General features: G+C 72.0%; 51 protein-coding genes and 1 tRNA gene (1 of these 52 running past the window's edge). 21 read left to right on the top strand and 31 right to left on the bottom strand.

What is annotated here, in order from left to right; translation table 11 throughout:
• Positions 1-262: 262 nt before the first annotated feature.
• Positions 263-1,033, top strand: coding sequence for a tyrosine-protein phosphatase (locus FRCN3DRAFT_RS0234220; RefSeq protein ID WP_027141195.1), 771 nt, complete (start codon positions 263-265; stop codon positions 1,031-1,033).
• A gap of 48 nt (positions 1,034-1,081) precedes the next feature.
• Here the strand turns inward: FRCN3DRAFT_RS0234220 and FRCN3DRAFT_RS0234225 are convergent, their stop codons facing one another.
• The 6 genes from FRCN3DRAFT_RS0234225 to FRCN3DRAFT_RS0234250 form a co-directional block, all read right to left on the bottom strand.
• Positions 1,082-1,507, bottom strand: a complete 426-nt coding sequence (locus FRCN3DRAFT_RS0234225) for an RpiB/LacA/LacB family sugar-phosphate isomerase (RefSeq protein ID WP_007515246.1) — start codon at positions 1,505-1,507, stop codon at positions 1,082-1,084.
• A 197-nt stretch (positions 1,508-1,704) separates the two neighbouring features.
• Positions 1,705-2,340, bottom strand: coding sequence for an RdgB/HAM1 family non-canonical purine NTP pyrophosphatase (gene rdgB / locus FRCN3DRAFT_RS0234230; protein WP_425343358.1), 636 nt, complete (start codon positions 2,338-2,340; stop codon positions 1,705-1,707).
• 167 nt (positions 2,341-2,507) lie between these two features.
• Complete coding sequence (rph, locus tag FRCN3DRAFT_RS0234235) at positions 2,508-3,263, bottom strand: ribonuclease PH (RefSeq protein ID WP_007515244.1); 756 nt, start codon at positions 3,261-3,263, stop codon at positions 2,508-2,510.
• Positions 3,264-3,461: 198 nt separating this feature from the next.
• Complete coding sequence (locus FRCN3DRAFT_RS0234240) at positions 3,462-4,208, bottom strand: MBL fold metallo-hydrolase (protein ID WP_007515243.1); 747 nt, start codon at positions 4,206-4,208, stop codon at positions 3,462-3,464.
• Positions 4,205-5,179 (bottom strand): glutamate racemase, encoded by a 975-nt coding sequence (gene murI, locus FRCN3DRAFT_RS0234245; RefSeq protein ID WP_007515242.1) that lies wholly within the window; start codon positions 5,177-5,179, stop codon positions 4,205-4,207. The genes FRCN3DRAFT_RS0234240 and murI overlap by 4 nt, the downstream gene beginning before the upstream one ends.
• 1,392 nt (positions 5,180-6,571) lie before the next feature.
• Complete coding sequence (locus tag FRCN3DRAFT_RS0234250; protein WP_007515240.1) at positions 6,572-7,276, bottom strand: hypothetical protein; 705 nt, start codon at positions 7,274-7,276, stop codon at positions 6,572-6,574.
• Positions 7,277-7,727: 451 nt separating this feature from the next.
• On the opposite strand from FRCN3DRAFT_RS0234250, the gene FRCN3DRAFT_RS0234255 reads away from it, so the two are divergent.
• The 3 genes from FRCN3DRAFT_RS0234255 (at position 7,728) to FRCN3DRAFT_RS47610 (ending at position 9,615) form a co-directional block, all read left to right on the top strand.
• A tRNA-Leu gene (locus FRCN3DRAFT_RS0234255) sits at positions 7,728-7,808 on the top strand.
• Positions 7,809-8,259: 451 nt separating this feature from the next.
• Positions 8,260-8,424: a hypothetical protein gene (locus tag FRCN3DRAFT_RS54505; protein ID WP_157845294.1), complete on the top strand. Its 165-nt coding sequence runs from the start codon at positions 8,260-8,262 to the stop codon at positions 8,422-8,424.
• 270 nt (positions 8,425-8,694) lie between these two features.
• Complete coding sequence (locus FRCN3DRAFT_RS47610) at positions 8,695-9,615, top strand: 1-aminocyclopropane-1-carboxylate deaminase/D-cysteine desulfhydrase (RefSeq protein WP_232794240.1); 921 nt, start codon at positions 8,695-8,697, stop codon at positions 9,613-9,615.
• A 54-nt stretch (positions 9,616-9,669) separates the two neighbouring features.
• Here the strand turns inward: FRCN3DRAFT_RS47610 and FRCN3DRAFT_RS0234270 are convergent, their stop codons facing one another.
• The 10 genes from FRCN3DRAFT_RS0234270 to FRCN3DRAFT_RS0234315 form a co-directional block, all read right to left on the bottom strand.
• Positions 9,670-11,061 carry a cryptochrome/photolyase family protein gene (locus FRCN3DRAFT_RS0234270; protein WP_007515237.1) on the bottom strand — a complete coding sequence of 464 codons (1,392 nt, stop codon included), beginning with the start codon at positions 11,059-11,061 and terminating at the stop codon, positions 9,670-9,672.
• Positions 11,055-12,650, bottom strand: coding sequence for a DUF2867 domain-containing protein (locus tag FRCN3DRAFT_RS0234275; protein ID WP_232794241.1), 1,596 nt, complete (start codon positions 12,648-12,650; stop codon positions 11,055-11,057). The genes FRCN3DRAFT_RS0234270 and FRCN3DRAFT_RS0234275 overlap by 7 nt, the downstream gene beginning before the upstream one ends.
• Positions 12,651-12,779: 129 nt before the next feature.
• Positions 12,780-13,727 (bottom strand): PLP-dependent cysteine synthase family protein, encoded by a 948-nt coding sequence (locus FRCN3DRAFT_RS0234280; protein ID WP_007515235.1) that lies wholly within the window; start codon positions 13,725-13,727, stop codon positions 12,780-12,782.
• A 38-nt stretch (positions 13,728-13,765) separates the two neighbouring features.
• A complete protein-coding gene (locus FRCN3DRAFT_RS0234285; protein WP_007515234.1) occupies positions 13,766-14,107 on the bottom strand; it encodes a MoaD/ThiS family protein in 342 nt (113 codons plus the stop codon).
• Positions 14,108-14,402: 295 nt separating this feature from the next.
• Positions 14,403-14,540 carry a putative leader peptide gene (locus FRCN3DRAFT_RS54510; RefSeq protein WP_157845295.1) on the bottom strand — a complete coding sequence of 46 codons (138 nt, stop codon included), beginning with the start codon at positions 14,538-14,540 and terminating at the stop codon, positions 14,403-14,405.
• A 47-nt stretch (positions 14,541-14,587) separates the two neighbouring features.
• Complete coding sequence (locus tag FRCN3DRAFT_RS0234295) at positions 14,588-14,992, bottom strand: M67 family metallopeptidase (RefSeq protein ID WP_027141197.1); 405 nt, start codon at positions 14,990-14,992, stop codon at positions 14,588-14,590.
• A gap of 75 nt (positions 14,993-15,067) precedes the next feature.
• Positions 15,068-15,622: a DUF2017 domain-containing protein gene (locus FRCN3DRAFT_RS0234300; RefSeq protein WP_007515232.1), complete on the bottom strand. Its 555-nt coding sequence runs from the start codon at positions 15,620-15,622 to the stop codon at positions 15,068-15,070.
• Between the two features lie 61 nt (positions 15,623-15,683).
• Positions 15,684-15,974, bottom strand: coding sequence for an ATP-dependent Clp protease adapter ClpS (gene clpS / locus FRCN3DRAFT_RS0234305; RefSeq protein WP_007515231.1), 291 nt, complete (start codon positions 15,972-15,974; stop codon positions 15,684-15,686).
• Between the two features lie 76 nt (positions 15,975-16,050).
• The gene (locus FRCN3DRAFT_RS0234310; RefSeq protein ID WP_007515230.1) at positions 16,051-16,710 is read right to left on the bottom strand and encodes an NUDIX hydrolase; all 660 of its coding nucleotides are present in this window, start codon (positions 16,708-16,710) and stop codon (positions 16,051-16,053) included.
• 163 nt (positions 16,711-16,873) lie between these two features.
• Positions 16,874-18,289 carry a nicotinate phosphoribosyltransferase gene (locus FRCN3DRAFT_RS0234315; protein ID WP_051466478.1) on the bottom strand — a complete coding sequence of 472 codons (1,416 nt, stop codon included), beginning with the start codon at positions 18,287-18,289 and terminating at the stop codon, positions 16,874-16,876.
• 485 nt (positions 18,290-18,774) lie between these two features.
• Here FRCN3DRAFT_RS0234315 and FRCN3DRAFT_RS0234320 point away from each other — a divergent pair, with 485 nt between their 5' ends.
• The 8 genes from FRCN3DRAFT_RS0234320 (at position 18,775) to FRCN3DRAFT_RS0234355 (ending at position 26,994) form a co-directional block, all read left to right on the top strand.
• On the top strand, positions 18,775-18,969 hold the full coding sequence (locus tag FRCN3DRAFT_RS0234320; protein WP_035930750.1) for a hypothetical protein: 195 nt from the start codon (positions 18,775-18,777) through the stop codon (positions 18,967-18,969).
• 273 nt (positions 18,970-19,242) lie between these two features.
• Positions 19,243-20,784 (top strand): helix-turn-helix domain-containing protein, encoded by a 1,542-nt coding sequence (locus FRCN3DRAFT_RS0234325; protein WP_007515226.1) that lies wholly within the window; start codon positions 19,243-19,245, stop codon positions 20,782-20,784.
• Entirely contained in the window at positions 20,785-21,861 is a 1,077-nt protein-coding gene (locus tag FRCN3DRAFT_RS0234330; RefSeq protein WP_007515225.1) for an NAD-dependent epimerase/dehydratase family protein, read from the top strand.
• Between the two features lie 119 nt (positions 21,862-21,980).
• Entirely contained in the window at positions 21,981-22,289 is a 309-nt protein-coding gene (locus FRCN3DRAFT_RS50155) for a hypothetical protein (protein ID WP_157845296.1), read from the top strand.
• Positions 22,290-22,610: 321 nt separating this feature from the next.
• Positions 22,611-23,177 (top strand): hypothetical protein, encoded by a 567-nt coding sequence (locus FRCN3DRAFT_RS0234340; RefSeq protein WP_007515223.1) that lies wholly within the window; start codon positions 22,611-22,613, stop codon positions 23,175-23,177.
• Between the two features lie 3 nt (positions 23,178-23,180).
• Entirely contained in the window at positions 23,181-25,463 is a 2,283-nt protein-coding gene (locus tag FRCN3DRAFT_RS0234345; protein ID WP_007515222.1) for an ABC transporter permease, read from the top strand.
• Positions 25,460-26,224, top strand: coding sequence for an ABC transporter ATP-binding protein (locus FRCN3DRAFT_RS0234350; RefSeq protein ID WP_007515221.1), 765 nt, complete (start codon positions 25,460-25,462; stop codon positions 26,222-26,224). Before FRCN3DRAFT_RS0234345 ends, FRCN3DRAFT_RS0234350 begins: the two co-directional genes overlap by 4 nt.
• Positions 26,221-26,994, top strand: a complete 774-nt coding sequence (locus FRCN3DRAFT_RS0234355) for an ABC transporter ATP-binding protein (protein WP_007515220.1) — start codon at positions 26,221-26,223, stop codon at positions 26,992-26,994. Before FRCN3DRAFT_RS0234350 ends, FRCN3DRAFT_RS0234355 begins: the two co-directional genes overlap by 4 nt.
• Positions 26,995-27,138: 144 nt before the next feature.
• Here FRCN3DRAFT_RS0234355 and FRCN3DRAFT_RS0234360 read toward each other — a convergent pair whose 3' ends face one another.
• The 5 genes from FRCN3DRAFT_RS0234360 to FRCN3DRAFT_RS47630 form a co-directional block, all read right to left on the bottom strand.
• Positions 27,139-28,506 (bottom strand): ABC transporter substrate-binding protein, encoded by a 1,368-nt coding sequence (locus FRCN3DRAFT_RS0234360; RefSeq protein ID WP_007515218.1) that lies wholly within the window; start codon positions 28,504-28,506, stop codon positions 27,139-27,141.
• A gap of 144 nt (positions 28,507-28,650) precedes the next feature.
• The gene (locus FRCN3DRAFT_RS50160) at positions 28,651-29,475 is read right to left on the bottom strand and encodes a MarR family transcriptional regulator (protein ID WP_131803634.1); all 825 of its coding nucleotides are present in this window, start codon (positions 29,473-29,475) and stop codon (positions 28,651-28,653) included.
• 230 nt (positions 29,476-29,705) lie between these two features.
• Positions 29,706-30,188 carry a hypothetical protein gene (locus FRCN3DRAFT_RS0234370; RefSeq protein WP_007515216.1) on the bottom strand — a complete coding sequence of 161 codons (483 nt, stop codon included), beginning with the start codon at positions 30,186-30,188 and terminating at the stop codon, positions 29,706-29,708.
• A 308-nt stretch (positions 30,189-30,496) separates the two neighbouring features.
• Complete coding sequence (locus tag FRCN3DRAFT_RS47625; protein ID WP_007515215.1) at positions 30,497-31,339, bottom strand: ABC transporter ATP-binding protein; 843 nt, start codon at positions 31,337-31,339, stop codon at positions 30,497-30,499.
• A 175-nt stretch (positions 31,340-31,514) separates the two neighbouring features.
• Positions 31,515-32,036: a DUF2752 domain-containing protein gene (locus FRCN3DRAFT_RS47630; RefSeq protein ID WP_007515214.1), complete on the bottom strand. Its 522-nt coding sequence runs from the start codon at positions 32,034-32,036 to the stop codon at positions 31,515-31,517.
• A gap of 40 nt (positions 32,037-32,076) precedes the next feature.
• On the opposite strand from FRCN3DRAFT_RS47630, the gene speB reads away from it, so the two are divergent.
• Positions 32,077-33,144 (top strand): agmatinase, encoded by a 1,068-nt coding sequence (speB, locus tag FRCN3DRAFT_RS0234390; RefSeq protein ID WP_007515213.1) that lies wholly within the window; start codon positions 32,077-32,079, stop codon positions 33,142-33,144.
• A 51-nt stretch (positions 33,145-33,195) separates the two neighbouring features.
• Here speB and FRCN3DRAFT_RS0234395 read toward each other — a convergent pair whose 3' ends face one another.
• Positions 33,196-34,005, bottom strand: a complete 810-nt coding sequence (locus FRCN3DRAFT_RS0234395; RefSeq protein WP_051466480.1) for a TrmH family RNA methyltransferase — start codon at positions 34,003-34,005, stop codon at positions 33,196-33,198.
• Positions 34,006-34,181: 176 nt separating this feature from the next.
• Between FRCN3DRAFT_RS0234395 and FRCN3DRAFT_RS0234400 the strand changes: the two genes are divergently transcribed.
• Together FRCN3DRAFT_RS0234400 and add are read left to right on the top strand one after the other, a co-directional pair.
• A complete protein-coding gene (locus tag FRCN3DRAFT_RS0234400; protein ID WP_007515211.1) occupies positions 34,182-35,633 on the top strand; it encodes an 8-oxoguanine deaminase in 1,452 nt (483 codons plus the stop codon).
• 291 nt (positions 35,634-35,924) lie between these two features.
• The gene (gene add, locus FRCN3DRAFT_RS47635) at positions 35,925-37,010 is read left to right on the top strand and encodes an adenosine deaminase (RefSeq protein WP_007515210.1); all 1,086 of its coding nucleotides are present in this window, start codon (positions 35,925-35,927) and stop codon (positions 37,008-37,010) included.
• Between the two features lie 51 nt (positions 37,011-37,061).
• Here add and FRCN3DRAFT_RS47640 read toward each other — a convergent pair whose 3' ends face one another.
• Positions 37,062-37,457 (bottom strand): hypothetical protein, encoded by a 396-nt coding sequence (locus tag FRCN3DRAFT_RS47640; protein WP_007515208.1) that lies wholly within the window; start codon positions 37,455-37,457, stop codon positions 37,062-37,064.
• A 444-nt stretch (positions 37,458-37,901) separates the two neighbouring features.
• On the opposite strand from FRCN3DRAFT_RS47640, the gene FRCN3DRAFT_RS0234415 reads away from it, so the two are divergent.
• The 3 genes from FRCN3DRAFT_RS0234415 (at position 37,902) to FRCN3DRAFT_RS0234425 (ending at position 41,057) form a co-directional block, all read left to right on the top strand.
• Positions 37,902-38,918, top strand: coding sequence for a helix-turn-helix domain-containing protein (locus tag FRCN3DRAFT_RS0234415; protein WP_232794242.1), 1,017 nt, complete (start codon positions 37,902-37,904; stop codon positions 38,916-38,918).
• Positions 38,915-40,225, top strand: coding sequence for a glycosyltransferase (locus FRCN3DRAFT_RS50165; RefSeq protein WP_007515206.1), 1,311 nt, complete (start codon positions 38,915-38,917; stop codon positions 40,223-40,225). The genes FRCN3DRAFT_RS0234415 and FRCN3DRAFT_RS50165 overlap by 4 nt, the downstream gene beginning before the upstream one ends.
• Before the next feature lie 130 nt (positions 40,226-40,355).
• On the top strand, positions 40,356-41,057 hold the full coding sequence (locus FRCN3DRAFT_RS0234425) for a GNAT family N-acetyltransferase (RefSeq protein WP_007515205.1): 702 nt from the start codon (positions 40,356-40,358) through the stop codon (positions 41,055-41,057).
• Positions 41,058-41,240: 183 nt separating this feature from the next.
• Here the strand turns inward: FRCN3DRAFT_RS0234425 and FRCN3DRAFT_RS47650 are convergent, their stop codons facing one another.
• From FRCN3DRAFT_RS47650 to uraH, 3 genes are all read right to left on the bottom strand, one after another.
• On the bottom strand, positions 41,241-42,179 hold the full coding sequence (locus FRCN3DRAFT_RS47650) for a hypothetical protein (RefSeq protein WP_007515204.1): 939 nt from the start codon (positions 42,177-42,179) through the stop codon (positions 41,241-41,243).
• Positions 42,180-43,278: 1,099 nt separating this feature from the next.
• Positions 43,279-44,577 carry a DUF6986 family protein gene (locus FRCN3DRAFT_RS0234435; protein ID WP_027141202.1) on the bottom strand — a complete coding sequence of 433 codons (1,299 nt, stop codon included), beginning with the start codon at positions 44,575-44,577 and terminating at the stop codon, positions 43,279-43,281.
• Between the two features lie 138 nt (positions 44,578-44,715).
• Positions 44,716-45,042 carry a hydroxyisourate hydrolase gene (gene uraH, locus FRCN3DRAFT_RS0234440; protein ID WP_007515202.1) on the bottom strand — a complete coding sequence of 109 codons (327 nt, stop codon included), beginning with the start codon at positions 45,040-45,042 and terminating at the stop codon, positions 44,716-44,718.
• A 498-nt stretch (positions 45,043-45,540) separates the two neighbouring features.
• Between uraH and FRCN3DRAFT_RS0234445 the strand changes: the two genes are divergently transcribed.
• The gene (locus FRCN3DRAFT_RS0234445) at positions 45,541-48,768 is read left to right on the top strand and encodes an AAA family ATPase (protein ID WP_007515201.1); all 3,228 of its coding nucleotides are present in this window, start codon (positions 45,541-45,543) and stop codon (positions 48,766-48,768) included.
• Positions 48,769-49,131: 363 nt separating this feature from the next.
• Here the strand turns inward: FRCN3DRAFT_RS0234445 and FRCN3DRAFT_RS0234450 are convergent, their stop codons facing one another.
• From FRCN3DRAFT_RS0234450 to FRCN3DRAFT_RS0234470, 5 genes are all read right to left on the bottom strand, one after another.
• The gene (locus FRCN3DRAFT_RS0234450) at positions 49,132-50,682 is read right to left on the bottom strand and encodes an allantoicase (protein WP_007515200.1); all 1,551 of its coding nucleotides are present in this window, start codon (positions 50,680-50,682) and stop codon (positions 49,132-49,134) included.
• 90 nt (positions 50,683-50,772) lie between these two features.
• Positions 50,773-52,149 (bottom strand): allantoinase AllB, encoded by a 1,377-nt coding sequence (gene allB, locus FRCN3DRAFT_RS0234455; protein ID WP_007515198.1) that lies wholly within the window; start codon positions 52,147-52,149, stop codon positions 50,773-50,775.
• Entirely contained in the window at positions 52,139-54,577 is a 2,439-nt protein-coding gene (gene pucD, locus FRCN3DRAFT_RS0234460) for a xanthine dehydrogenase subunit D (protein WP_007515197.1), read from the bottom strand. Before pucD ends, allB begins: the two co-directional genes overlap by 11 nt.
• Positions 54,574-55,284 (bottom strand): (2Fe-2S)-binding protein, encoded by a 711-nt coding sequence (locus tag FRCN3DRAFT_RS47655; protein ID WP_425343329.1) that lies wholly within the window; start codon positions 55,282-55,284, stop codon positions 54,574-54,576. Before FRCN3DRAFT_RS47655 ends, pucD begins: the two co-directional genes overlap by 4 nt.
• A gap of 5 nt (positions 55,285-55,289) precedes the next feature.
• Positions 55,290-56,303, bottom strand: a complete 1,014-nt coding sequence (locus tag FRCN3DRAFT_RS0234470) for an FAD binding domain-containing protein (protein WP_007515195.1) — start codon at positions 56,301-56,303, stop codon at positions 55,290-55,292.
• A gap of 35 nt (positions 56,304-56,338) precedes the next feature.
• Between FRCN3DRAFT_RS0234470 and FRCN3DRAFT_RS57270 the strand changes: the two genes are divergently transcribed.
• Positions 56,339-56,467 carry a hypothetical protein gene (locus tag FRCN3DRAFT_RS57270; RefSeq protein ID WP_269799845.1) on the top strand — a complete coding sequence of 43 codons (129 nt, stop codon included), beginning with the start codon at positions 56,339-56,341 and terminating at the stop codon, positions 56,465-56,467.
• 217 nt (positions 56,468-56,684) lie between these two features.
• On the top strand, positions 56,685-57,671 hold the 5' portion of the coding sequence (locus tag FRCN3DRAFT_RS0234480) for an aromatic ring-hydroxylating oxygenase subunit alpha (RefSeq protein ID WP_007515194.1). The gene runs 129 nt beyond the window's last position; the window shows 987 of its 1,116 coding nt (coding positions 1-987); it begins with the start codon at positions 56,685-56,687; the stop codon falls past the right edge of the window.

Consider the following 57,671-nt stretch of genomic DNA (forward strand, 5'->3'; position numbering starts at 1 on the left):
CGGACGCCGCCGCCCTCGCGGGCCTGCCACCGGATGACCGGCGCACGCCCGCCTGGCCGCCCCCGCCCCGTCACCTGCCGGCCGAGACGCACCGCGCCGACCTCGCCGAGCAGGCCGAGATCGCCTGACACGACGGGAACGACCCGCCGGGAAAAGACCAGCCGGCTGCCGGGGAAAGGCCAGTGGGCATCCCGGCGAACGGGGTCACGAGGGTGGCGCAATCCGGGCGCCGGGCGCCGGGCGGACGGCTAGCATCGAACGAGTGGATCGCTGGTACGAGCTCGATGGCTGCGACAATGTCCGCGATCTGGGTGGGCTGCCCACCGTGGATGGCGGCCAGACCCGCTACGGCGTCCTGCTACGCAGCGACACCCTTCAACACCTGACCGCCGTCGGCGTCGCCCGGCTGCGTGACGAGTTCGGCCTGGGCACGGTCCTCGACCTGCGCGCGGTCGAGGAGGCGGCGCGTGAGGGCCGCGGCCTGCTCGAGTTCGAGCCGGTCAGGTACCACAACCTGTCGTTCCTCACCACGCGCTGGGTGATGCCGGACGACCCCGCCTACGACGCGCTCGTGCGCACCCGCACCAGCGACGACCGTGTCGCGCACTACCTCGACTACGTGCGCCTGGCCGGCGAGTCGGTCGCCACCGCGGTTCGCCTCATCTGCGACGCGACCAGCGGCCCGACGTTGTTCCACTGCGCCGCGGGCAAGGACCGCACCGGCGTGCTTGCCGCCCTCGTCCTCACCATCGCCGGCGTGGAACGTGACGCGATCATCGCCGACTACGTCGCCACCAACGAGCGCATTCACCTGATCGAGACCCGGCTGTCCCAGCTGCCGTCCTACCAGCGCGGTATCCAGACGAGGTCGGAGGCCGACCAGCTCCGCGTCCGCGCCGAGGTGATGGCCGGCTTCCTCGACGGCGTCGACTCCCTCTGGGGCAGCGCCGACGCCTGGGCACTGCACGCCGGTGTCCCCGAGGAGTCGCTCACCGCCCTGCGCACCCGCCTGGCGACCACGGACCTGCCCTAACCCCGGCCGCGCGTGGGCATCGCCGAACGCGCGGGGGCGCGGGGACGGTTACCGGTCGCGGATCTTGTCTATCTGAGGGACCTCTTCGGGGTCTGGGCCCTCGACGGCGAAGAAGGCCTTCAGACAGTCGACGGCGACATCCGGCGCGGTTCTCCGGAGGCTCATCGTGAGGACGTTGGCGTCGTTCCAGAGGCGGGCGTTCTTCGCGATCCAGGGCTCCCAGGCCTGCGCCGCACGCACCCCCGGGACCTTGTTCGCCGCGATGGCGGTGCCCGTGCCCGTCCAGCACATCAGGACGCCGAAGCGGTACTCGCCGGCAGCGACACCCCTGGCCACGGCCTCGGAAAGCTCCGGCCAGCTCGTCGAGTCGACGAGCCTCGTCTCGAAGTTCGCCCGGAGATAGTCCGTCACCATCGTCACGCACTCGTTGGTGTCGTCCGCGCCAAAAATGACCTTGATCTTCTCGGCGGTCACCAGTTCTACCGCACCTTTCCACTACCCGACCAGTCAGCCCGGCGACAGGTGGTCGCACGATGGCAACAACGCCGACCCGTGACGTCGAGGTCCATTTCGTCGCACAATGTTACCACCCGCCTACCATTCGACATGTCGCCGCCTTTTGCCCGATGGCACCTGAGCGCCACCGAATGGCTTCCCCGGCCGGCGGGCGCCTAGAAACCGAGAAGCGACGGCAAAGCCGCGGCGAGGGCGCGGAAGGCCTGGCCACGATGGCTGATCGCGTCCTTCTCGGTCGCGGTGAGCTCGGCGCTGGCTCGGGTCTCGCCGTCGGGAACGAACAGCGGGTCGTAGCCGAAGCCGTTCTCGCCACGTCCGGCGGTGAGCAGCTGGCCGCGCAACTCGCCGTGGACGACGTGCTCGCGGCCGTCGGGACTCACGAACGCGGCGGCGCAGACGAACGCGGCACCGCGCCGTTGCGCCGGGACGTCGTCGAGCTGGGCGAGCAGCAGCGCGTTGTTCGCCGCGTCACGCGCGACCCGGCCCGTGCCCGGCGGGCTGCCCGCCCAGCGGGCGGAGCGGACGCCGGGCATGCCGTTCAGCTCGTCGACGGTGAGTCCCGAGTCGTCGGCGATGGCCGGCAGGCCCGTCGTCGCCACGGCGTCCCTGGCCTTGATCAACGCGTTCTCGGCGAACGTCCGACCGGTCTCGGGGACCTCCGGACCCGGCGGCAGCGGCACCAGCTCGACGGGCACCTCGCTCGCCGCGAGGATCCGGCTCAGCTCGGCGAGCTTGGCGTCGTTGCGGCTGGCAAGGACGATCCGCGCCGACACCCCCGACACCCCCGACACGCCTGACGCGTCCCGGGCGGCGGGCGCGCCCTCGGCCGGAGTTCCCGCCGGATCCGGGGTTCCTGCCGGATCGACGGAGCTTGCGGACGGGGTCCCTGCCGGATCGGCGGAGCCGATCTGGGAGGTCGTGATCTGGGAGGTCCGGGAGCCGGTCCCGGAGTTCTCGCTCACCGGCTGTCCCCGCGGCCCCCGGTGCGCGGCGGCGGTCCAGCGGGGAGGGGGCCCGCCAGCGCGTCGTTCTGCAGCTGCGCGAGCTCGGCGCAGCCGGCGACGGCGAGGTCGAGCAGGGCGTCGAGGGCGGCCCGGTCGAACGGTGCGCCCTCAGCGGTGCCCTGGACCTCGACGAACGCGCCGCCGTGGGTGCGGACGACGTTCATGTCCGTGTCGGCGGCCGAGTCCTCGACATAGGCGAGATCGAGCATGGGCACGCCGGCGACGACGCCCACGCTGACCGCGCTCACCCCGTCGATGATCGCCTTCGACCGGCCGAGCCAGCGGCAGGCGTCGACGAGGGCGACATAGGAGCCGGTGATCGCGGCGGTGCGGGTACCACCGTCGGCGAGCAGCACGTCGCAGTCGATCGCGATCGTGTTCTCGCCCAGCTGCTTGAGGTCGATGCAGGCGCGCAGGCTGCGGCCGATGAGGCGCGAGATCTCGTGGGTGCGCCCGCCGATCTTGCCGCGGACCGACTCCCGGTCGTTGCGGGTGTTCGTCGCCCGCGGCAGCATCGCGTACTCGGCCGTCACCCAGCCCAGGCCGCTGCCCTTGCGCCAGCGCGGCACCCCCTCGGTCACCGAGGCGGCGCACAGCACCCGCGTCCTGCCCGCCGAGATCAGGGCGGACCCCTCCGCGTGCTCCTGCCAGCCGCGGGTGATCGTCACGTGCCGGAGCTGGTCGGCGGCCCTGCCGTCATGTCTGGTCACGACCCGGACCTTATCCAGGCCTTCCCCACGGACTGGCTAGCCGGGACCTAGCCGGGGACTCGGCGCGCATCGGCACGTCCCCGCCACGGCGGACCAGGACGGCGATTCGCCCCTTCCACCGGACGGCCACCGTCGCCGGACGGCCCCTTCCACCGGACGGCCACCGCCGCCGAGCGGCCGCCGTCGGGGGTCGCGTCGTCAGATCTCGTAGGTGGCGCCGGGAGCGGCCACGCTGGTCCTGCCGCTGTAGGCGGCGGTGGCCTCCGCCTCGCTGCGGGCGGCGTCGCCCCAGGGGACCAGGTGGGTGACGACCAGCTGACCCACGCCGGCGGCCTCGGCGTGCAGGCCGGCCTCGCGGCCGGTCAGGTGCAGGTCGGGTGGGTTGTCCTCATGGTCGAGGAACGCGGCCTCGCACAGGAACAGGTCGCTGTCCTTGGCGAGCCGGACGAGCTTCTCGCACGGGCCGGTGTCGCCCGAGTAGGTCAGCACCTTGTCGTCCGCGCTGATCCGCACGCCGTAGGCCTCCACGGGGTGGGCGACGCGGGCCAGGTCGACGAGGAAGGGGCCGATGTGCACCCGGCCCGGGCCGATCGTCTGGAAGTCGTAGATGTCGGCCAGCGAGTCGTCGGGCCAGCGCTCGAAGGCGCCGCACAGCCGCTCCCGGGTGTTGATCGGCCCATAGACCGGCAGCTTGGGCGGCATGCCCTGCGGGTGGTAGCGACGCGCATAGCTCTGTACGACCAGGTCGAGACAGTGGTCGCCGTGCAGGTGACTGAGCAGGACAGCATCGACGTCACGCAGGTCGCAGTGCCGCTGGAGCTCACCGAGCGACCCGTTGCCCGCGTCGACAACGAGGCGGAAACCGTCGGACTCGACCAGGTAGGAGGAACACGCGGAGGTTGGGCCCGGATAGGTCCCGGAGCAGCCGAGAATCGTCAGTTTCACCGGCGCACCGCCTCCGCCGTCGCCAGGACCGTCGTCGTCATGTCGCCGCTCCCGTCCCGTTCCGCCGCGCTCCCCGCCATGCTCGGGGGCAAGGGGGCTCGCGCGCCAGCGGTGCTGACCTCGCTGGCCTGCGGAACGGGGACCCCCCCAACCGTCACGACCGGAGAGTTACCAGCCGGATACGCAGGTAGGACGGTGGCGAGCTCGGGGCCGAGGAACCTGCGGCCGACCCGGTTGAAGGATCGCGGGTCGCCGGTGGCGAGGAACCGGTGGACGGGTGGGGGCAGATCAGGATCACGGAACAGCCCACCCTGGGCCAGCACCCGGTAGGTGTCCTTCGCGGTCTCCTCAGCACTGCTCACCAGCGTCACCCCTTCCCCCATCACCAGGCTGATAACCCCGGTCAGCAACGGATAATGGGTACATCCGAGGATTAGGGTGTCGACGTCAGCTTCCTGCAACGGGGCCAGGTACGCCTCGGTAAGGCCAAGTAGCTGCCGGCCGGTCGTCGTGCCGCGTTCGACGAAGTCGACGAACGCCGGGCAGGCCACGCTCGTGAGCGTCACGCCCGCCGCCGCGGCGACGGCGTCGTCATAGGCACGACTGGTGATGGTCGCGACGGTGCCGATCACCCCGACCCGGCCGGTGCGGGTGGCCGCCACCGCACGCTTGGCGGCCGGCAGCACGACCTCCACCACCGGCACGTCGTAGCGCTCTCGCGCGTCGCGCAGGCAGGCCGCGCTGGCCGTATTGCACGCGATCACCAGGAGTTTCACGCCCTCGGCGACGAGCGTGTCCATCGCGCCGAGCGCGAGCCGCCGGATGTCGGCAATCGGCCGCGGCCCGTACGGGGCGTGCGCAGTGTCGCCGAAGTACAGGAGCGGCTCATGCGGCAGCTGGTCGAGGATGGCCCTGGCCACCGTCAGACCGCCTACGCCGCTGTCGAACACCCCAATCGGCGCGTCGCTCATGAGGGCAAAGACTAAGCCGGAAAGCTGGGGATCACTCTGTGGGTGTCATCACCACAGCGTTGACGAACCATGGACCTCCGGGTGGGACGTCCAGAAGTGTCCAGATCTTGCCGCTATGCACCGCCCGTGATAAAGAGCACGTCGCCCGCAAGGCTCCCCGTCGACCGCCCTGACCCCTGCCACCACAGGACTCCCGCTGACCAAATGGGTCACGGTTTCGCGGTGACGCCGGTGACGCCGGCCACGCAGGTTCACGGTTATGCCAGCCAAGTAGGTCGACATATGCGGCACGTCACGCGAACCCCAGGCCCGCCCAGGCGACGGCCGAGGGTGACCAGCCGGGACGAGATTGGTGCGGATGGGCGCTTCGGTGGCGATATGGCGACCAAACAGTGTGTCGTCCGGCAACCTCCGACCTCAGGGTGTAGTCTGGAAACTGCCTGTAATCGATCAGTGACTATCAGCTATCGAGCAGGTAGGTTGAGGACGCGACTGAGGTGTCCGGGCCGATCCATCCGTCCCCGGACCGTGGCACCCCAGTCGCATCCATCTATCCCGGTTCATCCGAGCCGACCCCTTGGTGCCCTGTCGCGCAAAGGGCGCGCGCCCGGCCTTCCGGCACTCCCGGCTTTCCGGCACTTCGGCACTCCCGGGCCCTCCGGCGCTTCGGTACTCCCGGCTTTCCGGCACTTCGGCGCTCCCGGGCCCTCCGGCGCTTCGGTACTCCCGGCTTTCCGGCACTTCGGCGCTCCCGGGCCCTCCGGCGCTTCGGTACTCCCGGCTTTCCGGCACTTCGGCACTCCCGGGCCCTCCGGCGCTTCGGTACTCCCGGCTTTCCGGCACTTCGGCACTCCCGGGCCCTCCGGCGCTTCGGGACTCCCGCCGCTTCGGCTCTCCGGGGTTCCTAGCGCTCCGGGGCTCCCAGCGCTCCGGCACTTCGGAACTTCGACAACGCAAAGCGAAGCGGTGGCACCCGGGACGCGATGGGAGCTCTTCCATCGCCCGAACGCGCCAGTTAGCAACGTTCGGACGGCTAGGAACGTTCAGACGGCCAATCCAACGATTTTGACGTGGGCGCGCCCGCTCGGGCTACGGCCGACTGCCGGCGATTCCTTGCCTACTGCCGCCCCGGGCGACGTCCCCGACCTTCACCCCGGAAGATCGCCAGATCTGTACCGGGATCCGAATCCTGAACCCCCGCCGGTTCGGATCCCAGTACAGTCCCGCTGATCAAGCTCTCGGCTCGACGAGGTCGCCCGGCCGGCCTTCCGCCTGAGGCGACACTGTTCCCTCAGGCGACATGCTCCCTAAGGTGACGCTGCTCCCTCAGGTGGCACCGCGGTCAACCACCGACGATCACCTTGGACACGGGCAACCGTCGCGACCGACGGGTCAGGTGGCCGGTATCAGCCCCGCGGGCGTATCGCCGACGCCTGGGGCGACCTCCGAGCTCTCCGCATCCGAACTCCCCGCATCGAGGCTCTCCGCGCTTCCGGCGCGCGCGACGGCGGCGAGCCAGGCGCCGTAGACCTGTTCGGCGAGCAGCCACGCATGCCCCGGCCTGGTCCGCCCGGCCGGGGGCGCCGCCTCCGCGACGACGTCCACCTCGGGTCGGCGGACGGCCAGGCCGACGCCGTGGATCGAGGCGGCGACGAACACAGCGGGATCGATCCGTGGATCGCCGCTTACCACCCAGCGGCTCGTATACGGCGCGAAGCGCTCGGCCACCCGGATGTGCCGGGTCTGCGCGGTTCGAAGGGCGGGCACGACGACCGCGTCCAAGGTCAGCGGAGGCTCGACCAGCCGTCCGACCCCACTTGACGACCACGCGACCACGCCGTCCGGCAGCAGGTTGGTCTCGGCCGCCAGAACCGGGTCTTCGACGAGCACCCCCGCGGGCATCCCCTCGAGGCGGCGCAGCAGGCGCGGGTAACTCATGGCGCCCAGATCGAACCGGGCGCGCCGTTCGTGTTCGCCGACATCCAGGCGGAACACCGCGTCCACGACCCGTCCGTCAAGTTCGATCCTGATCACTCGGCGTCCCGGGAACAGGATGTCCATCAGCTCGCCGTCGACAAGCCCGCCAGCTCGCCTCACCGGATGCCTCCCCCTCTGGGATCCGCCGCTGAACGTTGGAGGTCTTTCGGGCCTGGTCGTCGGTGAGCGCCGGCCGCCGACGCGATGGCCGAGCCACATCAGAGATCTCGCGTCTCGACCCTCGCGAGCGCTAGTCCAGCGCTCACGAGGCCGCGGCACACTGCCTCTGTACGCCAGGCCCACCAGCCGAACCAGCTCAGTCGAGCGGGCGCTCCAATCCCTTCTGACTTCATTGACGCGCACGCCGCCAGTCACGTTGCATCTTGCAGCGTGTCGCGTCACGTCAGGACTACTGCGAAGCCACCGGCCTTGCTCCGCGTAGGCATCTAACCACCTGTCGTGCGCGACTCCTTCATCGTCTGGCACGCAGGTGCATCGCCCGCCGCCGCGCCCACCAGGCCCACCCCCGGCCCGCCCACCGGCCCCTCACCGATCGATACGCTAGAGGCGCGCGGGAGTGGCGGAATGGCAGACGCAGCAGACTTAGGATCTGCCGCCCTAGGGCGTGGGGGTTCAAGTCCCCCCTCCCGCACGGTCGCCTGTCTGGCGCTGGGCTTGCCCGTGGCCGGACGCCGCGTAGCCGCAGGTCGCGCCGCCCTTGCCGACCATCCGTCCGCGTGCAGACGGTGACGTCCGCTCACGTCCGACCACACCCTGACGCAACACGTGCGACGAGCAAACCCGGCTAGTCGACCTGGCCGACGGCCGGCAAGATGTCGCCAGTTCCGCGATCCGCTGGCTACAACCGCACGCCGAGCCCCGAGCGCTGCCGGGCGTTCCGACGACCAGCTTCCGACGTTCGCGATCTCCGCCAGACCGACCTGAGCCCGCCGTCCATGACGACCCGCAGTACATCCGGCCGTAGAGCCGAACCGCACGGACCGAAGGTCTGCCTCGCCAAGCTGTGCCCCATTCAGATCCGCGGTGTCCAGCCAACTGTCCGGCAGCACCCGCCGCTGGCTCCCCACACACCTCCCTAGAACGTGCGCGGCAGCAAGAAGATCTTCGGGTACACACCCATCGACGGCGCCTACGATCAGCCCAGCCCCCTGCCCGACCAGCTCGCATGGCTCCGCCACGCCGACTTCGAACCAGCCGTCGCCTGGCAGCACGACGATCTCGCGGTCATCGCGGCCGACCGGCGCTGACCACCCGGACCCAGCTCGCCCCCGTTTCATCAGGGTCAGAACGATCACGAGATCTGCGCCGGAGTCAGAACTCGTCCTGGTCCTGAATCGGCGGTTTCGGTAGCAGGCCGTCTGCCGCGACGCCGCACGGCCGGGCTGGCCTGGTCTGAGGCGCCTGTCCGGATCCCGGGACATCCGGACTCAGTACCGCGACGGGTCTTCAAGCTCACGCGGATACTCGGCGTCGAGGCACCCGACCAGGGCGGCCTTGCTGAATGGCACGCTTGGCAGGTGAGCGGACAGGCAAGGGAGCGCGGGCCGACGTTTGAGGTGCCGTCGCCAGTGGCCGAGCTGCCGGATGACCGCCTGCGCTCCGTGCGGCTACTGCTTAAGCGGGACGACCTGATCCACCCTGATTTCCCCGGCAACAAGTGGCGGAAGTTGGCCGGCAACCTGGCCGCAGCGGCCGAGCAGGGCGCAGAGACGCTGTTGACGTTCGGTGGGGCGTACTCGAATCACGTCGCAGCGACCGCCGCGGCCGGCTGGCACTTCGGCTTCCGAACGGTCGGTGTGATCCGAGGCGAGGAGCACCTGCCCCTCAACCCGGTCCTCGCTCGCGCGACCGAGCAGCACGGGATGCGGCTGACCTACCTCGACCGGACCCGCTACCGGGCCAAGCAAGACCCGGTCCTGCTCGCCCAACTGGCCGCCGAGTTCGGTCCGTTCTACCTGCTCCCCGAAGGCGGTAGCAACGCACTGGCGGTTCCCGGCTGCGCCCAGTTGGCGGCCGAGCTCGTCGGCCAGGTGCCCGACGTCGACGTGGTGGTCTGCCCGGTCGGCACTGGCGGCACCCTCGCCGGCCTCGCCGGTGGCCTAGGTCCAGACCGGCAGGCGATCGGGGTCTCTGTGCTCAAGGGCGGCGGCTTCCTCGCCGAGGAGGTCACATCGCTCCAGCGCGCCGCATTCGGCCACCCAACCGCCAACTGGCGCGTGGCCGAGGAGTTCCATTTTGGCGGCTATGCCCGTCGCACGCCGGCGCTGGACGCCTTCATCGACGACTTTGCCGACCGACACGGCCTGGTCCTGGAATGGGTTTACGTCGCGAAGATGATGTCCGGCCTGTTCGCGATGGTCACCGACGGGCGGATCCCGGCCGCCTCGACCGTCGTCGCGGTCATCACCGGCCGATGCGAGGACGCCATCAGACTTTGAGGTGGCACTCGCGGGCGCTGCGCGCGGACGCGGGCATCGACATTCGGCGACCGTTCAGGAGCGAACCGGCCTGAACCCGTCCGCCGGGTCGCGGAGCGGTGCTGGGTAGTCGAGGGCGCGGCGCTCGTGGTCCGGTAGCCGCCAGGGCTGGTGGATTTCGGGCGTCTTCAGGTGGGCGAGCTCGGGCAGGTACCGGCGGATGTAGATGCCGTCCGGGTCGTACCGCTCGGCCTGGCGCAGCGGGTTCAGGACGCGGCCCGGGCGGGTGTCGGTGCCGGTGCCGGCGACCCACTGCCAGTTCAGGTTGTTGTTGGCGAGGTCTCCGTCGACCAGGTGCTCGAGGTAGTGCGCCGCGCCGGCGCGCCAGTCGAGGCCGAGGGTTTTCGTGAGGAGGCTCGCGGTGATCATCCGTGCCCGGTTCGGGAGCCAGCCCTCGGTGAGCAACTGGCGCATGCCGGCGTCGACGATCGGGATGCCGGTGTGGCCGGAGCGCCACGCGTCCAGCGCCTCCGGGTCGTCCCGCCAGTCGCGCGCACCGCCCCGGTCACGCCGGTAGTCGTCATGGGCCGCGTCCGGGCGGGCGGCCAGGAGCTGGTAGTAGAAGTCGCGCCAGGCGAGCTGCCGGACGAAGGCGCGGGCTCCGTCGCTCCGACCCGCCTGGGTCGCCAGCTCGCGCGCGGACAGGCATCCCAGGTGCAGGTACGGCGACAGCCTCGACGTGCCGTCCTCGGCCAGCAGGTCCCGGCGGTCGTCGTAGTGCTCGACGTCCCGTCCCAGCCACAGCTCGGCGCGCCGCCGGCCCGCGGACTCACCGCCGGCGAACCCGCTGGCGGACTCGCCGCCGGCAGACGCGCCGGCGGACCCGCCTTTGCCCGCCTGTCGCCCGTCGGCCCCGGCGGGCGGCACGTGTCCCGGGTCGACCTTCGGCAGCCGGATCCGCTCGGGCGGTGAGACGACACCTCGCCACGGCGCGTCCTCCCACCGCCGGTGGTACGCGCTGAACACCGCGAAATGGTCTCGGCCGACCGGGGTGACCCGGCCCGGGGCGACGACGACATGCACCTCGTCGTGGCTGCGCAGCTCGCGGCCACGCTCGGCGAGCGCGGTGCGCAGGGTGGTCTGGCGCCGCTGGGCGTACGCGGAGGCGTCGGCGGCGATGTGGACCCGGGCGGCGCCGACCTCGTCGGCGAGCCGGCACACCTGCTCGACCGGGTCGCCCTCCCGGACCACGAGACGCCCCCCGAGCCCTCGCAGGGAGCGGTCGAGATCGGCGAGGCATTCGACGAGGAACCGCTCGCGGTTGCCGGAGCCGAACAGGTCCCGGGGCGCTCCGGTGTCCCGCACGAACAGCGGCACGACGAACTCGGCCTCGTCGGTGGCGGCCGTGAGCATCGGGTTGTCGTGTACTCGGAGGTCACGGGTGAAGACCGCCAGCGTGGTCACCATGGCTTCCCCGCCGAGGCCGAAGGCCGCTCCGTCGATACCGAAAGCTGCTCTGCAGGTACCGACGGCTGCTCCGTCGACACCTGGGGCTGCTCCGCCGGCACCGGATGCTCCGCCAGGTCGACGATGCCACGCGCCATCCGGCCCAGCGCGGCGCCGTGGAGCGCAGCGAGCGCCTTCCAGCCCACGTGGCCCGCGAGACCATGAGGTTCGAAGATCGCACGTTGCCGGTAGACGGCGCCCTGGGCGCCCTGGGCTCCCTGGGCTCCCTCGGCGCCCTCGGCGTCCGGAACGGCGGAGAGCTCGAGCCAGGCGCGGCCCGGCAGCGGCAGTCGCGGGCGCAGCCGCAGCCGACGCGGCTGTTCCACGTCCTCGACCCGCCACCAGCCGAGGACCTCGCCGACACGCGGGCCGCGCGGGAGCTGCCGTCGCCCCCGTCCCCCTGCGCCCCCGACAAGCCGGTCGATCCACCCGCTGGGTGACCAGGCGAGGGGAAGGGGACGCCAGCCATACTCGCTGCTCACGGCCTCGATGGCCCGCCACAGCTGCCCGGCGTCCGCGGTCGTGGGCAGCTCGCGCACGTCCTGGTAGACGGTGCCGCCGGACCAGTCCGGATCCATGGGCAGCGGGTCCGAGGGAGGCTGGGGTTCCCCGACGGCGATCCCGGCCCGTGACCAGTTGGGCGGCACCGCCGCCTCCCGGATCCTGGCCAGCGCGAGCGCCACCGCCTGGTCGAAGTCGGTCAGGCCGCGGGCGGGATCGGGGACGTACGTGGCGAGGTCGCGGTCGTGGCAACGAACCTCGTGGATGAGCGACGAGATCAGCGGGACGGCGATGCTGTGGGGCACCGGCGTCACGAGGTTGACCCACTGGGCGGACAGCCACGGCGTAAGCAGCGGCACCGGGATCACGACCCGGCGGGGCAGGCCCGCGACCGCCGCGTATCGCTTCATCATCTCCCAGTAGGTCAGGACTTCGGGACCACCGATGTCAAAGCCACGGCTGACTTCCGCCGGCACCAGGTCGGCGGTGCGGGTGAGGTAGTACAGCACATCCTGGATGGCTATCGGCTGAACCCGAGTATGCACCCACCGTGGCGTAACCATAACCGGCAGTCGTTCGGTGAGGTAGCGAAGCATCTCGAAACTCGCCGATCCTGAGCCGATGATGACGGCCGCCTGCAGCACGACCGTCGGCACCCCGGACTCGGTCAGGATCCGCCCGACCTCCGCGCGGGAGGCAAGGTGCGGGGACAGCTGCTCGCCAACCGGGCTGATCCCGCCCAGATAGATGATCCGCCGCACGCCAGCCTGCCGGGCGGCGGCCGCGACCGTGTGAGCGGCGGCGCGGTCGCGTTCGACGAAGTCGCGGTGATGCAAGGAGTGCACCAGGTAGTAGAGGACATCCTGCCCAGCAAGAGCGGCGGCGATCTGGCCCGCGTCGGTGACATCCGCCGCGACGACCTCGACCCGGTGACGCCAGGGCGCGTCCGCCAGTTTGGCGGGGCTGCGGGCACCGGCCCGCACCGTGTGCCCCCGGTCGAGCAGTTCGGGGACGAGCCGGCTACCGACATAGCCAGTCGCGCCGACCACCACACATCTCATGCTCTGGCGCTTCCCGCTCTCGGCGCCTTCGACCCTCCACAACCTGGGCGTTCGCGGGACCGCACGATCCCCCGGCGTCCTACCGGAGTCCGGGCCGGGTGCCCATCGGAGTCCCGGTCAGGCCCAGAGCTGGCCCTCGAGCGCGGCCTCGGCCTCCTCCAGCGTCCCCGCGTAGGCGCCGGTGGACAGGTACTTCCAGCCGCCGTCGCAGACGATGAACGCGATGTCCGCGCGTCGGCCCTCCTTGACGGCGCGGTCGGCCTGGCCCAGCGCGGCGTGCAGGATCGCGCCCGTGGAGATGCCGGCGAAGATGCCCTCCTCGGCGACCAGCTCGCGGGTGCGCCGCAGCGCCTCCTTCGGGCCCACCGAGTACCGCGACGTCAGCACCGCCGGGTCGTAGAGCTCGGGCACGAAGCCCTCGTCGATGTTGCGCAGGCCGTAGACCAGCTCGCCGTAGCGCGGCTCGGCGGCGACGATCGTGATGCCCGGCACGCGCTCCCGCAGGTAGCGGCCGGTGCCCATCAGGGTCCCGGTGGTGCCCAGGCCGGCGACGAAGTGGGTGATGCTCGGCAGGTCCTCGAGGATCTCCGGGCCGGTCGTCTCGTAGTGCGCCTGCGCGTTCGCCGGGTTGCCGTACTGGTAGAGCATCACCCAGTCGGGGTGCTGCGCGGACAGCCGCTTGGCGACGGCGACCGCCTCGTTCGAGCCGCCGGCCGCCGGCGAGAAGATGATCTCCGCGCCCCACATCGCCAGAAGCTGCCGGCGCTCGATCGAGGTGTTCTCCGGCATGACGCAGGTCAGGCGGTAGCCCCGCTGGCGGCAGACCATCGCCAGCGAGATCCCGGTGTTGCCGGACGTCGGCTCGAGCACCATCGCGCCGGGGCTGAGCACGCCGCGCTTCTCGGCGTCCTGCACCATCCACAGCGCCGCCCGGTCCTTGATCGAGCCGGTGGGGTTGTCCTGCTCCAGCTTGGCCCACAGCCGCACGTCCGCGGACGGTGACAGCCTCGGCAGGCCGACGAGCGGTGTCCTGCCGACGGAGCCCACCAGGGAGTCGTAACGCATGATCTGCTACCGATCTGTGGCCTGCTCGCGGCCCGCGGTCAGCCGCCAGCGACGGCGGGCAGGATGGTGACCTTGCCCAAAGTCGCTGGCATCATGGCGGAGCCGCCAGCGACGGCGGGCAGAATAGTTACCTCGTCGCCGTCGGCGAGTTTCGCGTCGAGGCCGCCGAGGAAGCGGACGTCCTCGTCGTTGATGTAGACGTTGACGAAGCGGTGCAGTTCGCCCTCGCCCTCGCCGGACACCAGGCGGCCGCGGAGACCTTCGTGGCGGGCGTCGAGGTCGACGAACAGCGCGCCGAGGGTGTCCCCCGTGCCCTCCACGAGCTTCGAACCGCCGGTGTGGGTGCGCAGGATGGTCGGCACGCGGACCTTGACTGCCATGGTGTTCCTCGTCTCCTTCGGTTCGTTCGCGCCGCTCGCCCGCGGGCGACGGCGACACGCCCGGCGCGTCCGGGCGCGAAACGTACACGTAGAACCAGCGTCGTAACGAAACCAGCGTCCATGCTCGCCCGCGGCCGGACAGCCCGACCGGCGCGGCGAGCGGCCTCCAGTGTTTCAGGGTTCGCGGCCCGCGGGACCCGCTCTCACGAACATGATCACGTCTTTGTCGATCCCTACCGGGAACACCGTCGACGGTGTCAACGCTTCCCGGCGGTGCGCGCGACCGCGGCGAAGGTCAGTGCGCGCCGCGACAGCGGGCGCTGGCCACCCGCAGGAGGTCGACGTGCAGCCGCGCGACCAGGCGCAGTTCCGGAACGCCCTCGGCCACCGCGGCCCGGGATCCGGGCCGCATCGGGTGGTGGGACGCAGTCATAGCAACCATGGTTGCACAGATATGACACCGGCACCGTGAGCAGCGGTTCAGGCGATCTCGACCGGCTCCTCCGTGATGGCGCCGTCGACGATCCGGAACGACCGGAACTCCGTGACGTCGGGCTCCCTGGTGGAGGCCAGCACGTAGTGCGCGCCCGGCTCGGAGGCGTACGAGACGTCGGTGCGGGACGGGTAGGCCTCGGTCGCGGTGTGCGAGTGGTAGATGACGACGGGCTCCTCGTCCCGGTCGTCCATCTCCCGCCAGACGCGCAGCTGCTCCATCGAGTCGAACCGGTAGAACGTGGGCGAACGTTCCGCGTTCTCCATCGCGATGAACCGAACCGGGGTGTCCGAGCCGGCCGGGCCGGCGATCACGCCGCAGGCCTCGTCCGGGTGGTCACGGCGGGCATGATCGACGATCGCCTGGTAGAGGGCGCGCTCAATTCGCAGCACGTCGAACAAGCTACCTGCCGTCGGGATCAGGCCGCCGCGCGGCGATCCGCTCAGCACCGCCGCGCAGCGGGCCGCTCAGTACAGGGCGCGGACGAGGTTGTCGACGAGGGTCGTCAGCAGCTCGTACATCTCGACGAACGGGGCGCGCTGATCGTCGGGCGGCAGCTCGCCGAGTTCCTCGAGGAAGTCGTCGTCGGTGATGCCGAGCCGGGTACCGAGCACCAGGCGCAGGTCGTTCAGCGTGGTCAACCAGTCCTGGGCGGCTTCCTCGTCGAGCAGCAGCACCTCGCTGGGCCCGGGCAGGGTCGCGAGCACCCGGCGGGCGGCGGCTCGCTTGTGGGCCAGCGAGTCGTCGGTGCGGCGGCGGCGGAAGTCGCCGGAGGCCAGTGGGTCCTCCGGGTATGGATCCGGCAGCAGGCGGGCCAGCGCCGGGTCCTCGGGCGGCGGCGGAGCGGTGTCACGCAGGCCGACGAGCGCCTCCAGCGGGTCGTCGACCGGCGGCGGCTCCAGCATGCCGTCGATCAGCCGCACCAGCTCGGCGAGGATCGTGCCCTCCCAGCGGGGCAGCCGCACCTCGACTCCACCGGCCGTCCGCCGGAAGCAGTCCGGGAACCTGTAGTAAGACCCCACGTTCCCGTCCCCATCCAGCGGTCTGCCCCGACTCCAGGGGCGCATCCAGCTCACGAGCCAGCTAGTCCTGTCTGACGGTGGCCCAGAGGCCGTAGGTGTGTAGGCGGGCCGCGTCGCGCTCCATCTCGTCGCGAGTACCGCTACTCACGGACGCCCTGCCCTTCTGGTGGACGTCCATCATCAGTTTGCGCGCCGTCGCCTTGTCGTAGCCGAACAGCTTCTGGAAGACGTAGGTCACATACGACATCAGGTTGATCGGATCGTTCCAGACGATCGTGACCCAGGGCCGGTCGTCGCTGAGCTCCTCGTCGATCTCCTCGACGTCCGCGGGTGAGACGGTGGTCGCGGTCACGATCCCTATTGTTACGCATGCCGCGGCTCCCTTCTCGTCGGGCGGGAGGTCGGCTCCGCCCCGCCCAGGCCCCGCCTCATACGGAGCGGCGCAGGAGCGGGGGGTAGAGCGCGGTCGCGGAGCCACGGCGGTAGAGCTGGGCGGGACGGCCGCCGCCGCGCGGCGAGCTGACCGCGCCGACGGACAGGACGAAGTCCGGCGTGCTGAGCACCTTGCGCCGGAAGTTGGGCGGGTCCAGGGTCACCCCCCAGGCGGCCTCGTAGACCCGGCGCAGGTCGGCGAGGGTGAACGGCTCCTCGCAGAAGGCCGCCGCCATCGGCGTGTACTCGAGCTTGCTGCGGGCCCGCTCCACCCCGTCGGCGACGATGCGCGGATGGTCGAAGGCCAGGGTCGGGCCCTCCGGCGAGTCCAGGTCCTCGACCGGCCACCAGCGGGCCTGCTGGCCGCGCCGGCCCGGCTCCGGCTGCGGCAGGTTCGGCAACAACGCCAGGTAGGCGACGCTGACGACCCGGGTGCGCGGGTCCCGCCCCGGGTCGCCGTAGGTGTAGAGCTGCTCCAGGTGGCCGGCCGCGGTGACGCCCGTCTCCTCGGCGAGCTGGCGGCGGGCCGAGGAGTCCAGGTCCTCGTCGGCGCCCACGAAGCCGCCCGGCAGCGCCCAGTAGTCCTGGAACGGGGGCTCGTCGCGCTGGATGACGAGCACGCACAGCCGCCCGGCCCGCAGTGTGAGCAACACCACGTCGACGGTGACGCTGGTGCTCGGCTGCCGGACCGGCCCACGCGACGTCCCCTGGCCGCGCGACGCCCCCTGACCGGTGGCGCCACCTTGGCCTCGGATTGTCGCTCGGCTCACAGATCCAGCTTCTCTCACCGGCTGACGCGGGCCGCAGCGGCCACGCTCATCAGGGCGACGGCACGGCGCTGATGACCGGCAGGCAGGGATGGCCGAAGGTGACGGAGCGGGCGTGCGCCGGCAGGTCGGCGATCGCCGCGCGGTGGTGCTCGCGGGCGCGGCGCAGCCCCGCCGCGCCCGTCGCCGTGGCGTCCACGACCGCGCCGGCCCGCACCAGCGGCACGAGCAGCGGCCGGTCGTACCCGGGGCCGCCCAGCTGGCCCGGGACCGGGGGCGGCGCGACCGGCCCGTCGAGCTCGGCCGGCGCCAGCCCGTCGCTCCTGTGAACCTGGCCGTCCGCCGTGCGCCGCCCGTCCGCGCCGCTGCCGCCGGGGCGGTAGCCGGCTGGTACCACCAGGTCGACGACCGCGGCTCCGTCGGCGCCGTGCCGGCGCAGCACCTCCTTGCGGCCGCCGCGGGTGGCCTTGCCGACGGACGTCTTGGCCACCGGGCGGCCATCGACCTCGACGAGCTTGTAGACGAAGCCGGCGGTGGGCGCGCCCGAGCCGGTGACCAGGCTGGTGCCTACCCCGTAGGCCGCGGCGGGGACGCCGGCGAGCCGGGCGATCCCGTGCTCGTCGAGGTCCCCGGTGACGATGACACCGGTCTCGGTGGCGCCCAGCGCGTCGAGCTGGATCCGGGCCGCGCGCACGCCGGCGGCCAGGTCGCCGCTGTCGATGCGGATGGCGCCGAGGCCGGGACCGGCGGCGGCGACCGCCGCCGCGATGCCCTCCCGCGTGTCGTAGGTGTCGACGAGCAGGGTGGTCTCGGCGCCGAGGGTCGCCACCTGGGCCGCGAAGGCGTCCCGTTCGGTCGCGTGGACGAGGGTGAAGGCGTGGGCCGCGGTGCCGGAGGTCGGCACCGCCCAGCGCCTGGCCGCCTCCAGGTTCGAGGTGGCGGCGAAGCCGACGAGGTAGGCGGCCCGGGCCGCGGCGACGGCGGCCTCCTCGTGGGTGCGCCGGGAACCCATCTCGATGAGAGGTCGGTCACCGGCCGCCTGCACCATCCGGGCGCCGGCGGCGGCGATCGCGCTGTCGTGGTTCAGGACCGACAGGGTCAGCGTCTCCAGCAGCACGCATTCGGCGAACGGGCCCTCCACCACCAGCACCGGGGTTCCAGGTAGGTAGGGCTCGCCTTCAGCGAAGCCATGGATGTCGCCGGAGAAGCGGTAGCCGGCAAGCCAGTCCGCGGTCTCGGCGTCGATGACGCCGGTGCCAGTGAGCAGACTCAGCTCGTCCGGGCCGAACCGGAAGTCAGCGAGCGCCTCCAGTAGCCGGCCGGTACCGGCGACGACGCCGTAACGGCGGCCGGCCGGCAGTGACCGAGCGAACACCTCGAAGGTGGCCCGACGCCCCGCGGCACCCGATTTCAGTGCTGCGCGGAGCATCGTCAGCTCGTAATGATCTGTAAAAAGCGCCGTGGACATCCGGACCAGGGTAGGTATCCCCAAGCCATGGCGCGCGGGAAAAGTCCGAATGGCGCGCCCAACGAAGGACGGGTGTCGCACAACCCTTCCAGCACCAAGGCGGACCGGCGGGTCCCGACGCGCCGACGGCACCGGACCAGCCCAGTTGGTCATGGCCGCCCTCCCCCGGCGCGACGCGCTAGTGCACCGTCGGAAAGGCCCATCGCCACAGGTCTTCTTCGACCGCGCGGCGCTGGCCGGCGACGCCGCGCGGGGGAGCACACAGGGAGATCACGCCCGACACGGGCGGGCCACGTCGAAAGCCGGGCGGGTTCGGGCAGGCTATGACGTGCGCGGGCTCACCGGACGTGCGCTGATGAACTGGTCACCTTCGCTGCCGGCCGGCGCCCGCGCCCTCCTGGATCCGTGCCGCCTGTGCCGCGGTAGACGGCGTGATCCCGGATGGCGTGCCCGTCCGTCGAGGTCGGCATGCGATCGTTGTGACCGTGCACGGCAACTATGCGGGGGTATTTCTGGTCGTCGTCGGCGGGGCGTTGTTTGCCCTGCTGGTGCTGGGTGGCCGAGCTGGAAGAAGCCTCGCGCGGGAGATCTGGGGCCGTATGGGCCTGCTGCGCTGGGTCGCTGTGGCCATCGTGGTCGTCGTCTTCCTCGACTTGGCGGACGGCATACCGAACAAGTGATCCGCCAACAACGAAAGACCAACAAGACACCTAAAAAGCAATGGAACGTCGACGAACGTCCGGTGCGGACAACGCCGTGGCTGGCGACGCGACCCCAGCGGTGCGACGGGATGTCGGCGGATCTCCTTACGCCCGGCCGCGTCCAGCGGTGGCGATCCGCACCACTACGGTCGCCCTCCCGAATGCATGTACGAATTGTCCCTATGCGCCTGCAGATGCCCGACTAGTTAGGCTCACTTCCTGTAACCCAGCTACGACCCGAGAGGACACCGGGTGACCGGTCAGACTTGGCTGTGGACGCCGCCACGGCCGACCCCTGCTCCCGTCGGCGTCGGCCAGCTGCTTCGCGCCTATCGGCAGGCCCACGGCCTAACCCAGCAGCAACTCGCCGACCAGCTGGGGTTCGACCAGTCGTACGTCTCCAAGGTCGAGAGCGGCCGGCGGGCGATCCATGACATCTCGACGCTGCGTCACATCGCCCGTCACCTCGACCTCGCGCCCGAGGACGTCGGCCTCGCGCCCGGCACGCTCGCGGACCGGCGTCGCGACGCCACCCGGGACGCGTTCGCCGAGCAGGCCGCCGCCAGCCAGCGCTCCTGGAAGGTCACCCGGGACACCCTCAACCGCAACCGGATCAAACTGGCCAAGGCCGCCGCCGGCCTCTACCCGGAGCCCTACCGCCTCTTCTCCGGTCTGCTGGCCAGGCCGGGCTGGATCTGGCCGCAACCGCTCGACATCGACGAGGTCGCGCTGCGCTGGGCCGACGACGTCCCCGAGCCGGTCCTCACCGGGGGCGAGCCGGAGACCGACGGCGCCCGCCCGCTGATCGCCGACGGCGGCCCGTACGTGCGCTACCAGCGCTACACCCGCGCGATGCGCGACCTGGACCGGCCGACCCTGTTCGAGAACCGGCTGAGCTTCCGGCTCGTCGACATCGCCCGCGACGAGACCACTCCTCGGCTGCTCACCGCCGGCGATGCGAGGACCGGCGCCGAGGCCCGCCCCGGCGGTGACCGCGCCGGCCTGCCCAGGCTCGCGTTCAGCCACACCACCTACTTCGACGCCGTCGACGTCTGTGAGACGGTGGCGCACGAGACCGCCGCCGCGATGATGTCCGGCGGGCTCGCCTGGCCGTCGCTGCCGTTCCGCCGCCGCGTCGGCGACCCGTTCGACCTCGCCAGCCGGCCGGTGCTGCCGTCCATCAACACGCTGACCATCCGGGCCGACCGCGACTCCGCGAGCTTCCTGCTGCACCGGCGCAGCGCCGGTTCGGTGGCCACCGCGGGCGGCGTCTACCACGTCATCCCGGCCGGGGTCTTCCAGCCGTCCGGGATCACACCCTTCCACCACCGGGCCGACTTCGACCTGTGGCGCAACATCATGCGGGAGCTGTCCGAGGAGCTGCTGGGCAACACCGAGCACGACGGCAACTCGTCCGCCCCGATCGACTACGACGCGGACGAGCCGTTCCGTGCCTTCGACGAGGCGCGCCGCGACGGCCGGGTACGGGTGTCCTGCTTCGGGGTGGGCGTCGACGCGCTGACCCTTTTCGCAGAGATCCTCACCGTCGTCGTCATCGAGGCCGACACGTTCGACAACATGTTCGCGGAGATGGTGCACAGCAACGCCGAGGGAACGGTGGTCGCCGCCGGGCCGCACCGCGCCGTCGCCGAGGGCATCCCGTTCACCTACGCCACCCTGCGCCGGCTCATCGACGGCGAGCCGCTCGCGCCGGCCGCCGCCGCCTGCCTGGAGCTCGCCTGGCGTCACCGCGAGCAGCTGCTGCCGGGGCTTCGGCTTCGAGCGGCGTCCTGAGTGCCGTCTCGCGGGGGACGCTCGCGCAGGATCCTGGTCACCGGCGCCGGCGGGTTCATCGGGGGTGTCGTCGCCGACCTGCTCGCGGCGCGGGGGCACCAGGTCACCGCGCTGGTGCGGCCCGGAGCGCCGGCGGCGCGGTCACCGGCGCTGCGGCGCGGCATCGAGGTGGTCGCGGCCGACCTGCTCGACCCACGCTCGCTGGACGAGGCGCGCCTTGACCGGGGCTTTGACGGCGTCTGCCACCTGGCGGCGCTGACCCGGGTGCGCCAGTCGCGCGCCGAGCCGCTGCGGTACTTCGAGACCAACGTCACCGGAACGGTCAACCTGCTCACGACGCTCGACCGCGGCGTCGCGGCGGGCGGGCCGCCGCCGGTGGTGGTGTTCGGCTCGACCGGGACCGTCTACGGCGACCCGGGCTCCGCTCTGGTCCCGGAGTCCCAGCCGGCCGAGCCGGTGCACCCGTACGGCGCCTCGAAGCTCGCGGCGGAGCACGCGATCGCCCACCAGGCCGCGACCGGCCGGATCGGTGCCGTCGTGCTGCGCTTCTTCAACGTTTCCGGTGGCGTGCCGGGGCACGTCGACCGGGACACGACCAGGATCATCCCGGCCGCGCTGCTCGTCGCCGCGGGCCGGACGGACGCCTTCCGGATCAACGGGGACGGGCGGGCGCTGCGCGAGTACGTGCACGTGCGCGATGCCGCGGAGGCGTACGCGCTGGCGCTGGAGGCCGTCCCGCCCGGCGAGCGCCGCGTCTACAACGTGGGCAGCGGGACCGGCGTGTCCGTCAGCGACGTGCTCGCCGCCGTCGAGCGGGTGACCGCGCGCCCGGTGCGCCGGGAGTTCGCCCCGCCGGTGACCGAGCCGCGGGCGCTGGTGGTCGACAGCGGGCGGATCCGTGCCGAGCTGGGCTGGCGGCCCCGCCACTCGAAGCTCGACCAGATCATCTCCGACGCGTGGCGATGGTCCCTCCTGCGCGGCCCGCTGGCCGGCGACAGCGGCGACGATGGCGTCGACGTCGACGTGCGTGACGGGTCGGGCACCCACACCGATGTGAGAAGAACCGCACCGCTATGACGCCGGGGCCTTGGACCGCCACCGCCGGCCGCCGGAACCCTGGAAAGGTCGTTGTCGTCGCGGCAGAAGCGGGGCCCATGACCGGATGCCTCTGGAAGCGCGAGGAGAGCCACGATTCGGTGGCTGTCGGCCGAGCGAGCCGTCCCTACCACGTCTACGACCACGAAGGGGACCATCTCGGCTCGTTCACGGCCTGGGAGACCGCCCATGAGTGGGCCCACCTCCAGGTGGCCCTGAGCGCGCTACCCGCGCCGCTCGAGGTCGAGGACCGCCGCCGGCGCACCCGCCGTCAGGTCTGGGTCGACCACTGCGCGCCCTTCCCGACGCCAGCCACCGAGGCGACCGGCTCTCCCGGCACCGACCCCGGCACCCCGCTCGCCGCATCCGCTTTCGCTTTCGCCCCGCCACACCCCCGCGGCCCCAGCTGAGGCGGACGGTCCGTGGCCGCCCGGGGCGCCCGACGAGGCCACGGTCCGCCACCGAGGCAGTCGGCCGTGGACCGCGCGGCGTCACGAAGACGACCGATTCCGACGAAGTCGCTGGTCGGCCGCCGGGGTAGTCGTGCACGCGATTCCGCTCGACCACCCCCATGGGCACACGTCGCCACCTCCGCACACTAATCTGGCGTCTAATGGCTGGCGATCTCCTTCGCGCGCGTGTCCACACGCCGCGTCGTGGATCGCCTTGGCGGACGACCAGCGGGGTGTCCCCGCCCGGTTTCCGGATGAACACGTTCCTGGGGGAACACGGTGGACGAACAGAGCGCTGGCGCGACGGAGTCGCGGACCACCTCCCGGCTGGTGGTAGACGTCGTCCGGGCGCTGCGAGGCTGGGTGGTGATCGCGGCGGGCGCTGTCCTACTGCTCAGCTGCTATTTGGGGGTCTCGGGCGAGAGCGACCCGGGGCTCCAACTGCCCTATGTGGTCTCCGGCGGGTTCGGCGGGCTGGCCCTCGTGCTCGTCGGCAGCGCCCTGCTGATCGCCGATCGGCTGGAGTCGACACAGGCAAGCCGCGCGACGGCCGCCCAGGGGCGCCTCGCCACGCAGGTCGACGACCTGCACGCCCTGGTGGTCGCCGCGGCGAACGCGGGCTCCCCCGCGGGCGCGGGGACGGTGCCGCCGCCGACCGCCCAGCCGCCGGCCCAGTCGCTGCCGGCCGACGACGGCTCGGTCTACGCGGTGCCGGGCGGGCGCACCTTCCACCGGCCCGGCTGTGAGCTGCTGGCCGGTAAGGCCGCGCAGCGGGTCGAGGCGTCGCAGGTCAGCGGGCGCGGCCTGTCTCCGTGCTCGGTCTGCGCGCCGATCCTGGTCGGCTAACCGATGCTCAGCGTCGACCTGGCGATCGCCGGCCTCGCCATCGGCGCGATCGCCGCGCTGTCCGGCATCGGCCTGCTGGTCACCTACCGCACCAACGGGGTCCTGAACCTCGCCCAGGGCGGCATCGCGGCCCTGGTCGCCTACGTGTACCGGCAGATGGCGGTCGAGTGGGACCTGCCCAAGTGGCTCGCGGCCGTGCTCGCGCTCGCCATCCTGTCACCCCTGCTCGGCCTGCTGCTGGAGCGGTTCGTCTTCCGTCCGCTCGCCCGGCGGCGCGCCTCCGCGGCTGAGTCACTGGTCGCGAGCCTCGGCGTGCTGGTGCTGACGCTGGGCATGTGCGCCGGCATCTGGGGGCTCGGCTCCAAGAACGACACCCCGCCGTTGTTCCCGAACAAGTCGGTCGGGATCAGCGGGCACCGCATCGGTGTCGACACGATCAGCACGCTCATCCTCATCGTCGTCTGCTGTGTCGCGCTCGGAGTGGTGCAGAACCGCACCAGGTTCGGCCGGCAGATGCGGGCCGTCGTCGACGACCGCCAGCTCGCGGAGCTGTCCTCGGTGCCGGCCGACCGGGTCGCCGCCGTCGGCTGGGCGTTCGGCACGACGCTCGCGGGCTTCACCGGCGTGCTGCTCGCGCCCCGGCTGCAGCTGTCCCCGTACGGGCTGTCGCTCGTCGTCCTGGAGACGTTCGCCGTCGTCGTCGCCGCTCGCCTAGCGAGCCTGCCGATCGCCGTGTTCGCGGGCCTCGCGATCGGAATCCTGCAGAGCGAGCTGACCCAGTTCAAGGTGGACGGCCAGTTCGCGGACGTCTACCGGTCGCTCGAGTCGAACCTCTTCGTGGTCGTCCTGCTCGTGCTGCTGCTGGCCATCCCGAAGCTGAAGGAGCTGGGCGACGCGGGCTCGGCCGGCCGGTTGTCCAGCCGCGGCGCGCAGGACCCGGCCGGGACGGTCGAGGAGCGCAGCAAGGACCTGGTGTGGAAGCTCGCGGGCTTCGTCATGCTGCTCACGCCGCTGCTCTTCCGGGCCGCGGACCTGCGTTCGGCCTTCGACGTCCCGGCCGTCGCCCTGATCATGCTGTCACTGGTGATCGTCACCGGCTACAGCGGGCAGGTGTCGCTCGGCGTCGCCGGCTACGCGGGCCTCGGTGCCCTGTTCTCACTGAAGCTCGCGAACGGCGACTTTCTCGGCCTGCCGAGGATGCCCGGACTGCTCGCGATCCTGGTCGGGGCGATCCTGGTCGCCCCGGTCGGTCTGATCACCGGCTACCCGGCGATCCGGCGGCGTGGCCTCACGCTCGCGTTGACCACGTTCGCCGTCGGCGCCGTCGTCAGCCAGTTCGTCTTCGAGCAGCCCAAGTTCTCCAGCGGTCTTTACGTCAACTCCCTGTACCTGGGCGGCTGGCAGCTCAACGACAAGGCGTTCTACGTCATCGAGCTGGTCGGTCTGGGCCTGGGCCTGCTCGCCGTGCGCAGCCTGCACCGCGGCCGGCTGGGCCGGGCACTGCTCGCGGTGCGCGACAACACCGGCGGCGCGGCGGCGGTCGGCGTCGACGTGCGCAACCTCAAGCTGATCGCGTTCACCATGTCCTCGGTCGTCGCCGGCCTCGGCGGCGCGCTGCTGGTGCAGGGCGCCTCGTCGTTCTCGTCGCAGACCTTCCAGCCGATCCAGAGCCTGCTGTGGTTCACCGCGATGGTGGTCTTCGGTGCGGACAGCGCGGTCGGCGCGATCATCGGCGCGTCCCTGATCGTCGCGATCGACGTGCTCGCACCGTCCGGCTCGTCGACGCTGGCGATCGGCATCCTGGCGCTCTCCCTGGGCTGGCTGCCCGGCGGCCTCGCCTCGGCCGTCCGCGGCCTGGCGCGGTTCGTCGCCCAGCGCCTCGCCGACCAGTTCGTCGAGCCCGAGGCCCTGGTCCGCCCGGTGCCGCGGCCGCCGGCCGCCGCAGGTCTCGGGGCAGCCATCCCCCGCCCCACCGCACCGGGCGACGCGGCTGCCACGGCCACGCCGGAGGTTCCGGCGGGCGTCTGGCTCAGCGAGCCCCTGGCCGCCGGCTCGGCGGGCCTCGCGGCCGCCGAGCGGATCGCGACCGAGCGTGGGCTCGACCTCACCCCGTTCGGCCAGACACTGCTACGCATGCTGAGCGCCAGGAGCACGGGCCCCGACGCCGTGATCCCGGCACCGGCCGGCGAGGTCGGGCCACGCGCCTCCGGTTCGTCCACCGGCCAGCAGGCCGGCTCCGTGCCGGCGGGCTCGAACAGCAACCACCTGGAAGGAGGCCGGTGGTGAGCCGCGCCGAACTACGCGCCGTCGGCCTCGTCCGTCGCTACGGCGGGCTCACAGCGGTCGACCACGTCGACATCTCCGCGCCGCCTGGGCTGATCACCGGGCTGATCGGTCCGAACGGTGCCGGCAAGTCGACGGTGTTCAGCCTGCTCACCGGCGTCGAGCAGCCCGACGAGGGCGCCGTGCTGCTCGGCGAGCGTGACATCACCAAGCTGCGCCCCGACCAGCGTTCCCGGCTGGGGCTGGTACAGACGTTCCAGGTGCCGTCGCTGTTCACCAGCATGACCGTGCGGGACAACCTGCTGGTCGGCGTCGAGAACCGCCGCCGGGACTACGCCGGCGGCCTGTTCGGCCGCGGCATACGCGGCAACGCGCGGCACGACGAGGTAGTCGACGAGATGCTGGCCTCCCTCGGCCTGACCGACGTGGCCAACGTGATCACCGGGTCGCTGCCCACCGGAGCGCTGCGGCTGGCCGAGTGCGCCAGGGCGCTGTGCACCCACCCGGACGTGCTGCTGCTCGACGAGCCGGCCAGCGGCCTCGACGCCGCCGAGACCGAGCGGTTCTCCCAGTTGCTGCGCCGGATCGCCGCCAACGGCGTGGCGATCGTGCTCGTCGACCACGACGTCGACCTGGTGTTCACCGTGTGCGACCAGGTCTACGCGATGGTCGGCGGCCGGGTGGTCGCCCACGGCGACCCGGCGGCGGTTCGCGCCGACCCGACCGTCCAGTCCGTCTACCTCGCGCAGGGAACGGTGGCATGACCGCTCCGGATTCATCGTCCGCCGCCATCGCGGCCGGCTCGTCCGCCAGCGCACTGGCGGCCGCGGCCGCGGCGACGGCACGCGCCGGCGCTCCGGCCCCCGACGGCATCGAGCTGCGGCTGACCGGTGCCCGCGCCGGCTACGGCGCCGTCGAGGTGCTGCACGGCCTGGATCTCGTCATCCCGTCCGGCAAGGTCACCGCACTGCTCGGCGTCAACGGTGCCGGCAAGAGTACGACGCTGCGTGTCCTCGCCGGACTGGTCTCTCTGCGCAGCGGCACGCTCACCTGGCGCGACCAGGTCATCACCAGGATGTCCACGGTCGACCGGGCACGACGCGGCCTCCTGCTGGTACCGGACGAGCGGGCCGTGTTCGCGAGCCTCTCGGTACGCGACAACCTGCTCGTCGTCGCCGAGGCCACCGGGCACCCGGACATCACGCCGGCGCTGGAGGCGTTCCCGAAGCTGCGTGACCGGCTGCCCCAGCGGGCCGGCTCGATGTCGGGCGGCGAGCGACGCATGCTCGCGCTCGCCCGCGCCCTGCTCGCCCGCCCGAGCGTGCTGATGGTCGACGAGCTCTCGCTGGGCCTGTCGCCGAAGGTGGCCGCCGAGCTGTTCGAGTGGCTCGCGACCGTCGCCGCGACCGGCACGACGGTCATCCTGGCCGACCAGTACACCGACGCGGCGCTCGGCATGGCCGACCTCGCCTACGTCCTGCACCGTGGCGAGCGCTCCTTCGTCGGCGACCCCGCGGAGCTCGCGCACGCCTAAGCCCGCCGCCGCGACACGGCGACCGAGCGACGATCTCAGAAAATGCCGAGGGGCGCTGGTCCCGGCTGATGCCGGGACCAGCGCCCCTCGAAATTTCCCTGCGGACGGCCCTCTCTGGGCCGCTTCTCCAGCCGGGTGGAACCGTCAGCCGGCGTTGAAGCTGAACATTGGGACGTCGAAGCAGTTCTTGGTCATGTCGTCGGTCTGAGACGTCCAGCCAGCCTTGCCGGTCGGAGCGCTGTTGGTCCAGCGCACCACGTTCAGGCAGCCGTTGTGGGTCGCCGGCGGGGTGTCGACGACCTTGAAGTTGTGCGGGATGAGCAGGCCGTTCGCGTCATAGGTCGTCGTGCTCATGTAGTTGTCGACGCACTTGCGGGTCAGGTCCGCTCCGCAGGACTTCATCGCGTCCGTCAGCCACATCGCCGAGATGTAGCCCTCGAACATCCACATGCTCATCTTGCCGGCCCGGTCCGGGAAGTACTTCGCGATGGCGTCCCGGTACTTCTTGACCTCCGGGTCATCCACGTTGTTGTAGTTCTCGCTCTGGCTGATCGCGTACAGGTTGTTCAGGCACGTCGGCGTGAACTTGTAGGCCTCGCCGGCCGCGTCCGTCCAGCTCTGGGTGGTGGTGACCTTCGCCTTCAGCGGCATGTTCTGGGCCTGGATCGACTGGCACAGCGCGACGTTGGCGTCGGAGGTCAGCGCGTCGAAGACGAGGTCGACATTCTGGCGCTTCATGTCCAGCACGGCCGCGTCCCAGTTCTGCAGGCCGAGGTTGATCGACTCCTTGACGACCTTGTACCCCTCCTTCTGCAGGCCCGCCGCGATCGAGTCCGCGTACTGCTTGGACGGCCCGATCTCGAAGTACACGACCGCCGCCGTCTTGGCACCGAGCTTCTCCTTGAACCAGCGGTAGTTCTCGGTGCCGGCGTACAGCTTGCCGTCGTAACCCGGCGCCTTGCCGTCCCGCGGGTAGCCGAAGCCACCGTAGATCGAGTACAGGTGCGGGTACTGGTAGTAGGCGGTTCCGGAGACCGGCTCACCGCCGACGTCGGGGACGCCCTTCTGGCTGACGTACGGCGCGCCCGCGTAGTCGAACGACGTCGTGCCGGCGAAGGCGAAGACCTTCTTGTCATCGATCAGGTCGTGGACACAGGTGACGTTGCCGTCGCCGCTGCCCTTGTCGTCGCAGAGCTCGGCGGTGACCTTCCGGCCGTTCACCCCGCCGGCGTCGTTGAGCGCCTTGAAGTAGGCCTGCGCGCCGAAGGTGGTCGCCGAGAAGGTGTCCGCGCCGAGGGGGCTGTTCTTGGCCGCCATCACCCCGACCTTGATCTCGTCCGGGGTGACACCGGTGTCGGACGCCGTGTTGGCGGACGCCCCCTGCGTGGCGCCGCCGGTGTTCCCGGTGTTTCCGGTGTCGCTGCCGTCGTCGTGGACCCGGCTGCCGCACGCGGACAAGGCCAGCGTCGACAGCGCCACAGCGGCGACGAGCGCTCGGGCTCGGATGGACATGCTCTCCCCTGGTGAGTTCCGTGACGCTGTCACGCTATTCCCGCGCCGATACCCCGCCGGCTCCAGCCAACCGGGACGCGGCTCACACCCGCGCGGCGGGCGCGACATCTCGCCGGCTGGCATGGGCCAGCCCGACCGAAGCGGCTAGCGCAGCGGCAGCAAGCGCCGCCACCACGGCCGCCGGGCGCCGGAGGTGGATGTGGGCGGATCCGGCTCGGTGGACGTGTCGGCGTCCTCGATGTCGCCGTCGGCGTCATCGGCCGCCGTGTCATCGGTGGCCGCCGTGTCGGCGTCCGGTGACGTGGCCGGGGCCGCGATGAGCTCCGCCTCCGCCACCTCGTCCTCGGGGACGGCCACATCGACCGGCTCGGACGCGGGCTCGGGCGCGGCGGCCGCCTCGACGACAGGAGCGGCCGGCTCCTCCTCGGAAGCCGCGGGCTCGGCTGACGCCACGGGCGCCACCTCCGGGGTGGGCTCCGGCTCCGGTGCGGGCTCCGGCTCCGCCTCGGCAGCCACCGGCTCGACGGTCTCAGCGGCCGGCTCGGTCGACGGCGTGGCCTCCTCGGCCGCCGGCGCGGGCGGCGCCGGCTCGTCGTCGCCCGGAAGGCGGGCCGCCGGGATGCCGGGCACGTCGTCCAACCCCTGGCGCGCGGCCGGGATCTGCGGTGCGTCGTCCACGTCGCTGTCGGCGGCCGCCGGGGCGGCGGGGGCCGCGGCGACGGACTCCTCAGCCGCGGGCGCCTCGGCGGTCTGCCCGTTCGGCGGGGCCGCGGTGCCGACCGCCACCTGGTTCACGATCTTGCCGTCGGGGCCGACGATCCGCACCAGCCGCCCCTGCTCGGCGAGCTTGCGACACGCGTTGTTGACAGAGCTGCGGCTGGCACCAATGGCCTCCGCGAGTCTGCCGTCGTCCAAACCGGTTGGAGCCCCGGTCAGATGGCCGAGAATCCGGTCCGCAACAGTAGCCACGAAGCGGACGCTATACGTTATCCGTGTCTCACCGACAAGCGGGGTGGAATTGCCCGCCCGGTGTGCCCACGCTGGCGCGCGCCGCCCATCTGGCAGCGTCTGTCCGCCAAACATCGGCCACCTTGCGTAACGGGACGCTAACGGGCGGGCACCAGACGACCGCCGGGCGGTCACCGGCGGCGCCGGCGGACGCACCCAGGGCCGCTCTGGGCCGCTCGGTCCAGTCCCGCTCAGTCGAGGTGGAGGGCGTCCTCCTCGGGAGCCACCGGCCACGTCTCCGGGTCGCCCAGGTACTCGGCCCGCCGCCCCGTCGGCACGTCGCCGGGGCCGTTCGCGTCGTCGGCGACCAGCCCGGCCAGCCGCAAGCTGCCGCCATCGTCACCGAACGGCGTGTTGATCCCCTCGACGTCGTCGTCGAGCACCGGGCCCGACTCGGAGCGTTCCGCCTCCAGGTAGGGATCCACGTCCGGGATCTCCTGGGCCAGCTGGTCGTCCAGCGAGGCTCCCGCCCGGCCCTCCGTGGCGGTCGGACGGTGCCGGGTCTCGGCACTCGGCCGGTCCGGGGCGTCCCAGCTGTCGTCGAGAGGGTCCAGGCCCGCGTCGGTGTCGCCCAGGTCGTCGCTGTCGAGGCTCTCCTCGACGGTCAGCGGCACGTCGTCGAGAACGCTCGACGAGTCGAACGTCTCCCGCGCATAGTCGGCGGGCTCGGTCATCGTTGCCTCCCGGTGGGTCTGGGTCGGGGCCCCGGCGGTCTTTCCCCGCGCACTCCGGTTGCTCACGCACACCAGGTTGCTCACGCGCTCCGGTTGCTCACGTGCTCCGGCGTCGCGTACTCAGGTACTGCCTCGCCCGTTCCCGGCGTTGACCACAGTAACCGGCTTCCCCTCGAATCCCGGCCCCGCGGGTACCCGGCCGCGAGGGCCGCCGTCGCCGCCGAACGGTCCGCGCGGATGCGCCGCGAACGGCGGCTACCTGCCTGAGCGACAGGGAAACCGGCTGCGGCAGGCGTCAGGCACAGGCATCAGGCGGCCGGTGCGCCTGCCTCGGGGGTGTCGGTCGTGGCCAGCATCCGCCGGCCCGCCGATTCGTCCGACTCGTCGTCCGAGGATCCGTCGTCGCGGGGCCGCGCGGCCGCGTCCTCGGCCGGCTCGGCCTCCAGCAGCAGGCGACCCTCCGAGAGGACCGCGACGCGGTCGGCCAGCGCGGACGCCTCGCCGGCCGAGCGGGTCGCGTACAGCAGCGTGAACCCGAGCTGGCGGTGCAGCACGCGCAGGTCGGCCGCCAGCCGGACGCGCAGGTCCTCGTCGTCCACCGTGCCGAGCGGCTCATCGAGCACCAGCACCCGCGGACGCAGCACGAGCGCCCTGGCGATCGCCACCCGTTGCTGGTGCGCCGGCGAGAGCTGCGGCGGGCGACGGCGGGCGTAGTCACCCAGCCGGACCAGCTCCAGCGCCTCGCGGACCCGGCGGGCCGCCGCCGCCTGGCCGGCCGGGGTGGCCAGCGCCCGCCCGCGCGACTGGGGTGCGCCACCCCGCAGGCCGAAGGCGACGTTCGCGGCGACGTCGAGGAACGGGAAGAGGCTGTAGCGCCCGAACACCGCGACGACGTGGCGGCGCACGGCCGGCAGGTCGGCGGCCTCCGCCCCGTCCAGCAGCACATGGCCCTCGGTCGGGGCCTCGAGCCCGGCGACCAGGCGCAGCACGGTCGTCTTACCCGCGCCGGCGGGGCCGACCAGGGCGAGCGACGCGCCGGGGGCGACGGTCAGTTCGACGCCGGCCACCGCGGCGGCCGAGGCCCCGGGATGGTGGTGCGTCAACCCGACCAGTTGGATCTGGCCGGCACACCGGCCCGTGCCCTGCGTCATTCGCACCCCCAGGGTCCTGGGACATCCGGTCGAACTGTAGCGAAGTCCCCCAAGTAACCGGATCGTGCCGCCCTGGCGAGCGAGCGGTGCGATCAACCGTCTCCGGCCTTATGCGGGGAGGAATACGCGGGAAGTACGTGGACGCCGGGCCAGCCATGGGCGAACTACGGGTCGCCTACGAGTGCAGCCAGTGGCCGACGGGTCCCGGGATGTTGCGCACGATCCAGAACGCGATGACCAGGACCGGGATCGCCCGGTAAAGCGACGCGGGTGGCTGCGGCAGCCGGACCTGGAAGCCCAGCAGCCGAGCCATGGCGACCAGCCAGCCGACCACCAGGCACGGCGCGGCGACGACCAGCAGGACGTTGTAGTTCGCCGCGTGCCCCAGGTGCCCGTGCAGCAGCTGGTGCAGCCCGCGCATCGAGCCACAGCCGGGGCAGTCCAGGCCGGTCACCAGCTTGAACGGGCAGGTCGGGTAGTGGCCCGGCTCGGCCGGGTCGACGAGGTAGATCATCGTCGAGCCCGCCGCCACGACCGCCGCCACCCCCAGGTAGCCCGCGAGCCGCGCGCGCCGCGACCAGCGGCGCACCGGCCACCCCGGGAGGGCGTCGGCGCCACCCTGGCCCGGGACGGGCACCGAGGCGGGCGCCGAGGCGGGCGTGGCCGCCGAGGGGCCAGGCTGGTCCGCCAGACTCATACTGGCCAGCGTAGACGGAAGCGGAGGGGAGGCGGACGTGATGGACGAGGCCGACAAGACGCCGAGGACCTCGGGCCGGCCGGTGCCGCCCTACGCGGCGCGCGAGGCCGCCGCGGGTAATCCCGACGGACCTGGCTACGCCGGTCTCGCGACGTTCTGTGGCCGGCCCTGGTACGAGACCGAGGCGGAGCTGCTGGCGCGGCGCCCCGACGTGGCGGTCGTCGGCGCCCCGTTCGACGTCGCCACCACCCACCGGCCAGGCGCCCGGTTCGGCCCGCGGGCGCTGCGCGCGCTGGCCTACGACCCGGGCACCTACCACCTCGACCTCGGCATCGAGATCTTCGACTGGCTCGACGTCGTGGACGCGGGCGACGCGCACTGCCCGCACGGGCTCACCGAGGCCTCCCACGCGAACATTCGCGCCAAGGTCCACGAGGTCGCCCGGGCCGGCATCTTCCCGCTGGTGCTGGGCGGCGACCACTCGATCACCTGGCCCGCTGCGACGGCGGTCGCGGAGGCGGTCGGCTGGGGCGAGGTCGGCCTGCTGCACTTCGACGCGCACGCCGACACCGCCGACATCATCGACGGCAACCTGGCCTCCCATGGCACCCCGATGCGCCGGCTGATCGAGTCCGGCGCCATCCGCGGCCGCAACTTCGTCCAGGTCGGGCTGCGCGGCTACTGGCCGCCACCGGACGTCTTCGCCTGGATGCGCGAGAACGGCCTGCGCTGGCACCTGATGCACGAGGTCTGGGACCGCGGCTCACGCGCCGTCATCGCCGACGCGATCGCCGAGGCGGTGGACGGCTGCAAGGCGCTGTACCTGTCGGTCGACATCGACGTCCTCGACCCCGGGTTCGCGCCCGGCACCGGCACTCCGGAGCCCGGCGGGATGAACCCGGCCGACCTGCTGCGCGCCGTCCGCCAGATCGCCCTGGACACTCCGCTGGTCGCGGCCGACATCGTCGAGGTCTCCCCGCCCTACGATCACGCCGAGACCACGGTCAACAGCGCGCACCGGGTAGCGATGGAGATCTTCGCCGCGCTCGCCCACCGCCGCCGCGCCGAGGCCGGAGGCACACCGGACCTGCCCGGAACCGCCCCCTGACCCTGCTTCCCCCTGACTCCATGGTCCCCGCTAGCTGGCCTGACTGTCCCGCTAGCTGATCGGCGGGGAGGCCGGCCGGCCCAGGGCGTAGCAGGCGATGGCCGCGGTGGCGGCGACGTTGAGGGAGTCGACGCCGGCGGCCATCGGGATGCGGATCCGGCGGCTGGCGGCGGCCTGCGCGGCGGCGGAGAGGCCTTCGCCCTCGGTGCCGAGCAGGACGGCGACGCGGGCGTCGGGCGCGAGGCGCAGCGCCGAGAGGTCGGTGGCGTCGGCGGCCGGGGTGAGGGCGAGCAGCTCGAAGCCGCGCTCCGTGAGCGTGGCCAGGCTCGCCGGCCAGGGGTCGAGCCGGGCATAGGGGACCGCGAAGACCTCGCCCATCGAGACCCGGACCGACCGGCGGTACAACGGGTCGGCGCAGCGCGGGCTGAGGAGCACCGCGTCCATTCCGAGACCGGCCGCCGACCGGAAGATCGCGCCGAGATTGGTGTGCGAGACCAGATCCTCGAGGACGAGGACGCGCAGCGCCCAGGAGAGCAGTTCGGCAGGGTCGCGGGCGGGATGACGCCCCATCGCGGCAAGCGCGCCGCGATGCACCTCGAAGCCGGTGATCTCGGCGAGCACGTCCGGCCCGGCCAGGTAGACGGGGACGTCCGGGCCGATCTCGGCGGGGACGGCGTCGAGCCGCGCGGGCGCCACCAGGACCGACCGCGGCGGGTAGCCGGCGCGCAGCGCCCGCTGGATCACTCGTTCACCCTCGGCGATGAAGATCCCCTCGGCCGGCTCCTTGAGGCGGCGCAGGGCGACGTCGGTGAGGGCGACGTAGTCGGCCACGCGCGGGTCGGCCGGGTCGTCGACCGGCACGATCCTCAGCGTTGTCGGGGTGGCCGAGGTCGCCGTCGCCGAGGTCGCCGACGAGTCTGGCGAGGACGCCGGGGAGGCCGGGTACGCCGGGGAGGCCGGGGAGGCCGGGGAGGCCGGCTTCCGCGGATTGCTTGCCGTCATATGGACGTAACCCCAGGCCAGCAGAATCGGCCCTCATGACCGCGCACCCGGACTCCCCCTCGCCTGCCGCCCTGAACGGCCAGCCGGCCGACCTGCTGGTGGCCGGAGCCGAGCTGGTCGCGACCGTCGACACCGAGCGCCGCGAGCTGCCCGGCGGCTGGGTGGCGATCACCGACGGGCTGGTGAGCGGCGTCGGCGCGGCCGGTGATGAGCCGCCGGCGGCCAGGCGCGTGCTGCGCGCCGATGGCTGCCTGGTCACTCCGGGACTGGTCAACACCCATCATCACATCTACCAGAACCTCACCAGGGCCTTCGCCCCGTCCCTGCACGGCACGCTCTTCCAGTGGCTGACCACGCTGTACCCGCTGTGGTCGCGCCTCGACGAGGAGGCGGTGCATGTCTCCGCGTACATCGGGCTCACCGAGCTCGCCCTCGGTGGCTGCACGACGACCACGGACCACCTCTACGTGCACCCGAAGGGCGGCGGTGACCTGATCTCGGCGGAGATCGCCGCCGCCCGCGAGCTGGGCATGCGCTTCCACCCGACGCGCGGCTCGATGTCCCTGTCGAAGAAGGACGGCGGGCTGCCGCCGGACTCCGTCGTTCAGGACCCGGACGAGATCCTCGCCGAGTCGGCCCGGCTGGTGGCGGCGCATCACGACCCGGCACACGGCGCCATGGTGCGGATCGCGCTCGCTCCCTGCTCACCGTTCTCGGTCAGTCCCGAGCTGATGACGGCGACGGCCGAGCTCGCGGAGCGGCTGGACGTCCGGTTGCACACCCATCTGGCCGAGGACCCGGAGGAGGACGACTACTGCCTCGCGGTCTACGGCCGCCGACCCATCGACCACTTCGCCGAGGTCGGCTGGGGCAGCGACCGGTCCTGGGTCGCGCACTGCATCTGCCCGAACGAGGAGGAGGTCGCCCGGCTCGGCTCCTGGGGCACCGGGGTGGCGCACTGCCCGAGCAGCAACATGATCCTCGGCGGCGGCCTCGCCCCGATCCGCGAGTTCCGCGCCGCCGGCGTGCCGGTGGGCCTGGGCTGTGACGGGTCGAGCTCGGCGGACTCGGCGTCGCTCTGGATGGAGGCGCGCAACGCGATGCTGCTCGGCCGGCTGCGGCACGGTTCGGCGGCGATGTCCGCACGGGACGCGCTCGAGATCGCGACCAGGGGCGGCGCGGGCTGCCTGGGACGGGTGGGCGAGATCGGCGAGCTGTCGGTCGGCGCGGTCGGCGACCTGGTCGTCTGGCCGCTGACCGGGATCGCGTTCGCGGGCGCCCTTTCCGACCCGATCGAGGCCTGGCTGCGCTGCGGCCCGGTCGCCTCCCGGCACACCGTCGTCGCGGGCCGCCTCGTCGTCGAGGACGGGACGCCGACCCACCCGGGCGTCGACGAGATGCTGGCCCGTCACCGGACGATCGCCACCGGCATCCAGGCCGCCGTCGAGGACGCGGGCCCCATCCCGGCAGCGACGACGCGCGCCTGACGGACTCTCTCGCCGTGTCGCCGTGTCGCCGTGTCGCCGTGCGCGAGCCCGCCAACGTCCGTCCGGCGGCACACGACCGGTTGATCGCCGCGGGCGTGTTGTCGCGGTCGTGGATCCGACCAAATCGCGACCACGACAACACGCCCGCGGCGATCATGAATTGCCGTGGGCGGGGCATGCCCGCGACGCCGGGGCATGGGTGGCAGAGTCGGCGGAGGTGCCGGGGTGTGCCTGCTTCCGCCTGACCAGTCGGCGCGGAACGCGGGACGAGATCTTGCGGAAGGCGTTGAGATGGATCGGACCGTGACGGCGGGCGCGGCGGGTACGGAACCGCTCGACCTGGCCACCGCGCTCGACCTGCTGCCGAAGGTCGAGCTGCACTGCCACATCGAGGGCACGATGCGGCCGGGAACGGTTCTCGACCTGGCCCACCAGCACGGGCTGGCGCTGCCAACGGAGAACCTCGATGAGCTGTACTCCTACAGCTCACTGAACGAGTTCCTGTCGATCTTCTGGCTGGTGCAGTCGACGCTGGGCGGACGCGACGACTGGGCCCGACTCGGCTACGAAAGTGTGGTCGACGCCGCCGCGCACGGCCGGGTCTACGCGGAGATGTTCTTCACCCCTGCCCGGCACCTCGACTCCGGGCAGCGCCTCGCCGACATCGTCGCCGGCCTCGCCGACGGGATCGCGGCGGCCGAGGCGGAGACCGGGGCGCGGGCGATGCTCATCGCCGACATCGACCGGGCGTTCGGCCCGGCACCCGGGCTCCAGATGGTGACCGAACTGGGCGAACTACGCCGTTCGGGCGCCCCGGGTATCGAGCGGGTTCTCGGCGTCGGAATGGACTCCACCGAGCTGGGGGTCGATCCGAAGTCGTTCGTGAAGGCGTACCGGGCGGCGGCCGGCGCCGGCTTCCGGCTGACCGGGCACCAGGGCGAGAACTCGCCGCCGTCGGCGATCGCCGAGGTCATCGACGTCCTGGGCGCCGAACGCGTGGACCACGGGCTCTCACTGGTGGACGACCCGGAGCTGGTGCGCCGCTTCGCCGCCGAGCGCATCCCGCTCACCGTCTGCCCGAACTCCAACATCCGCATCGCCAACGCGTTCCCCGCGCTGGCCGAGCACCCCTACCCGACGATGCGCGCCGCCGGCCTGCTGGCGACGCTCAACACCGACGACCCGGCGATGACCGACCTCGACCTCGGCTACGAATACGCCTCCGTCGCCGAGGCCTTCGACTACACCTTCGACGACATGGTCACCATCGCCCTCGACGGCGTCGAGGCCACCTGGCTCGACGCGGACGCCAAGCGCGCGCTGCGCGACCGCGTTACGCGGGCCGCCGAGGACCTACGTTCCCGACTGGCTGAGTAGCGTGGCGGCCGGCCGGCCAGCGGCGGCGGCCGCTCACGCCCTCAGCGGTGACTATCGGACACGGGCAACCGTGACGGCCGGCGCGGCCGAGGCGTCCTCATGCGCCGACCAGGCGAGCCCGAACACGACGATGATGATCACCAGGGTGATCATCATCAACGTCCTCACGGCGGCCAGCATCGGCCGCAGGAAGGTCAGGGACAGCGTCCAGAGTGTCCGGATGTGTCGAGTCAGCCCGACGGTAAATGCGATCAGTCCGAAGACGACGACGAGGCCCAGGACGATGCCAGGCCCCTGGTCCTGTGACTGCGCCGCCTGATAGGCGGCTGTCGCGAGATGAATACGACGCGAGGTGTTCACGATGATTTGAGCCCCCGAATGCTCCGTGCTTCCTTGTGTGCGTTGCACTGTTCCGTCCAACAGCGTGCCCGCCGGGATCACCGGCATCTTCTAGTTCGGCTCCATGCCTGCGCTCCAACCCGTGTTCAGACCACGACCAGATATGAGCAAAGCCGCGGACACTGAGCCGCCCACCAACTTTCGATTCGTGTCGATGAGCGACGTCACCAATGAGTACACAGGGCGAATACCCCCGCAGCCAGACGGTCAATTCCGCGCACGCGGCATCGTTGCTGGGAGAAGCCTGGTAGTTCCGGGTTGGGGCCATCATGATCCCAGCCGGAGTTCGACCGATCCGTCGAGAGCCCATCCCGTGTCCGCCACCACCGCACCGGGCAACGGTCAGCCTCCATCGCAGCGCAACCACTCGCTCAAGTGGGGCTCACTCTGAACGCAACCTCGGCAAGGCACATTGGGCTACCATGGACTCCACTGGGATCACCATGGAGGGGGGTGGTCGTGGCTCCCAGACCACGGCGAACTCCTCCGCCCTTGGCACGCCGCCTGAAGGCCCTGCGGACCGCAGGGCCACGCCAGCTGACGCAGTCGAGCCTGGCCAGGTTTCTGCATGTCGGCGAGTCGACGGTATCCAGCTACGAGACCGGCCAGGCCGCCCCCGGAGACGAGACGCTCCGGATCTACGCCACGTTCTTCGCGACCTCTCGATCCCAGTCCAACGGGCAGCTGCGCGTCCTGAACGAGGACGAGCTCTCCGGACCGGAGCGCGAGGAGCGGGACTCCCTCCTCGGCGAACTCCTGCGGCTTCGGGATGGCGCCTCGTCGAGCCGCGCGCAGGGGCGACGAGGCACCTGGGATTTCACGGACGACACCCCGGTCCGACTCGTCTGCGGCAAGATCCCCGCGGGGGACGTCTCCAGCCTTGCCGAGCCGACGAACCCCAATTTCACGAAGCTGCTCACCTACGCGGACCTCGACGCGATGGTGGAGCTCTTCGGCCACATCCGCGCCGAGAACCCGTCGACCGACGTCCGCTTCATGCAGCCCGACGACATGTCGGACGCCGACCTCTCGTATCATGTAGTCGTCCTCGGCGGCCTCGGCTGGAACCAGACGACCGGATCCTTCCTGGCGCTTCTCGACGACCTACCCGTTCAGCAGGTCGACAGCGATGATTTCCCAGACGGCGAGTTCTTCACCGTCAAGATCGACGACGGAGAGCCGCGGCGTTACGTTCCACAGAAATCCAGGAACGCGGCCTTCGGCCTCGTGGAGGACGTGGGTTTCTTCGCTCGCTACCCAAACCCCTACAACTCGGCGACGACCTTGACCATCTGCAACGGCGTACATTCACGCGGCGTCCTCGGAGCCGTTCGGCTTCTTACCAATCCATCGCTGAGCGGTCGCAACGAGGAGTACCTCGCCACGCGCTTTCAGGACGCACTCAAGTACGTCGTTCTCTTCCGCGTCCCGATTAATAACGGAAAGACGGTGACACCCGAGATAGGCAACCCAAGGAACCGGCTCTTCGAGTGGTCTGACTTAGGGTGACCGGCCCGCGACAATCAGGCGGGAGCCGGTTTGCCCTTTCGCTGGGCCATGGTCATTCGCTGGGCCATGGTGAGCGGCACACTGGGCCGGACCACCGCGCCCCGGAGACGGGTCAGGGATCTCGCGAGACCCTCGGGTCGCGTGGACGGCAGAGGGTTCGGGACGCGATCGCAGGCAGCCGCGCCGCCACGACGGGTGCCAGCGTCCGCCAGTTTCCGGACCATCTCGAGTTCCTCAAGGTCTACCAGCCGGACACCGACAGCGCGCCGGACCTACTGGACGCAGTGATCGTCCCGACCGTGAGGCCGGCACGCTTCCTCGACGAGGCGGCCACGATGGCATCCGGCTGCAGCCGGCGTCTGATCGTCCTGTGCAGCAGGGAGGCACGGGCCAGCGAGGTACTGGAGCGTCTCAGCGGCGCCAAGATCGACGTTGTCGCCATCGACATCCCGCCCGGTTACTGGCATGAGACGTTCGATTTCTCGACCGCGGCGGAGGTCTTCATGCGGCTTTCACCGGTGCCGGTACCGCGCGATCTCAGCCTCAAGCGAAATCTCGGGCTTCTCATGGCCCGCCTCGCCGGCTGGAAGAAGGTCGTCTTCATGGACGACGACATCTACGGTATCGAGCCGGGCGGTCTCCTCCGTGCCAGCGCCGCCTTGGACTCGAATCCGATATCCTGTTTCCTCGTCGAGGCCGGCGACGCGGTACACGACCGCCTGCCGACCGAGGACAACTCGGCCGTCTGCCATGCGCTGCGTCTCGCCGGCCGCAAGCAGAACGTCTATGCGAGCGGCTCCGCACTCGGCGTGAACTGTTTCGAGGATCTTTCTTTCTTTCCCAACATCTACAACGAGGACTGGTTCTTCATGCTGCGCGAGACCGAGCGCGCCGCCATCACGCGCGTCGGCTTCGTCAAACAGCGAGAATACAACCCCTACATCGCCGCCCGCGCCCGTTACGAAGAATTCGGCGACGTGCTCGCCGAAGGGCTTCTCGCACACCTGCACCTGGGGATATCGAAACAGCCGGACGTTCGGTACTGGCAACAGTTCCTCGAGGCCAGGCGCGTTCTCCTCCGCGAGATACGCGCGGGTCTTCAGAAGAGCGAGAGCCAATACGCCGCGTCGGCCACGAAGGCGATCAAAGCTTCGCAGAGACAGTTGAGGCTGGTCACCCCGGACGCCTGTGTCGAATATCTCAAGAACTTCGAGAGGGACCGACGCGCCTGGGGACGGCGGCTGGACGCCCTGCCACCGCCCACCCTCGATCTGGAGCAGGCGCTCAGCGACCTGCATCTGCGCTAGCCCCTCCGCCTGCGCGACGCGCCAGGACCCGCACGGCGGGGCACCGGCGAGACGGCCTGGCCCTGTAGGTACGATGACGCAGTCATGACGATCAACGGTGATCCGAGTGATCTGTGGGTACGTGTGATCTATGGGTACAGAGCAGAGCGACGGGGGCGCCGTGGGGCTCGTTGTGGATGTACCGACCGGTCCGGTGCAGCAGACGCGCCCACCGCTCGACTGCGGCCGGCCGGGCGGTGACCTGGCGAGCATGTGGTCCGTCCAGACCCTGAAGAAGGACGACTGGTCCCTGCTCAAGGACGTGCGCATCCGGTCCCTCGACACCGCAGCCGACGTCCTGGCCGGTGACCTGGCGACGTTTCTGGACTTTCAGGCGCATCGGTGGCGGGACCAGATCCGCCACCGCGAGTGGTTCGTCGTTCGCGAGGCGGGTCGGCCGATCGCGGTCGCCGCACTCAACAAGAGCGCTCTCACCGATCCAGGTGAGTGCGCTGTGATTCAACAGCCACATGCCCACATCGAGTCGATGTGGGTGGAGCCGCACCTCCGCAGGAGCGGCATCGCGAGCAAGCTCGTGATAGCAGCCATAGAAGAAGTGGAAAAAGAGGTCAATAAAAGCCGGCTCATTGGCCTCTGGGTTTTCGAAAATAACAGAAACGCCGCCGATGCCTTCGGGTCCATGGGCTTTAAGCGCAGCGGCCAGTATTGCCAGGAGTACCTCGGCGAATCAGAACAGGAACGCCAACGCCCGCCACGTCGCGAATATCACATGCATCTGGACCTCGGTGGACAGGGCGTCGCGAGTCTTCGGAAACGCAGCAGGAAGACCTGAGCAGGCACGCGGCACATTCCCGGCTCCATACGACGGGGCGACTATCGGTTTCGATGAGCCGACGCGTTCGTCTGCGCGACCTCAGGCACATGATCATCGGCGAGACCGAGTGTGAGTGACACCTCGACTGTTGGCGATTCTCCCATTAGCCTTCTAGCCATCGCACCAGTTCATGGCCATCGATCAGATCCTTTCGGGCCACTCGAAAATCCGGACTTCTTCATCATGAAGATCCGGCGTGATAGTCCGGCCCCTCAGCACTCGCACGCGCATGAGAATGCCAAATTCCTTGGAGTCGCCGAACCTGTCCTGGATGTAACGTTCGTTACGTTCCTTCAGATTCCCATCGGTGAGACACCGCACCGAACCCAGCACTCCCCTGGAGTACACGCCGTTGCAGATCGTCAGCGTGCGTGCCCGGTTATACGGATTTGGGGTCCTGACCAGAAGACCGACGTCGTCCCGTAGACCGAAGTCAAGGTCCCCAGAAATGGTCGGAACAACTTTCTCCCGGATGCCTTCCCGGTGGATGACGAAGATTTCCCCTTCGGGATACTCCTCGTCCTCGATCTGCTCGACCGGGAAATCCACCTGACGGCGGTACCAATCCACCGCCTGGTTCCAGCCGAGGCCCCCTAAGAGCACCAGGTGACCGGACATGTCGTCCGACACGACGGCCGACGAGGTCCGGAACCGGACGTCCGAGAGCGGATTCTCCGCCCGGATGTGACCGAACAACTCGACGAGCGAGTCGAGGTCCGCGTAGGCGAGGAGCTCGGTGTAGTTGAGGTTCTTCGTGGACGTGAGATCGGAACGGACCGTCTCCGGCAGGAGGCCGCACACGATCCGTACGTGCGCTCCATCGCCAAAGCGCCAGGTTCCACGGGGAGCATCGGCGCGCGCCGTCGACCCCTTCGAGTCGGGCGCCGCCACGTCCTTCAAGAAGGTGGTCAGCTGCGCCAATAACGCGTCCCGCCCCGCGCGCTCCTCGGGAGTGACCTCCTCCTCGTCGGCCACCCGCGCCTTCCCGTTCTTGTCCGAGCGGGGCGCGGAGTAGACCGCCGCGTACTGCTCCAGTCTTCTGATCGGGATGCCACGCGCGGTGTTCTCGTCGGAGGACACGGTCGCCACCGAGACGCCAAGGACGCTGGCGACCTACGGTTGTGTCAGGCGGGCTTCCTGGCGCAACTCGCGGAGACGACGGGCCAACGCCGAGTTCGACTCCATCACCGGCCCTTCACCCCTTCGGTGTCGACACCGAATTTCAAGAAGATCACAAATGTCGATGTATGGGAAGCGTACCAGGAGGTCGCCACAGACGGCTAAGTTGAGTAGGTGCGCGCTTCCGGGGAGTCACTAGCACCAGATTCGCCTTCCCCGCAGGCTTCGTCGGCATGTTGGTTCTACAGTGTGAGTAACTGGATCGCCTTGAGTTCAGCGAATTCCTTCAGAGATACAGCGGGATTTACTGAACTTCACCAGACGCGACGGAGGTGAGCCTCAAAGAAGCCACGGATGCTTCGGGAGCGCACAGCAGAACACCCCCGGTCTCGTTTGCGGCGAAGTACCGGGGGCGCTCTGTCTCACCCAGGCGGGCTCGGCCCGCCGTCTTTGCGTCACCTCAGCACGGTGCCATCGACCGCCGTAGTGCCACCTACAGCGGCGTCACACCTTTGATGCCAGAAGGCGTCGTACCGCGCGGTAACGCGAGTCCGAACGGGGAGCAATGCCCGCAAAGAACACAGTAGCTCTTGCCCAACAGGCCGTAAATGCCCAGGTAGCCGGGCCCGACGGCCAGGACGGCTCACCCGTCCTGGTTATCGTCGCGGCGGTCGGACTGACTGTCATGATGAGTGCGCTAACCCAGCACATTCGCCGACTCCGGACCCTCGCGTAGGAACTTCTCCGGTTGATGATGACGGCGGTCAGGACTCTGGTGCTGACGCCATTGGTCACGATCTTGATCGTCGTCGGGATCGTCGATCGCCCCACGACGGTGTCTCGGCGCAGCCTCTCGCGCGACCGCCGCACACTCCATCCAGGCCATCTCGCCACACGCACTGCGGTGAGCGAAGACCACCTTCCCTACAGGTCCATAGGATGGCCGCCTCGCCACGGGGCGGCCATCCGCGTGTCTGGCCCAATTCCGTTCACCCAGCCGACCGCGGAATTCAGCGAGCTTCAGCCACCAGGCATGGCGGCGGGCCGCGTCTTCAGCGGTTCAGCTGCGGCGGCCTCCCAGTTTCATGACGACCGCGCGGTCGAGATCCGCAGCGGCCAAGCCGGCCTCGTCCAACAACCCCGCGTCCAGCGCTCGCAGCACGTGCCCGGCCAGCGCCCGGGCGGTAGCCGGCTCATCCGCCACGGCCCCCGCGAACCGGGCCTCCGCATAGGCCGCGAGCCGGGCAAGCGCGGTCGGCAGGCCAGCGAGCAGGTTCGCGGCCACAGCAGCATGCCGGCTTACGAGCTGCGCCGGGTGCAGGTCCCACCCCTGATACAGGCCACGCCGCCAGGCCCGGCTGACGAGCCCGGCGTGCCGGCGCCAGGCGGCCCATACCGCGTCCGTCGACCCGACGGGCAGCAGGTTGGACGAGCCGTCGGCGACGCGGATCCCCGTCCCCGCGGTCACCAGCTGCATGAGTGTCGTGGCGTACTCGACGGCCGGGTGGTCGCTGGCCTGGTTCTCGGCGGCGATCCCGAGCGCGGCCGAGTAGTCGTAGGTGCCCACGTGCAGCCCGGTGACCCGGCCGAGGCCGGCGTCGACCAGCGCTGGCAGTGCGAGCACGGCCGCCGGGGTCTCGATCTGCAGCTCGATGGCCGGCGGGCGCAGGTCGATCCGGGGCACCAGCTCGTCGAGGACGGCGAGGAAGACGCCGACCTGTTCCGGCGCGCTGACCTTCGGCAGGGTGATCACCAGGCCGGGCGGGCCGCCGTCGTCGCCGGCGAGCGCGGTGAGAAAGAGGTCGAGGCTGCGCAGGCCGCGGTCACGCACCGCCGGGTCCAGCGACTTGGGGCGCAGCCCGTAGCTGTCCGGCAGCGCCCCGGCCGCCGAGGCCAGCCGCAGCGCCTCAGCGGCGGCGATGGCGTGCTCGTCCTCCACGTCGTCCGGGCGGATGCCGTAACCGTCCTCAAGATCGACGCGCAGATCCTGGATGGGTTCCATGGACAGGGTGCGCAGCACGTGGGCGTACACGCGCTCGGCCAGCGCAGGGTCCGCTTCGCCCGCCCGGCCGGCCGCGCCACCGGCCCCCCCGAGGCCGGCTCCCCCGAGGCCGATCCCGCCGAGGCCGGTCGCCTCGGCGAGGTCGGCGGGCGAGGGCGCGTGCTCCGCGAGCGCCTCGCGAGCGTTTTCTCCCCATTCGAGCACGACGTCGGGGTGAAGCCGCTCGGCCGACACGTAGCAGGTGTGCACCGGCTGGCGCGTGCCGGGATCGCCGGGGTGGCGCGCCGCGAGCGCCGCGTCCACCGGCGCCAGTGCGGCGGTCAGCCGGCCGAGCAGATGTTCCGACAGGGTGGGCACACCCTCCAGTGTCACCCGACGCGGCCATTCGCTCCGCTCGACGACGAGGAACGCCTGGAAGCGCGGGTGTGTCCGCATGTCAGCTCCCGACGGCCCCCGCGACTCAGGGGCCAGATAGGGGTCAACTGCCCGAGTAGGTCAGCTGCCCCGGTAGGAGGAGAGGCCGTAGGGCGCGAGCAGGAGCGGGACGTGGTGGTGGGCGGCCGGGTCGTCGATCACGAAGGTAATGATCACCTCTGGGAAGAACGCCGAAAGCTCCGCCGTGTCGAACACCAGCCGCCACCGGCCGGCCGCGTCCGCGGGCAGCGAGGCGATCCGGCCATCGCCGTCCGTCCTGGCCTCGGCGACGAGCCTCCAGCCTTTGTGCTGGCCGTGGAAGCCAAGAATGATCTTCTCGAGCCGGACGGCGACCCCGGCCGCGGGGCGTCCAGCACCGGTGTCGAGGACATGCGTGGACAGTGACATCTGGGCCCTCACGATTCGTCGGCGCGCAACGGTGCGCTCTGATGGCCGCCCCCGGAAGGTATCCCGGGCCTGTCGGGGCGAGGTCGGCGCCGGCCGCGGCAACGGACGACGGCCCACCATCGGCACCGGCGTGGTACTTCGTGATGGCCGAAACCGGTCTTCAGCACAGCCGCCCATGGCCGGACACGCCCGTGAGGATCGCGAAGGCCCGCGGCCGACCCGGTGACCTGCGGTTCCGGTGCCGGCGGCTCGACGCGCGGGCTTGGCCGCACGCGTATGCCGACCAGTCCGAGACGGGCCCACGACCACAGCGAGTCGTCTACGTCACCATGTGGCCACTAAGCGGCTAGGATCCGCCGGTAAGTCCAGAATCGAATCCGGACCAGTCAGATCGGCGAAGCCGATCCGGCGGGATCCAGATGCGGAGGTCGGTCGGGACGGGACGGGAACGGGGGGCTGAGCCGGAACAGTCGACGTGGAGTGGGTCGAGGCGGGCAGATGGTGCGTTTTGTCGGTCGCGTGTCTGAACTCGGCCTGCTAGCCGCGCAGTACGCAGCGGCCGTCGCCACCGGCCTGCGGTGCGTGCTCGCCGAAGGGCCGCCCGGCATCGGCAAGACGACGCTGCTCGACTGGTTTCTCGGCGGGCTCGTCGAGGGCGATCTCCCGCCCGGAACACCCAAGCCGACCATCGTCCGGGTCGAGGCCGTGTACGGTGCCCGCACTCATGATCTGGACCTGGCCGACCGGCTGCTGGACCAGCTCACGCGCGTGCCGAAGACGGGCGCCGCCGCGGGCGCGCCGGTTCCAGCCGCGCGACCGGCCGGCGCCGGCAACGGCCCGGCCGCCATGGCCGCCATGGCCGCCCCGGGTCTCGGCCGCCACCACGGCCCCCGGCTGCCGGCTGTCGCCGCTCCGGCCGCCCCGAGCGGGCGGGACATCGACATCGACGGGATGAGGGCCACCGGCACGTTCGAGGCCGACCTCCCCGACGTGGCGGCCGGCGCGGTCGCGGAGCGGATCCGCGAGACCGGCGAGCTGCTCACCCGCGCCGCCGAGCTTTGCTGCGCCGCCGGTCCGATGGTGCTGCGGATCGACGATGTCCACTGGTGCGACGCCCCGTCGCTGCGCGCCATCGGACACCTGCTGCTGCACGGGGGCAGGCTGCCGCTGCTGGTCCTGATCGCCGGCCGACCGCACGACTCCCCCTGGCTGGACGGGGTGCGCCGGCGCGCCGCGGTCGCGGGCCTGGCCTTGGACCTGTCAGGTTTCGGGGAGACGGAGCTGGCCGACCTGTGCGTCGCCCGCGGATTCCCCCCGCCCCCACCCCGCCGGCTGCGCTACCTCGTCAAGGCCACCGAGGGCAACCCGTTGTGGATCAGCAAACTGCTCACCGCCGACGGCGAGGAGCGCTGGGAGGGGATCAGCCAAAGCGCGGTCAGCGCGCCGCGGGCGCCGGAGTCGCTGGCATCGCTGGTCCAGCGCGACCTGGCCGCCTGCCCGCCGGAGGGCCGAGCGCTGGCCGCCGTCGTCGCGGTGCTCGGCCGCAGCGGCGGCCTGACGGACATCGCCACGCTTGCCGGGATCACCGAGCCGGCTCGCGCTCTCGCGCAGGCGGTGCGCCACGACCTGGTCGGCACCGTCGGAGCGCCGCCGGCGCTGCGGGTCGTGCCACCGCACGCGGTCGTCCGGGCGACGATCTACCACGCCGTCGACCTGGAAGAACGGTCCGCGCTGCATCTGGCGGTGGCCGCGGCGTCCGCCGACCGCGCGACCGCGCTGGAGCACCGGGCCGCCGCGGCGTTGACCCCCGACAGCGAGCTCGCCGGCGAGCTGATCAAACTGGCCGAGTCGGAGTCCGCCTCCGGGCGCTACGCCTGGGCGGCCGACCATCTGCTGCTCGCGGCCTCGATCACCCCGGACCGCGCTCAGGCTCGCTCACTGCGCCTCGACGCGGCGATGTCGTTCCTCCAGGCCGGCGAACGCGCCGAGGCCACGGCGGCGCTGGCCGCGGACGACGGTGCCGACGGTCAGAGCACCGACGGCGGTAACCAGGTCGACGGCTCGCCCCGCCAGCTCTATGTGCGGGCGCACCTGGACCTGCTGGCCAACCGGGCCGAACAGGGCGTTCTCGGCTTCATGGCCAGCTGGGAGGCCGCCCGCGCCCGCGGTGACACCGAGACCGCCGCACAGAGCGCCGCTGGGGTCGCGCAGGCCTACATCCTGGCCGGGTTCAACAACGCGGCCCAGACCTGGGCCCGACGGGCGTTCGACGAGACGGGTGCGCCGTCCCCCATGCGGGCGCAGGGGCTGGCGCTGGCCGCGTCGGCGCTTACCGCCGCGACCGGCGACGGCGCACGGGCGCTCGCCGAACTGGCCGCCGGCGAGCGGCTGCTCGACCCCACTCCACACACCCACATGACGATCCGGGTGGGCCGCGGCGCGGTGCGGCTGTGGTCCGGGGACCTGGAGGGCGCCGTCGCGGACCTGCACCCTGAGACCTACACCCCGCAGGATCCGTTGCACCAGCGCTTCATGGGGATGATCCACTACACGGAGGCGGCCTTCCGGTCCGGGCGCTGGGAGGAGTCGCTCGCCTGTGGCCGCGACAGCATCACGCTCGCCGAGTCGGCCGGGCACCTCTGGGGGCTGCCGGTCGTCCACGCCACGGCCGCGCTCGTCCCGGCGGCGCGCGGCGACGCGGCCACCGTCGGTCGGATGCTGGCCCGGGCGGCCGAGTACGACGTCGAGGGCGTGGCGTCGATCTGCGGCTACCGCACCACCACCGCCGCGCACCTGGCCGCGGCGCTCGACGACCCGGACGGTGTCGTCGAAGCCTGCTCGCGGGTCGCGGCGCTGGCAAACCCGGCGGGCGCGCGCCCGCCCGGTGTCTTCGAGTGGCGTCACCTCTACATCGAGGCGCTTTCCCGGCTGCGCCGGTTCGCCGAGGCCGAGGCCGAGCTTGCGAGCCTCGATGCCGACGCGCGTACCCGCGGCTCGGCGGTGACGCTCGCGCTCGTGGCCAGGGCGCACGGCGTCCTGCTCACGGGCCAGCGCCGCCACGACGAGGCGGTCGCGCTGTTCGAGAGGTCGGCCGCCGAGTCCGACGCGCTGGGCATGCCGTTCCCCGCGGCCCAGGCCCGGCTGCGCGCGGCCGAGGTGCACCGGCGCCGGCGCCGCAACGCCAAGGCGGCGGCCGAGCTGACCGCCGCGCTCGACGTCTTCGACGCGCTGGGCGCCGCGACGTACTCGCGCCGGTGCCGCGAGCTGATCGCCGCCCTGCGCGGGCGGGCGGCGGTCAGGACCGCTCCGGTCGCCACCCACCCGGGTGATGCGCCGCCGATCACCAGGGTGGCCGCCGCGGCCGCTGTGGGGAGCGGCGACGCTCGCGCGAGTCCGGGGCCGGCGGCCGGCGGGGCGGGCGGCCGGCCACTGACGGACCGAGAACAGGCACTGCTGACGAGAATCCTGCGTGGGGACGACTTCGAGTCCATCGCCCGGGAGCTCTACATGTCGAAGGGGCACGCCGAGAACGTCGCCCGGGAGCTGTACCGGATGCATGGCGTCACCTCCCGCGCGGAACTCGCCGGCATCTACCTGGGTCTGCGCGGCTCCAGCGACCCCCCGCTCTTCCCGCTGCCCACCTCGCCACCGCGCCGGGATGAGGCAGCCGAGCCCCGGCCGGCGCCACCGCCAGCGGACAGCCCCGGCGGTGCCCCGGGCCGCTGACCGCCGCGCCCGGCCGCCGCGCCCGGTCGTTGAGCGTGGCCGCGATACGTGGCCGGCTATGCGGCGGCCCCGTGCCGGACCGCCGCATAGCCGGCACCGCACCGCACCGCAAGCGGCGGCGAGGCGGTCCTCCACGACCCGGGCCGTCACCTCCCGTATTTTTGACGGACCAGGCCGTGGAGATCGGGCGCCCGGAGGAACGACCCCCCGACGACCGTCCGGGCTGCACCACAGCTGATGCTAGGGCTCCCGAGGAGCCCACCGACAGTGGAAAATCCCATGTAAGGCAAGGCCTTCCTCGAGCGGTGTCTTGCCGTCCCAGGCCCAGGACCGCGCTGCCTCCCGGGGAGGCCGCCTCCTTCGTCAGGAGCCCGTAATCAGCCGGTGCAGCCGCATGGCGGTGATCTCCGCCTGCTGGCCGGCTGCCACCCGCAGCTCGCGTGCCGGGTCGTTCTCGAGGCGCTCCCGCAGTAGGGAAAGCATCTCCTCGGCGCTCCGTCCCGCTGCGCGGATGAGGAAGATGTAGCCGAAGCGCTCCTCGTAGGCCGCGTTGCCCTCGGCCATCGCGGCGCGGACCTCGGCGGCCGCCGAGTCCATCGCCGCCTGCTCGCGGCGCGGGGCGTCCAGGCCGACGACGGTCGCGCGCGCCGAGGTCGGCGGGGCCGACGCGACGGCCGGGCGCTCGCCGATCCGCGGGTGCGCGGTGAACGCCTCGAGCCACGCCGACTCGGTCAGCCGCCACCACTCCTGCTCGGCGACGGCGAGCAGCTCGTCGAGGGTGCCGAACGGCCGGCGGGCGACGACGGCGTCCGCCCAGTCCTCCGAACCGCAGCAGGCGAGCAGCTCCTCCTTGGCCGCGGCGGGCGAGAGCGCGTCCAGCCAGCGCATCGCCAGCGACTCGCGGCCCCGCTCGGTCGGTGCGCCGAGCAGGCGCAGCCGGGCGAGACCCCCGTCGGGGATCGCGTCGACCCGCACGTGCGTCGCCTCGATCGGCGTGTCGAGGTCGAACAGGTGCCTGGTGTTCGGCTGGGTCCTGGTCGGTGGCAGCATCGGGCGCCAGTCGGTGATCACCGAGACGTCGTCGGAGGAGGACAGCTCGGGCGCGTTGGCCGCCCAGAGCGCGACGGCGCGCGGCGCGTTGCCGCGGAAGTGGCGGGTGTCGACCTCGGCGCGCACGATCCGCCCGGTCGTCGCCAGGCGGATCACCGCCCAGTCGTAGCCGGGGGTCCGCCGGCGCCGGGTCTCCCAGCCCTCGCCCATCACCCGGGCCTCGCCGGAGGCGTTGAGGTTGTGCCGGTCGCCGTAGTGCATGTCGCTGGCGGCGACGACCACGCCGCCGAGGTAGGTGGCGGCCAGATCGGAGGTCACCCGGTCGAGCAGCCGCGGGTCGGGCACGACCTCGCCGTGGGCGCGCAGCCGGGCCACGCCGCCGTCCGGGTAGATCGTCAGCCGCAGGTGGGTGATCCGGAACCGGCCGGAGCCCTCGACGGGCAGCACGTTGACCGAGTCCGCGTTCACCGGGGTGCGCGGCACGAGCGTCACCCACTGGACCGACTCGTCGAGCAGCTCCTCGGGCGCCGGGTAGCCACCGACGGTGGCGCCCTGGATCTCCACGGCCTCCGGCGCGTTGCCGGTGAAGTGGGTGGTGTCGACGGTGATGGCATGCACGATGCCGGGCACGCCGAGGCGGACCACGGCCCAGTCGGCTCCCGGCAGCACCCGGCGACGCCGGGTCTCCCAGCCGTCGGTCCACTGGCCGCGCTCGGTGAACACTCCCGGTCGCACGATCGGCGGCTCCGGCAGCAGCATCCGCTCGGCGAACGCGAAGAACTCGTCGTTGACAGCAACCACCGAGCCGCCAAGCCGCGCGCCGGCGAGGTCGACGAGATTGGTCAGGTCGGGGGCGTCAGCCATCCGGGGTATGTCCTCTCCCTGCGTCACCCAGCCGTATGCCCGGGTGACGCGTGCTCAATATCTGTCCGTCTTCTCGGGCAGCGAACAGGGTCATCCGGCTCGGGTAAGGAGGTGGCCGCGCGGGGGGCGGCCGCCGTCGACCCGCTGGCCGCGCAGGTAGGTCGCGCGGACGATGCCGTCCAGCGTTCTTCCAGCGTAGGGGGTAATCGGGTGCCGGTGGGCAAGCGTCGCGACGTCCACCACAGCGGACCCTTCCGGGTCGAACACCACGAGGTCCGCGTCGGCGCCGACCGCGATCCGCCCCTTGTGGGCGAGCCCGGCATGGTCGGCGGGCCCGGTGGCCACCCAGCGAGCCAGCTCCGCCAGACCGTGGCCACGCCGGCGGGCGCCGGTCCAGACCGCGCGCGGGCCGAGCTGGACGGAGGCGATGCCGCCCCAGGCGGCACCGAAGTCGCCGGTGTCGACCGCCTTGACGTCCGGGCTCGCGGGCGAGTGATCGGAGACGACGCCGACGAACAACCCCTCGGCCAGGCCGTCCCACAGGCGCTCCAGGTTCGCGCGCTCCCGGATCGGCGGAGCGCACTTGAACTCGGTCGCGCCGTCCGGGACCTCCTCGGCGGTGAAGCTGAGGTAGTGCGGGCACGTCTCGACCGTCAGCGGCAGCCCAGCGTCGCGGGCGGCGAGCACGTCGTCGAGCGCCCCGGCCGCCGCCAGGTGCAGCACGTGCAGCCGGGCGCCGGTCCCGGCGGCGAGTGCCGCGAGCGCGGCGACGGCCTCCGTCTCGGCGGCCGGCGGGCGGGAACGCAGCCAGCTCGCGAACGCGCGCCCGGCGGCGGGCGGCGCCGCCTCCAGCACGGTCGGCGACTCGGAGTGGACGACGGTGAGCGCGCCGAGCCGGGCGGTGTGCCTCGCGGCGGCGGCGAGCGCCTCCATCGACACGTGCGGGAACTCCTCGACCCCGGACGGGGCGAGGAACGCCTTGAAACCGAACACGCCGGCGTCGTGCAGCTCGGCGAGGTCGCGGACGTTGGTCGCGTCGGCGCCGATGATCCCGCCCCAGAAGCCGACGTCCACCGAGATCTGCCCGGCCGCCACGGCCCGCTTGGCCTCGAGCGCGGCCACCGACGTGGTCGGCGGGATCGAGTTCAGCGGCATGTCGATGATCGTCGTCACGCCGCCCTCGGCCGCGGCCCTCGTGGCGGTCGCGAAGCCCTCCCAGTGGGTGCGGCCCGGCTCGTTGACGTGCACGTGCGCGTCGACCGCACCGGGCAGCAGGGCGAGGTCTCCGAGGTCCGTGACGGCGGCGCCGGGGCTGGTCTCGTCCGGGCCGGTGATCGCGGTGATCCGCCCACCCGCGACGTGCACCGCGGCGGCGATCACACCGCGCGGCGTCACGACCCGCCGTGAGCGCAGCACCTCTACTCGTTCCGGCAGCGCGAGCGCCGGCGCGGCTGGCTCAGTCGCCATCGTCCTCCCATCCTGTGTCACCAGTGGCCATGTCACCAGTGGCCCCAGCCGGGTCAGCGGGTGACGGCATCACCAGGTCCGCCGGCCGGACCGGGACGCGGCGCAGGTCGCGGCCGACGGCCGCCCGGATCGCCGCCACGACCGCCGGGGTGGCCGTGCCGGTCGGCGCCTCGCCGACCCCCTTGACCCCGTACGGCGCGTCGGGCTGCGGGTAGGTGACCGCGACGAAGTCCAGGTCGGGCACGTCGGCGATGGTCGGCAGCAGGTAGTCGTGGAAGGTCGGGTTGACGACGACGCCGTCGACGGTGACCAGCTCCTCCATCACCGCGACGCCCAGGCCCTGCGCGGTGCCGCCCTCGACCTGGCCGAGCAGCGACAGCGGGTTGAGCACGGTCCCGCAGTCCTGCGCGAGCGCCAGCGACACCACTCGGACCAGCCCCAGGTCGAGGTCGACGTCGACGACCGCGCGGTGCGCCGCCGCGGCGTAGGCGACGTGCGCGTCGCCCTGACCGCGCTCGTCGAGCGCCTCGGTGCGCCGGTGGTGGTGGGTGTACTCGGCCTCCACGGGCCCGTCCGCGAGCGCCTCGGCGAGCGGGATCCGCGCGCCGACCTCGGGCCCGATGATCTCCCCGTCGCGCAGGCTGAGGACCCGGCGAGGCGCCTCCAGCACCGACGGCGGCAGGCCCAGCCCGCGCGCCACCCTGGCGAGCAGCCGGTCGGCGACGGCGGCGCAGGCGCCGCGTACCGCTCCGCCGCTCATCCAGGTCTGCCGGGAGGCGCTGGTGGAGCCGGCGCTGCCGACGGCGGTGTCCGCCGGGGCGAGCACCACCTCCTCGACGGCGAGCTCGGTGCGCGCGATCTGCCCGGCGATCGTGACGAAGCCCTGCCCGACCTCCGCGCAGGCGGTGTGCACCCAGGCCCGCGGGACACCGTCCGGCCCCATCTCCAGGCGCGCCCGCGCCACCGACGAGTCGTCGAAACCCTCGGAGAACAGCAGGTTCTTGATGCCGAGCGCGTAGCCGACCCCGCGGCGCACCCGGGACGGCTCGGCGCCGGCCGGCCGGCCGCCGGGCAGCGCGAGGCCGCTGCCCACGCCGGGGGCCGCCGGGTCGAGCGGCGGCGGAAGCGGGCGGGCGGCGACCAGCTCGATCAGCTCGCGGGCCGGCATCGGGCCGGGGATCGGCGTCCCCGTCGGCAGGATGTCGCCGGCGGCGAGCGCGTTGCGGGCCCGCAGCTCGACCGGGTCCATCCCGAGCCTGTCCGCGAGCCTGTCCATCTGCGCCTCATGCCCGAAGGTCACCTGCGGCACGCCGAAGCCGCGCATCGCCCCGCACGGCGGGTTGTTCGTCCGGACGGAGGCGCCGTAGAGGTGGGCGTTCGGCACCCGGTAGGGCCCGGCGGCGTGGGTGACCGCGTTCGAGATCACGGCTCGCGAGCTGGACGCGTACGCCCCGCCGTCCAGGATGACCCGGGCCTGGACGGCGACCAGGTCGCCATCCCGGGTCGCCGAGTGCCGGAACCACATCCGGGCCGGGTGGCGGTGCGGGTGGCCGAGGAAGCTCTCGACGCGGTCGTAGGCGATCCGCACCGGCGCCCCGGTGGCCAGCGCCAGCAGCGCGCCGTGGACCTGCAGGGTGACGTCCTCGCGCCCGCCGAACGCGCCGCCGACACCGGCCAGCGTGAGCCGGACCAGCTCCTCCGGCAGCCCGAGGCAGGCGGCGATCTGCTCCTGGTCCGAGTGCAGCCACTGGGTGGCGACGGCCATGTCGACGCCGCCGTCGGCGGCGGGCGTGACCAGCGCGGCCTCCGGGGCGAGGAAAGCCTGGTCCTGCATGCCGAAGACGTACGTGTCCTCGACGACGACCTCGCCGACGAGGTCGGGGGTCTCGCCGTGGCGGATGTCGATCTGCCGGTAGAGGTTGGGGTGGCCGGGGTCGCTGAACGGGGCGCCCGGTCCGTAGCCGGGGCTGCCCGGATGCAGCGGCTCGGCGCCGGGCGCGATCGCCAGCTCCGGGTCGGTGACCGGTGACAGCGGCTCGTAGTCGACCTGGATCGCCGCGAGCGCGCGCCGGGCGCAGCGGGCGTCGACGGCGGCCACGGCCGCGACCGGTTCGCCGGCGTAGCGGGCCTCGGTGGCGGCGAACACCGGCTGGTCGGGTCCGATCAGCCCGAAGGTGGCGACCCCGGGGACGTCGGCCGCGGTCACGACGGCGACGACGCCGGGGATCCGCAGCGCGGCCGAGGTGTCGACGGCACGGATCCTGGCGCGCGCGTGCGGGCTGCGCAGCGTGCGGGCATGCAGCATGCCGGGCAACGCTAGGTCCCCGGCGTAGGGGAAAGTGCCCGTCACCTTGGCCGGCCCGTCCGGGCGCAGGGTCGACCGCCCGATCCCGCCCCGCCCCGGCGGCGGCGGCGGTGCGATGCTCATCGCTCTCCCGCGCGATCAGCGTCCGAGCGGCCGGCGGCGCGACCGCCGCCCTGGCCCGCCGCGTCCGCCGCGTCCGCCGCGTCCGCCGCGTCCGCCGCGCCTGCCGCGCCTGCCGCCAGCTCTGCCTGGACGGCCCTGACGGCGGCGATGATCCGGCCGTAGCCGGTGCAGCGGCAGATGTTGCCGGCCAGGGCCTCGCGCAGCTCGTCCTCGTCCGCCTCCGGACACCTGCCCAGCAGGTCGGTGACGGCGACGACGAAGCCGGGCGTGCAGAAGCCGCACTGCACCGCGCCATGGCGCAGGAAGGCCGCCCGCACGGCGGGGGCCAGCCCATCGGCCGGCAGGCCGGCGAGCGTCGTCACCCTCGCGTCGACGGCGTCGGCGGCGAGCGTCGCGCAGGCGGCGACCAGCCGGCCGTCGAGCAGCACCGAGCAGGACCCGCAGCGCCCCTGCTCGCAGCCGTCCTTGACGCTGGTGATCCCGAGCCGCTCGCGCAGCACGGTCAGCAGGGAGTCGCCGAGCCAGGAGCCCGTCACGGTGCGCAGCCGGCCGTCGACGTGCAGGCGGTACGGCCGGGTGACCGGGCCGGCCTCGGTGGCCTCGTCGGTGTAGCCGATGGCATCGCCGCGGCGGCCCGCGCTCCCTCGGTCGAGCACCCGGCGGGCAGGCACGCCCCCGCCGGGACCGCCGTCCTCGTCCGTCCCCACGGCCCTCACCGGCTCCGTCCCCTCGCCGACCCGCCAGGCCCCTGATCGCCCCCGCAGGAGCGAAGGTGCGGCATTTTCGCTCCTCCTTCGGCCGGCGTGCCAGGCCGCTGGTCGTCTCCGGAGGCCAGGCAGCGGGCGAGCGCCCGCTCTGCCAGCACCCCGACCGCGTGCCAGCGGTATGCCGCCGGGTCTCGCGGCCCCTCCGGCAGCTGAGCCGCCGCGCCGCGGGCCGCGTCGGCGACCAGCGCGCCGAAGCGGCGCGCGACGGCGGCCCGCGCCGCGTCGCCCCCTCCGGGCGGCGTTCCTCCCGGAGACGTCCCTGCGGGGGACGTCCAGTCGATCTCGGCCGTCGCGAAGCTCTCGGCCTCGGTGGCGCGCAGCGGCGTCGCGGCGACGCCACCGACGGCGCAGCCGACCTGACCGCTGGTCTGGTCCACGACCAGCGCGCAGGAGACCAGCGTCGGATAGGCCGCCTGCCGGCCGCCGATCTTGAGGAAGGCCTGCGGTCCTCGGGGGCGCGGGACGCGGATCGCGGTCACCAGCTCACCGCGGCCGGGTGCCCGGGTGCTGGCGAGGAAGCTGCCCAGCGGCGTGGCGCGCGGGCCGCGGCGCGCCGAGCAGGTCAGCACGTCCGCGCCGGCGGCGGTCAGGAAGGTGAGCAGGTCGCCACGCGGGTTCGCCGAGCCGAGCGCCCCACCGACCGTGCCGGCGTTGCGGATCTGGGCCGAGCCGACCGCCCTGGCGGTCGCGGCGAGCCCGGGCGCGGGAGCCCAGTCGGCGAGCTCGGCGTAGGTCACCCCGGCGCCGATGGTGAGCACGTCCGCGCCGACGCCCCGGGCGCGCAGCTCGACGACGCGGCGCAGCGCCACGATCGCGCGCGGCCGGCGCGTGCCGGCGCGCATCGCCGGTACCAGGTCCGTGCCGCCCGCGAGCAGCTCCGCGTCGCCGACCTCGGCGAGCATCCGGACCGCCTCCCCCACCGTGCCCGGCCTGTGCAGCGCGGCCGTGCTGCCTGTCACCTGGCCAGCCCTCCCGCCTGTCGCTCTCCGTAAGCATGCGCAAGGTTCAGGCCACCGGCAGCCGGTGGCTGGGCACAGCCGCCGACACCGGGTACAGGGCCCTGACCAGCGCGAGCGGCGCGAACGCCGCCTATCTGCGCGAGCCGTTCGACCGTCGACGATAGGACCCGCAGGTTACGGACGTGTTCAGGCCGGCGCCCGAGCGCGGGCGCCGGGGACGGCCGGGAATGCTCACAGCGTGTTACGTCACTGAACGTCGGTTAAGCCTCGGCGAGGCCCGGGAGCGTGGATGATGTGCGGAAGGACCGCCCACCCGGCCGACGACCCGGCGCAGGCGACCGGACAGCGATGACGATCACGGGGGCAGGGAGGCAGGTGGGTGTGTCACGCCGTCTGACGAACACGGACCCGGCGCTGCGGCACGGCTGGCACCCCGTAGCCCTCTCCACCGAGCTCGGCGACCAGCCGCTCGGGGTGCGCCTGCTCGGTGAGCCCTGGGTGCTCGCCCGGCTCGACGGCGCCGTCACCGCCTTCGAGGACCGCTGCCCACACCGGCTCGCGCCGCTGTCCGCCGGCCGGGTCGACGGCGAGACGCTCGTCTGCCCGTACCACGGCTGGCGGTTCGCCGCCGGCGGCGACTGCGTCGCGGTGCCCGCGCTCGGTCCCGGGGTGCCCGCTCCGCGCCGTGCCCGCGCCACGGCCGCCTGGGGTGTGACCGAGCGGTACGGCCTGGTCTGGGTGGCTCCGGACGAGCCGTTCTCGGAGATCATGGAGCTGCCGGAGGACGCGGACGACGCCTTCGACTCGATCTCGCTGGAGCCGTCGCGCACCACCGCCGCCGCCGGCCTGCTCGCCGACAACTTCCTCGACACCGCGCACTTCCCGTTCGTGCACGCCGGCACGATCGGCGCGGGCGAGGACATGGTCGTGCCGCCGTACCGCGTCGACGCGGACGGGGACGGCTTCTGCGTCACCCTGGAGCAGGAGGTCGCCAACCCCGAGGATCCCGGGGTGGCCGCCGGGATCCGGCCGCTCGTGCAGCGGCGCGTGTCCACCTATGTGTTCCGCCCGCCGTTCATGCTGCGGCTGCGCCTCGAGTACCCGGACGCCGGGATCACCAGCGCGATCCACTTCTGCCTGCAGCCCGAGGACGAGGGCGCGACCAGGGTCTACACCCGGCTGTTGCGCGACGACCTCGGCGGCGACGCGGGACGCCTGCGCGACGCCGCCCGCTTCGAGCAGGAGATCCTGGACGAGGACCTGGCGCTGCAGGAGAAGTTCACCCTGGACGGCCTGCCGCTGATCAGCGGCGACGGGGAGCTGGCCGAGGAGGTCAGCATCCGCGCCGACGCCGCCGGGGTGGCCCTG

Origin of the sequence: Pseudofrankia saprophytica (assembly GCF_000235425.2) — a bacterium.
Taxonomy (GTDB): domain Bacteria; phylum Actinomycetota; class Actinomycetes; order Frankiales; family Frankiaceae; genus Pseudofrankia; species Pseudofrankia saprophytica.

Coding starts and splice junctions, on each gene's coding strand:
- murI (WP_007515242.1), bottom strand. CDS start 5,179: ATGAGCGACGCGCCGATTGGGGTGTTCGACAGCGGCGTAGGCGGTCTG.
- FRCN3DRAFT_RS0234270 (WP_007515237.1), bottom strand. CDS start 11,061: ATGGTGACCACGCTGGCGGTCTTCACCCGTGACCTCCGAGTACACGAC.
- FRCN3DRAFT_RS0234280 (WP_007515235.1), bottom strand. CDS start 13,727: ATGCGTTACGACTCCCTGGTGGGCTCCGTCGGCAGGACACCGCTCGTC.
- FRCN3DRAFT_RS0234285 (WP_007515234.1), bottom strand. CDS start 14,107: ATGGCAGTCAAGGTCCGCGTGCCGACCATCCTGCGCACCCACACCGGC.
- FRCN3DRAFT_RS54510 (WP_157845295.1), bottom strand. CDS start 14,540: ATGACTGCGTCCCACCACCCGATGCGGCCCGGATCCCGGGCCGCGGTG.
- FRCN3DRAFT_RS0234315 (WP_051466478.1), bottom strand. CDS start 18,289: ATGTCCACGGCGCTTTTTACAGATCATTACGAGCTGACGATGCTCCGC.
- FRCN3DRAFT_RS0234345 (WP_007515222.1), top strand. CDS start 23,181: ATGCTCAGCGTCGACCTGGCGATCGCCGGCCTCGCCATCGGCGCGATC.
- FRCN3DRAFT_RS0234355 (WP_007515220.1), top strand. CDS start 26,221: ATGACCGCTCCGGATTCATCGTCCGCCGCCATCGCGGCCGGCTCGTCC.
- FRCN3DRAFT_RS0234360 (WP_007515218.1), bottom strand. CDS start 28,506: ATGTCCATCCGAGCCCGAGCGCTCGTCGCCGCTGTGGCGCTGTCGACG.
- FRCN3DRAFT_RS0234370 (WP_007515216.1), bottom strand. CDS start 30,188: ATGACCGAGCCCGCCGACTATGCGCGGGAGACGTTCGACTCGTCGAGC.
- FRCN3DRAFT_RS47625 (WP_007515215.1), bottom strand. CDS start 31,339: ATGACGCAGGGCACGGGCCGGTGTGCCGGCCAGATCCAACTGGTCGGG.
- FRCN3DRAFT_RS47630 (WP_007515214.1), bottom strand. CDS start 32,036: ATGAGTCTGGCGGACCAGCCTGGCCCCTCGGCGGCCACGCCCGCCTCG.
- speB (WP_007515213.1), top strand. CDS start 32,077: ATGGACGAGGCCGACAAGACGCCGAGGACCTCGGGCCGGCCGGTGCCG.
- FRCN3DRAFT_RS0234400 (WP_007515211.1), top strand. CDS start 34,182: ATGACCGCGCACCCGGACTCCCCCTCGCCTGCCGCCCTGAACGGCCAG.
- add (WP_007515210.1), top strand. CDS start 35,925: ATGGATCGGACCGTGACGGCGGGCGCGGCGGGTACGGAACCGCTCGAC.
- FRCN3DRAFT_RS47640 (WP_007515208.1), bottom strand. CDS start 37,457: ATGCCGGTGATCCCGGCGGGCACGCTGTTGGACGGAACAGTGCAACGC.
- FRCN3DRAFT_RS0234425 (WP_007515205.1), top strand. CDS start 40,356: ATGGGTACAGAGCAGAGCGACGGGGGCGCCGTGGGGCTCGTTGTGGAT.
- uraH (WP_007515202.1), bottom strand. CDS start 45,042: ATGTCACTGTCCACGCATGTCCTCGACACCGGTGCTGGACGCCCCGCG.
- FRCN3DRAFT_RS0234445 (WP_007515201.1), top strand. CDS start 45,541: ATGGTGCGTTTTGTCGGTCGCGTGTCTGAACTCGGCCTGCTAGCCGCG.
- FRCN3DRAFT_RS0234450 (WP_007515200.1), bottom strand. CDS start 50,682: ATGGCTGACGCCCCCGACCTGACCAATCTCGTCGACCTCGCCGGCGCG.
- allB (WP_007515198.1), bottom strand. CDS start 52,149: ATGGCGACTGAGCCAGCCGCGCCGGCGCTCGCGCTGCCGGAACGAGTA.
- pucD (WP_007515197.1), bottom strand. CDS start 54,577: ATGAGCATCGCACCGCCGCCGCCGCCGGGGCGGGGCGGGATCGGGCGG.
- FRCN3DRAFT_RS57270 (WP_269799845.1), top strand. CDS start 56,339: ATGCGCAAGGTTCAGGCCACCGGCAGCCGGTGGCTGGGCACAGCCGCC.